This window comes from Amycolatopsis sp. CA-211722, from assembly GCF_056828465.1.
Genome location: NZ_CP184752.1, coordinates 7,998,534 through 8,056,204, shown reverse-complemented (window position 1 = coordinate 8,056,204; position 57,671 = coordinate 7,998,534). Strand labels below are relative to the sequence as shown.

49 protein-coding genes and 3 rRNA genes (2 of these 52 cut by a window edge) are annotated in these 57,671 nt (G+C 68.4%); 41 read left to right on the top strand and 11 right to left on the bottom strand.

The features are described from left to right. The 8 genes in view from argC to argH are tightly spaced (at most 28 nt apart) and all read left to right on the top strand, a layout consistent with a single transcriptional unit that may run on beyond the window. Positions 1–261 carry the final stretch of an N-acetyl-gamma-glutamyl-phosphate reductase gene (argC, locus tag ACOCEP_RS36805; protein ID WP_482334277.1) on the top strand. The gene continues 768 nt to the left of window position 1, outside the view, so 261 of the gene's 1,029 nt are visible here — the last part of the coding sequence; its start codon lies off the left edge, out of view; its stop codon occupies positions 259–261. Next, positions 258–1,418, top strand: coding sequence for a bifunctional glutamate N-acetyltransferase/amino-acid acetyltransferase ArgJ (gene argJ, locus ACOCEP_RS36800; protein ID WP_482334276.1), 1,161 nt, complete (start codon positions 258–260; stop codon positions 1,416–1,418). The genes argC and argJ overlap by 4 nt, the downstream gene beginning before the upstream one ends. Next, the gene (gene argB / locus ACOCEP_RS36795) at positions 1,415–2,335 is read left to right on the top strand and encodes an acetylglutamate kinase (protein ID WP_482334274.1); all 921 of its coding nucleotides are present in this window, start codon (positions 1,415–1,417) and stop codon (positions 2,333–2,335) included. The genes argJ and argB overlap by 4 nt, the downstream gene beginning before the upstream one ends. Continuing rightward, on the top strand, positions 2,332–3,525 hold the full coding sequence (locus tag ACOCEP_RS36790) for an acetylornithine transaminase (RefSeq protein WP_482334272.1): 1,194 nt from the start codon (positions 2,332–2,334) through the stop codon (positions 3,523–3,525). Before argB ends, ACOCEP_RS36790 begins: the two co-directional genes overlap by 4 nt. A 16-nt stretch (positions 3,526–3,541) precedes the next feature. Beyond that, positions 3,542–4,468: an ornithine carbamoyltransferase gene (gene argF / locus ACOCEP_RS36785; RefSeq protein ID WP_016335385.1), complete on the top strand. Its 927-nt coding sequence runs from the start codon at positions 3,542–3,544 to the stop codon at positions 4,466–4,468. Continuing rightward, positions 4,465–4,986, top strand: coding sequence for an arginine repressor (locus tag ACOCEP_RS36780; protein ID WP_034321647.1), 522 nt, complete (start codon positions 4,465–4,467; stop codon positions 4,984–4,986). Before argF ends, ACOCEP_RS36780 begins: the two co-directional genes overlap by 4 nt. Next, positions 4,976–5,329: an argininosuccinate synthase gene (locus tag ACOCEP_RS36775; RefSeq protein ID WP_482334270.1), complete on the top strand. Its 354-nt coding sequence runs from the start codon at positions 4,976–4,978 to the stop codon at positions 5,327–5,329. Before ACOCEP_RS36780 ends, ACOCEP_RS36775 begins: the two co-directional genes overlap by 11 nt. A gap of 28 nt (positions 5,330–5,357) precedes the next feature. Further along, positions 5,358–6,773, top strand: coding sequence for an argininosuccinate lyase (gene argH / locus ACOCEP_RS36770; RefSeq protein WP_482334269.1), 1,416 nt, complete (start codon positions 5,358–5,360; stop codon positions 6,771–6,773). A gap of 60 nt (positions 6,774–6,833) precedes the next feature. On the opposite strand, the gene ACOCEP_RS36765 is transcribed toward argH, so the two are convergent. From ACOCEP_RS36765 to ACOCEP_RS36755, 3 genes are read right to left on the bottom strand one after another with little or no spacing between them, the layout of a single operon-like run. Next, on the bottom strand, positions 6,834–7,472 hold the full coding sequence (locus ACOCEP_RS36765) for a TetR/AcrR family transcriptional regulator (protein WP_482334267.1): 639 nt from the start codon (positions 7,470–7,472) through the stop codon (positions 6,834–6,836). Beyond that, positions 7,472–8,143: a DUF4166 domain-containing protein gene (locus tag ACOCEP_RS36760; protein WP_482334264.1), complete on the bottom strand. Its 672-nt coding sequence runs from the start codon at positions 8,141–8,143 to the stop codon at positions 7,472–7,474. Before ACOCEP_RS36760 ends, ACOCEP_RS36765 begins: the two co-directional genes overlap by 1 nt. After that, positions 8,140–8,715, bottom strand: a complete 576-nt coding sequence (locus tag ACOCEP_RS36755) for an SRPBCC family protein (protein ID WP_482334263.1) — start codon at positions 8,713–8,715, stop codon at positions 8,140–8,142. Before ACOCEP_RS36755 ends, ACOCEP_RS36760 begins: the two co-directional genes overlap by 4 nt. Before the next feature lie 121 nt (positions 8,716–8,836). On the opposite strand from ACOCEP_RS36755, the gene ACOCEP_RS36750 reads away from it, so the two are divergent. The 13 genes from ACOCEP_RS36750 to ACOCEP_RS36690 all read left to right on the top strand — a co-directional run bounded on the left by ACOCEP_RS36750 (position 8,837) and on the right by ACOCEP_RS36690 (position 25,633). Next, the gene (locus ACOCEP_RS36750; RefSeq protein ID WP_482339888.1) at positions 8,837–9,472 is read left to right on the top strand and encodes a DNA-3-methyladenine glycosylase; all 636 of its coding nucleotides are present in this window, start codon (positions 8,837–8,839) and stop codon (positions 9,470–9,472) included. A 32-nt stretch (positions 9,473–9,504) separates the two neighbouring features. Beyond that, a complete protein-coding gene (gene tyrS, locus ACOCEP_RS36745) occupies positions 9,505–10,779 on the top strand; it encodes a tyrosine--tRNA ligase (RefSeq protein WP_482334261.1) in 1,275 nt (424 codons plus the stop codon). A gap of 362 nt (positions 10,780–11,141) precedes the next feature. Beyond that, positions 11,142–12,658 (top strand): 16S ribosomal RNA (locus ACOCEP_RS36740). A 320-nt stretch (positions 12,659–12,978) separates the two neighbouring features. Continuing rightward, positions 12,979–16,114 (top strand): 23S ribosomal RNA (locus ACOCEP_RS36735). A gap of 85 nt (positions 16,115–16,199) precedes the next feature. Then, a 5S ribosomal RNA gene (rrf, locus tag ACOCEP_RS36730) occupies positions 16,200–16,316 on the top strand. Together the 16S, 23S and 5S rRNA genes form the textbook arrangement of a ribosomal RNA operon. Before the next feature lie 162 nt (positions 16,317–16,478). Next, positions 16,479–18,419 (top strand): tetratricopeptide repeat protein, encoded by a 1,941-nt coding sequence (locus ACOCEP_RS36725; RefSeq protein WP_482334259.1) that lies wholly within the window; start codon positions 16,479–16,481, stop codon positions 18,417–18,419. Further along, a complete protein-coding gene (locus ACOCEP_RS36720) occupies positions 18,412–19,401 on the top strand; it encodes an HAD-IIA family hydrolase (RefSeq protein ID WP_482334258.1) in 990 nt (329 codons plus the stop codon). The genes ACOCEP_RS36725 and ACOCEP_RS36720 overlap by 8 nt, the downstream gene beginning before the upstream one ends. Positions 19,402–19,477: 76 nt before the next feature. Next, a complete protein-coding gene (locus tag ACOCEP_RS36715) occupies positions 19,478–19,657 on the top strand; it encodes a hypothetical protein (protein ID WP_016335375.1) in 180 nt (59 codons plus the stop codon). A gap of 4 nt (positions 19,658–19,661) precedes the next feature. Then, positions 19,662–20,477 (top strand): TlyA family RNA methyltransferase, encoded by an 816-nt coding sequence (locus tag ACOCEP_RS36710; protein WP_482334256.1) that lies wholly within the window; start codon positions 19,662–19,664, stop codon positions 20,475–20,477. Beyond that, positions 20,474–21,385 carry an NAD kinase gene (locus tag ACOCEP_RS36705; protein WP_072026471.1) on the top strand — a complete coding sequence of 304 codons (912 nt, stop codon included), beginning with the start codon at positions 20,474–20,476 and terminating at the stop codon, positions 21,383–21,385. The genes ACOCEP_RS36710 and ACOCEP_RS36705 overlap by 4 nt, the downstream gene beginning before the upstream one ends. A gap of 53 nt (positions 21,386–21,438) precedes the next feature. Continuing rightward, positions 21,439–23,286 (top strand): DNA repair protein RecN, encoded by a 1,848-nt coding sequence (gene recN / locus ACOCEP_RS36700; protein WP_482339887.1) that lies wholly within the window; start codon positions 21,439–21,441, stop codon positions 23,284–23,286. A 218-nt stretch (positions 23,287–23,504) separates the two neighbouring features. Beyond that, positions 23,505–24,689 (top strand): putative cytokinetic ring protein SteA, encoded by a 1,185-nt coding sequence (steA, locus tag ACOCEP_RS36695; RefSeq protein ID WP_034322271.1) that lies wholly within the window; start codon positions 23,505–23,507, stop codon positions 24,687–24,689. After that, on the top strand, positions 24,686–25,633 hold the full coding sequence (locus ACOCEP_RS36690; RefSeq protein WP_482334254.1) for a copper transporter: 948 nt from the start codon (positions 24,686–24,688) through the stop codon (positions 25,631–25,633). Before steA ends, ACOCEP_RS36690 begins: the two co-directional genes overlap by 4 nt. A gap of 232 nt (positions 25,634–25,865) precedes the next feature. Here ACOCEP_RS36690 and ACOCEP_RS36685 read toward each other — a convergent pair whose 3' ends face one another. Together ACOCEP_RS36685 and ACOCEP_RS36680 are read right to left on the bottom strand one after the other, a co-directional pair. Then, a complete protein-coding gene (locus tag ACOCEP_RS36685; protein ID WP_482334253.1) occupies positions 25,866–26,576 on the bottom strand; it encodes an aspartate/glutamate racemase family protein in 711 nt (236 codons plus the stop codon). After that, on the bottom strand, positions 26,576–28,018 hold the full coding sequence (locus ACOCEP_RS36680; protein WP_482334252.1) for an NCS1 family nucleobase:cation symporter-1: 1,443 nt from the start codon (positions 28,016–28,018) through the stop codon (positions 26,576–26,578). Before ACOCEP_RS36680 ends, ACOCEP_RS36685 begins: the two co-directional genes overlap by 1 nt. Positions 28,019–28,165: 147 nt before the next feature. Here ACOCEP_RS36680 and ACOCEP_RS36675 point away from each other — a divergent pair, with 147 nt between their 5' ends. Then, positions 28,166–28,843 carry a GntR family transcriptional regulator gene (locus ACOCEP_RS36675; protein WP_482334251.1) on the top strand — a complete coding sequence of 226 codons (678 nt, stop codon included), beginning with the start codon at positions 28,166–28,168 and terminating at the stop codon, positions 28,841–28,843. Between the two features lie 24 nt (positions 28,844–28,867). Beyond that, positions 28,868–29,803 carry an aminoglycoside phosphotransferase/kinase family protein gene (locus ACOCEP_RS36670; RefSeq protein WP_482334249.1) on the top strand — a complete coding sequence of 312 codons (936 nt, stop codon included), beginning with the start codon at positions 28,868–28,870 and terminating at the stop codon, positions 29,801–29,803. Here ACOCEP_RS36670 and aroA read toward each other — a convergent pair. Continuing rightward, positions 29,800–31,086, bottom strand: coding sequence for a 3-phosphoshikimate 1-carboxyvinyltransferase (gene aroA / locus ACOCEP_RS36665; protein ID WP_482334247.1), 1,287 nt, complete (start codon positions 31,084–31,086; stop codon positions 29,800–29,802). The two genes, ACOCEP_RS36670 and aroA, sit on opposite strands and share 4 nt — an antisense overlap. An 88-nt stretch (positions 31,087–31,174) precedes the next feature. Here aroA and ACOCEP_RS36660 point away from each other — a divergent pair, with 88 nt between their 5' ends. Continuing rightward, positions 31,175–32,875: a CTP synthase gene (locus tag ACOCEP_RS36660; protein WP_482334246.1), complete on the top strand. Its 1,701-nt coding sequence runs from the start codon at positions 31,175–31,177 to the stop codon at positions 32,873–32,875. After that, the gene (locus ACOCEP_RS36655; RefSeq protein ID WP_482334244.1) at positions 32,872–33,498 is read left to right on the top strand and encodes an NUDIX domain-containing protein; all 627 of its coding nucleotides are present in this window, start codon (positions 32,872–32,874) and stop codon (positions 33,496–33,498) included. The genes ACOCEP_RS36660 and ACOCEP_RS36655 overlap by 4 nt, the downstream gene beginning before the upstream one ends. 157 nt (positions 33,499–33,655) lie before the next feature. Here the strand turns inward: ACOCEP_RS36655 and ACOCEP_RS36650 are convergent, their stop codons facing one another. Continuing rightward, positions 33,656–34,141, bottom strand: coding sequence for a DUF1707 domain-containing protein (locus tag ACOCEP_RS36650; protein WP_482334242.1), 486 nt, complete (start codon positions 34,139–34,141; stop codon positions 33,656–33,658). A 115-nt stretch (positions 34,142–34,256) separates the two neighbouring features. Between ACOCEP_RS36650 and xerD the strand changes: the two genes are divergently transcribed. The 7 genes from xerD (at position 34,257) to ACOCEP_RS36615 (ending at position 41,090) form a co-directional block, all read left to right on the top strand. Continuing rightward, positions 34,257–35,159 carry a site-specific tyrosine recombinase XerD gene (gene xerD / locus ACOCEP_RS36645; RefSeq protein ID WP_482339886.1) on the top strand — a complete coding sequence of 301 codons (903 nt, stop codon included), beginning with the start codon at positions 34,257–34,259 and terminating at the stop codon, positions 35,157–35,159. 92 nt (positions 35,160–35,251) lie between these two features. Next, entirely contained in the window at positions 35,252–36,268 is a 1,017-nt protein-coding gene (locus tag ACOCEP_RS36640; RefSeq protein ID WP_482334240.1) for a ParA family protein, read from the top strand. After that, the gene (locus ACOCEP_RS36635) at positions 36,265–36,690 is read left to right on the top strand and encodes a cobyrinic acid a,c-diamide synthase (RefSeq protein WP_482334239.1); all 426 of its coding nucleotides are present in this window, start codon (positions 36,265–36,267) and stop codon (positions 36,688–36,690) included. The genes ACOCEP_RS36640 and ACOCEP_RS36635 overlap by 4 nt, the downstream gene beginning before the upstream one ends. Then, a complete protein-coding gene (locus ACOCEP_RS36630) occupies positions 36,690–37,625 on the top strand; it encodes a segregation and condensation protein A (RefSeq protein WP_038511564.1) in 936 nt (311 codons plus the stop codon). Before ACOCEP_RS36635 ends, ACOCEP_RS36630 begins: the two co-directional genes overlap by 1 nt. Beyond that, positions 37,622–38,386 carry an SMC-Scp complex subunit ScpB gene (gene scpB / locus ACOCEP_RS36625; RefSeq protein ID WP_482334237.1) on the top strand — a complete coding sequence of 255 codons (765 nt, stop codon included), beginning with the start codon at positions 37,622–37,624 and terminating at the stop codon, positions 38,384–38,386. The genes ACOCEP_RS36630 and scpB overlap by 4 nt, the downstream gene beginning before the upstream one ends. Then, positions 38,376–39,128, top strand: a complete 753-nt coding sequence (locus tag ACOCEP_RS36620; protein WP_007035528.1) for a pseudouridine synthase — start codon at positions 38,376–38,378, stop codon at positions 39,126–39,128. The genes scpB and ACOCEP_RS36620 overlap by 11 nt, the downstream gene beginning before the upstream one ends. Positions 39,129–39,221: 93 nt before the next feature. Further along, positions 39,222–41,090 carry a Xaa-Pro dipeptidyl-peptidase gene (locus ACOCEP_RS36615; RefSeq protein ID WP_482339885.1) on the top strand — a complete coding sequence of 623 codons (1,869 nt, stop codon included), beginning with the start codon at positions 39,222–39,224 and terminating at the stop codon, positions 41,088–41,090. 60 nt (positions 41,091–41,150) lie between these two features. Here ACOCEP_RS36615 and ACOCEP_RS36610 read toward each other — a convergent pair whose 3' ends face one another. Then, positions 41,151–41,984 (bottom strand): class I SAM-dependent methyltransferase, encoded by an 834-nt coding sequence (locus ACOCEP_RS36610; RefSeq protein WP_482334234.1) that lies wholly within the window; start codon positions 41,982–41,984, stop codon positions 41,151–41,153. 69 nt (positions 41,985–42,053) lie between these two features. On the opposite strand from ACOCEP_RS36610, the gene ACOCEP_RS36605 reads away from it, so the two are divergent. After that, complete coding sequence (locus ACOCEP_RS36605; RefSeq protein ID WP_482334232.1) at positions 42,054–42,683, top strand: TetR/AcrR family transcriptional regulator; 630 nt, start codon at positions 42,054–42,056, stop codon at positions 42,681–42,683. 238 nt (positions 42,684–42,921) lie between these two features. Here the strand turns inward: ACOCEP_RS36605 and ACOCEP_RS36600 are convergent, their stop codons facing one another. Genes ACOCEP_RS36600 through ACOCEP_RS36590 form a run of 3 tightly spaced genes read right to left on the bottom strand, consistent with a single transcriptional unit; the run spans position 42,922 to position 45,015 of the window. Continuing rightward, on the bottom strand, positions 42,922–44,118 hold the full coding sequence (locus ACOCEP_RS36600; RefSeq protein WP_037348144.1) for a cation:proton antiporter: 1,197 nt from the start codon (positions 44,116–44,118) through the stop codon (positions 42,922–42,924). 6 nt (positions 44,119–44,124) lie between these two features. Next, the gene (locus ACOCEP_RS36595) at positions 44,125–44,607 is read right to left on the bottom strand and encodes a cation:proton antiporter regulatory subunit (RefSeq protein ID WP_482334230.1); all 483 of its coding nucleotides are present in this window, start codon (positions 44,605–44,607) and stop codon (positions 44,125–44,127) included. Positions 44,608–44,622: 15 nt separating this feature from the next. Next, positions 44,623–45,015, bottom strand: coding sequence for a DUF4267 domain-containing protein (locus ACOCEP_RS36590; RefSeq protein ID WP_482334228.1), 393 nt, complete (start codon positions 45,013–45,015; stop codon positions 44,623–44,625). 91 nt (positions 45,016–45,106) lie between these two features. Here ACOCEP_RS36590 and ACOCEP_RS36585 point away from each other — a divergent pair, with 91 nt between their 5' ends. The 8 genes from ACOCEP_RS36585 to ACOCEP_RS36550 form a co-directional block, all read left to right on the top strand. Beyond that, positions 45,107–45,685: a TetR/AcrR family transcriptional regulator gene (locus tag ACOCEP_RS36585; protein ID WP_482334226.1), complete on the top strand. Its 579-nt coding sequence runs from the start codon at positions 45,107–45,109 to the stop codon at positions 45,683–45,685. A gap of 92 nt (positions 45,686–45,777) precedes the next feature. Further along, on the top strand, positions 45,778–46,482 hold the full coding sequence (gene cmk / locus ACOCEP_RS36580; RefSeq protein WP_482339884.1) for a (d)CMP kinase: 705 nt from the start codon (positions 45,778–45,780) through the stop codon (positions 46,480–46,482). Further along, entirely contained in the window at positions 46,479–47,147 is a 669-nt protein-coding gene (locus ACOCEP_RS36575; protein ID WP_240593121.1) for a lysophospholipid acyltransferase family protein, read from the top strand. The genes cmk and ACOCEP_RS36575 overlap by 4 nt, the downstream gene beginning before the upstream one ends. Before the next feature lie 4 nt (positions 47,148–47,151). Beyond that, the gene (gene der, locus ACOCEP_RS36570) at positions 47,152–48,621 is read left to right on the top strand and encodes a ribosome biogenesis GTPase Der (RefSeq protein WP_482334224.1); all 1,470 of its coding nucleotides are present in this window, start codon (positions 47,152–47,154) and stop codon (positions 48,619–48,621) included. Positions 48,622–48,868: 247 nt separating this feature from the next. Then, entirely contained in the window at positions 48,869–52,771 is a 3,903-nt protein-coding gene (locus tag ACOCEP_RS36565) for a Pls/PosA family non-ribosomal peptide synthetase (RefSeq protein ID WP_482334222.1), read from the top strand. A gap of 20 nt (positions 52,772–52,791) precedes the next feature. Next, complete coding sequence (locus tag ACOCEP_RS36560; protein WP_482334221.1) at positions 52,792–54,129, top strand: M1 family metallopeptidase; 1,338 nt, start codon at positions 52,792–52,794, stop codon at positions 54,127–54,129. Positions 54,130–54,607: 478 nt separating this feature from the next. Continuing rightward, the gene (locus tag ACOCEP_RS36555; RefSeq protein ID WP_482334219.1) at positions 54,608–55,291 is read left to right on the top strand and encodes a hypothetical protein; all 684 of its coding nucleotides are present in this window, start codon (positions 54,608–54,610) and stop codon (positions 55,289–55,291) included. 291 nt (positions 55,292–55,582) lie between these two features. Next, positions 55,583–57,671, top strand: the 5' portion of a protein-coding gene (locus ACOCEP_RS36550) for a glycosyl hydrolase family 95 catalytic domain-containing protein (RefSeq protein ID WP_482334218.1). It continues 191 nt past the right edge of the window; the window shows 2,089 of its 2,280 coding nt (coding positions 1–2,089); the start codon lies at positions 55,583–55,585; the stop codon falls past the right edge of the window.

The window sequence follows — 57,671 nt, the reverse complement described above, 5'->3', positions numbered from 1 at the left end:
GAGGTCTACGAGAAGGCGTACGCCACCGAGCCGTTCGTCCAGCTGCTGCCCGCGGGCCAGTGGCCGTCCTCGGCCTCGGTCGTCGGCTCGAACAACGTCCAGCTGCAGGTCACCGTGGACGCCGACACCCGGCGCCTGATCGTGGTCGCGGCCATCGACAACCTGACCAAGGGCACCGCGGGCGGCGCCGTCCAGTCGATGAACATCGCCCTCGGCCTTCCTGAAACCACCGGACTACCGACCGTAGGAGTCGCTCCGTGACCGTCACCCAGCCGAAGGGATTCCGTGCCGCGGGCGTCGCCGCCGGGATCAAGGCCGAGGGCAAGCTCGATCTCACGCTCGTCGTCAACGACGGGCCGCTGCAGGTCGCGGCCGGCGTGTTCACGCGCAACGTGATCAAGGCCGCGCCCGTGCTGTGGTCGCAAGAGGTGCTCAAGCAGCAGCGGCTCAAGGCCGTCGTCCTCAACTCCGGCGGCGCGAACGCCGCCACCGGCCCCGGCGGTTTCCAGGACACCCACAAGACAGCGGAGAAGGTCGCCGAACTCCTCCAGGCGGGCGCGATCGAGGTCGCGGTCTGCTCGACCGGGCTGATCGGCGAGCGGCTGCCGATGCCCGCGCTGCTTTCCGGCCTGGACACCGCCTTCGCGGGCCTCGGCACCGGCTCCGACGCCGATCTCGCCGCCGCCACCGCGGTCATGACCACCGACACCAAGCCGAAGCAGGCCGTCGCGAAGCACGAAAGCGGCTGGAGCGTCGGCGGGTTCGCCAAGGGCGCGGGCATGCTCGCCCCGAACCTCGCGACGATGCTTTCGGTCCTCACCACCGACGCGGTCGTCACGCCGGAAGTCCTGGACAAGGCCCTGCGCGCCGCCACCGGCGTGACCTTCGACCGGCTGGACGTCGACGGCGGGACCTCCACCAACGACACGGTGCTCGTCCTCGCCTCCGGCGCCAGCGGTGTCGAGCCGACCGAGGCCGAACTGACGGAGCTCCTCACCGCCGTCAGCCTCGACCTCGTGTTGCAGCTTCGCGCGGATTCCGAAGGCGCGACCAAGTACGTCGACGTCACGGTCACCGGCGCGGCGAGCGAGGCGGACGCCATCGCCGTCGGGCGCACGATCGCCGAGGACAACCTGGTCAAGACCGCGCTGTTCGGTTCGGACCCGAACTGGGGCCGCATCGCCATGGCGCTGGGCAGGGCGGCCGCGAAGATCGACCCGGAGAAGGTCGCCATCGCGATCAACGGCGTCACCCTGTTCGCCAAGGGCACCACCGCGGCGGACCGCTCCGAAGCGGATCTCTCGGGCCGGGACATCCGGATCGTCGTCGACCTCGGTCTCGGCGAAGGCGGGGCGACGATCTACACGACCGACCTCTCGCACGCGTACGTCGAAGAGAACAGCGCGTACTCCTCATGAGCCCTTCCGAATCCACCGTCCCCGCGGACGAGCGGCTCGCGACCGCCGCCGAAAAGGCGTCGATCCTCATCGAAGCCCTGCCCTGGCTGCAGCGTTTCCACGGCGCCACCGTCGTGGTCAAGTACGGCGGCAACGCCATGATCGACGAGAGCCTCAAACAGGCCTTCGCCGAGGACATGGTCTTCCTCCGCATGGCCGGGCTGCGGCCGGTGGTGGTGCACGGCGGGGGCCCGCAGATCACCGCCATGCTCAACCGGCTCGGCGTCGAAGGCGAGTTCAAGGGCGGCCTGCGCGTCACCACCCCCGAGACGATGGACATCGTCCGCATGGTGCTGACCGGCCAGGTCAGCCGCGAACTGGTCGGCCTGATCAACGCGCACGGCCCGTACGCGGTCGGTATCTCCGGCGAGGACGCGCGGCTGTTCACCGCCGAGCGCAAACAGGCCACCGTGGACGGTGTATCCGTCGACATCGGGCTCGTCGGCGAGGTCTCCGAAGTCAACCCGGACGCGGTGCTCGACATCGTCAACGCGGGCCGGATCCCGGTGGTGTCCACCGTGGCCCCGGACGTCGACGGCGTCGTGCACAACATCAACGCCGACACCGCGGCGGGCGCGCTGGCCGCGGCGCTCGGCGCGGAAAAGCTCGTGGTGCTCACCGACGTCGAAGGTCTTTACGCCAACTGGCCGGACCGCGGTTCACTGGTCGACAGGATCCGCGTGGACCGTCTCGAAACCCTGCTGCCCGGCCTGGCCAGCGGCATGATCCCGAAGATGGAGGCCTGCGTGCGCGCCATCCGCGGCGGCGTCCGCCGGGCGCACGTGATCGACGGCCGCATCGCCCATTCGGTTTTGCTGGAGGTCTTCACCTCCCGCGGTATCGGTACCATGGTCTTCCCCGAAACGGAGCTCCCGTGACCACGTACAAGTCCAATGTAGACGGCCAGGAGCACTGGAAGTCGTCCCTCATGGACAACTACGGCACCCCCGCGCTGACCCTGGTCCGCGGTGACGGGGCGAAGGTCTGGGACGCCGACGGCAAGCAGTACGTCGACCTGCTGGGCGGCATCGCGGTCAACGCGCTCGGCCACGCCCACCCCGCCGTGGTCGCCGCGGTCACCGAACAGGTCGCGAAGCTCGGGCACACCTCGAACCTCTACGTGAACCCGGTCGCCGTCGAACTGGCCGAGACGCTCCTGGACGTCGCAGGCCTGTCCGGCAACGCGAAGGTGCTGTTCGTCAACTCCGGCGCGGAGGCCAACGAAGCCGCGCTGAAGATCAGCAGGCTCACCGGCCGGACCAAGATCGTCGCCTGCGAGGGCGCCTTCCACGGGCGCACCATGGGCGCGCTCTCGCTGACCGGCCAGCCGTCGAAGCGGGACGCGTTCGCACCGCTGGTGCCGGGCGTCACCCACGTTCCCTACGGTGACGTCGACGCGCTCCGCGCCGCGGTGGACACCGAGACGGCGGCGGTCTTCCTCGAGCCGATCCTCGGGGAGGCGGGCGTCGTCCCGGCGCCGGACGGCTATCTCCAGGCCGCGCGGGAGATCACCAAGGCGACCGGAACCCTGCTGGTCCTCGACGAGGTGCAGACCGGCATCGGCCGCACCGGCGCGTGGTTCGCCTTCCAGCACACCGGCATCGTCCCGGACGTCGTCACGCTGGCCAAGGGCCTCGGCGGCGGGTTGCCGATCGGCGCGGTCATCGGCGTCGGTGAGGCGGGGGAGCTGGTGAAGCCCGGGCAGCACGGCACCACCTTCGGCGGCAATCCGGTCTGCTGCGCCGCCGGGCTCGCCGTGCTCAAGACCATCGCCAAGGACAACCTGAACGACCACGTTTCCGCACTGGGCAAGGACATCGCCTCCCGGGTGGAGGAGCTCGGCCACCCGCTGGTGTCCGGGGTCCGCGGCGCCGGGCTGCTGCTCGGCATCGCCTTGCGCGAACCGGTCTCGGCGAAGGTCGCCAAGGCCGCGCAGGACGCGGGATACCTGGTCAACCCGATCGCACCCGACACCATCCGGCTGGCACCGCCGCTGATCCTGAGCGCCGAAGAGGCGACCGGATTCCTCGAAGCCCTTCCCGGGGCGCTCGATTCCACCACCACCTAGGACAGAGACGAAACGCATGCTCCGCAACTTCCTCCGTGACGACGATCTCAGCCCGGCCGAACAGGCCGAGATCCTGGACCTCGCCGACCAGCTGAAGGCCGAGCCCTTGAGCTCCCGCGCGCTGGAGGGCAAGTCCGTCGCGGCGATCTTCGAGAAGAACTCCACCCGGACCAGGTTCTCGTTCGAGGTGGGCATCGCCCAGCTCGGCGGGAACCCGGTCATCGTCGACGGCCGCTCCATGCAGCTCGGTCGTGAAGAGACCATCGAGGACACCTCACGGGTGCTTTCGCGGTATCTGGACGCGATCGTCTGGCGGACCTTCGCCCAGAAGCGCATCGACGCGATGGCGTCGGCGGCGAGCATCCCGGTGATCAACGCGCTCACCGACGAGTTCCACCCGTGCCAGGTGCTCACCGACCTGATGACCATCCGCGAGCGCAAGGGCAAGCTCGCCGGGCTCACCCTCGTGTACCTCGGCGACGGCGCGAACAACATGGCGCATTCGCTGCTGCTGGGCGGGACCACGGCCGGGATGCACGTTCGTGTGGTCTCCCCGGAGGGTTTCCAGCCGGATCAGCAGGTCATGCTCGACGCTAAGCACCGGTCGACGGAGACCGGCGGCAGCACCACGGTCTTCACCGATCCGTACGCCGCGGTCGAAGGCGCGGACGTCGTCGTCACCGACACCTGGACCTCCATGGGCCAGGAGAACGACGGTCTCGACCGGGTCGGCCCGTTCCGCGAACTGCAGGTCAACTCCGCGCTGATGCGCCGCGCCGCCGACGAGGCGATCGTGCTGCACTGCCTGCCCGCGCACCGCGGCTGGGAGATCACCGACGAGGTCATCGACGGGCCGGCGAGCGCGGTCTGGGACGAGGCCGAGAACCGGCTCCACGCCCAGAAGGCGCTGCTGGTGTGGCTGATGGACGAGAAGCGACGATGACCGGCAGCCGTGTCACCCGCCAGGCCCGGATCACCGAACTCGTGTCCACGATGGCCATCCGTAGCCAGACGGAGCTCGCGAAGCTGCTGGCGGCGGAAGGTATCGACGTCACACAGGCGACGCTTTCGCGGGACCTCGACGAACTGGGCGCGGTGAAGCTCCGGGGTGCCGATTCCGGCGCGCCGGTGTATGTCATCCCGGAGGACGGCAGCCCGGTACGCGGGGTGCAGGGCGGTACTTCCCGGCTTTCGCGGTTGCTCGCCGAACTGCTCGTTTCGGCGGACTCGTCGGGGAACCTGACGGTACTGCGCACCCCGCCGGGCGCGGCGCAGTTCCTCGCCAGCGCCATCGACAGGGCGGCGCTGGAGGAGGTCGTCGGTTCCATCGCCGGCGACGACACGGTCGCGGTGATCGCGAGGGAACCGTTGTCCGGCAAAGACCTGGCCGAGCGTTTCATGGCGCTGGCCCGACGGTCGTCCACAGTGGACGGCGGTGAGGAGACCGAAGGTGACGCCTGACGGGTTCGCCTTCCCGGACGATCCGGAGAAGCTGGTCATCACCTTCGACGAAGGTGTTCCGGTGGCCATCGACGGGGAGACCGTGACGCTCCTGGAAGCGTTCCAGGAGCTGAACCTGCGTGTCGGCGCCTTCGGGCTCAAAGGACGCGAGATCTACGAGGGACCGGCCGCGATCGCACTGGTCACCGCGCACGAGGAACTGCAAAAGGTCAGTACCGGGCGGGTGTCGGGCGAGGTGCGGCTGGTCCTGCACCGCGGGAACGCGGTCGTGAACTCCGCGCGCGACGAGCGCGCACTGTACGACTTCACCACAGGCGCTACCTTCGACCGGTCAGTCGCCTGAAGAGAACCGAAAGAATTCGAGGAGTGTCGTGAGCGGGAATGAGCAGCCGGTGCAGCTGTGGGGTGGCCGGTTCGCCAGCGGGCCGGCGGAGGCGATGGCGGCGCTGAGCGCGTCGACCCATTTCGACTGGCGGCTGGCGCCGTACGACATCGCCGGGTCGCGGGCCCACGCGCGCGTGCTGCGCAAGGCGGGGCTGCTCACCGAAGACGAGCTGACCGGAATGCTCGCCGCGCTGGACACCCTCGCGCAGGACGTCGAGTCGGGCGCGTTCACCCCGACCGTCGCCGACGAGGACGTCCACACCGCGCTCGAACGCGGTCTGCTGGAGCGGGCGGGCACCGAACTCGGCGGCAAGCTGCGGGCTGGCCGTTCGCGCAACGACCAGGTCGCGACGCTGTTCCGGATGTGGCTGCGGGACGCCGCCCGCCGGGTGGTCGCGGGCACCCTCGGCGTCGTCGACGCGCTCGTTTCGCAGGCGAAGCGGCACCCGGACGCGATCCTCCCCGGCCGCACCCACCTGCAGCACGCCCAGCCGGTCCTGCTGGAGCACCACCTGCTCGCGCACGGCCAGTCGCTGCTGCGTGACGTCACCCGCCTGCGTGACTGGGACGCTCGCACCGCCGAATCACCCTATGGCTCCGGCGCGCTCGCGGGTTCCTCGCTCGGCCTCGACCCGGAGGCCGTCGCCGCGGAACTGGGCTTCGACACCAGCGTCGAGAACTCCATCGACGGCACCGCCTCGCGGGACTTCGTCGCCGAGTTCGCCTTCGACGTCGCGATGCTCGCGGTCAACCTGTCCAGGATCGCCGAAGAGGTGATCATCTGGAACACCGCCGAATTCGGCTATGTCACCCTCGACGACGCCTGGGCGACCGGCAGTTCGATCATGCCGCAGAAGAAGAACCCCGACGTCGCCGAGCTGACCCGCGGCAAGGCCGGGCGGCTCATCGGCAACCTGACCGGGCTCCTCGCGACGCTCAAGGCACAGCCGCTCGCGTACAACCGTGACCTGCAGGAGGACAAGGAGCCGGTCTTCGACTCCGTCGAGCAGCTGGAACTGCTGTTCCCGGCGATCGCGGGCATGCTCGAGACGCTGACCTTCCACACCGACCGGCTCGCCGAACTGGCGCCCGCCGGGTTCACCCTCGCCACGGACATCGCCGAATGGCTGGTGCGCCAGGGTGTTCCGTTCCGTGTCGCGCACGAAGCGGCGGGGGAGAGCGTCCGCGTCGCCGAAGCCCGCGGGGTCGGGCTGGACGAGCTGACCGACGAAGAGTTCGAGAAGATCAACCCCGCTCTGACGCCTGCCGTGCGCGAGGTGCTGACCGTCGAGGGTTCGGTGAGTTCGCGCAACGCCCGCGGCGGTACCGCGCCGGAGCGGGTCGCCGAGCAGCGGGACCGGCTGGTCGCGCGGGTCGCCGAACACCGCGCCTGGCTGAGCTGACCTCTCGCGTGAAGGCCCCCTTCCCTCGGCTCAGCCGAGGGAAGGGGGCCTTCACGCGCTTCAGGATCGCTTCGCGGTCTTCCGGAGCTTCGCACGCACCGCGCGGGTGGCGACCGGGCCGAGCCCTTCGAAGACGTCGACCAGGACGGCAAGCTGCTCCAACGCAGCCAATGCCTGTTCGCTGCCCTCGGGATTCACCGATTCGAACAACGTCAGGCCGAGGAAACCGGCGGAGACCGCGTGGGCGAGCCCCTCGGTCTCCGCGAACTCCAGCACCGGCGAATCGGCCAGCACACGGTCGAGGGTGAGCCGGACTTCACGCACCCAGTTGTCCAGCGCCTGCCGCGTCGCCTCGGCCAGCCGTCCGCCGCCCTGCGCGCCGGCGAGCGCCTGGGCGAGGACCGTCATGTTCCCTTCAGCGCGTTCCTCCGCATGGATGACCCGGCCGAGGTCCAGAAGCTCGCCCAGCGTGGTCACGTCGGCGAACCGGTCACGGAAGTGGGCGACGCGGCTTTCGGTCGCCGTCACGCAGGCCTGCGCGATCAGCTCCTCGACACTGCCGAAGTGGTAGAAGATCAGCGCCTGATTGGTGCCCGCCGCCGCGGCGACGGTCCGCGCCGAAACGGCGGTGATCCCGCTGGTGCGGATCGTCTCCAGCGCTCCGTCGATCAACCGCTGTTTCGTGCTGGGCGCGTTCATCAATCCAGGACCTTCTCACGCAGGGGCTTCACCGCGCCGCTCACCCCCGGCCGCAGGTCGACGAACCGTGCCTCGAAGGCGCCCCGGTAACCGAACAGCGGCCCGAACCGCCGGTTCGTCACCTGGACCTCGATGCGGAAGAGCCCGCTCTCCTCGTCGAACCACTCGTCGACCTCGGCCGCACCGACGAGGGATCGCGGCACCACACACCGAAGTGGGCCTTCGTGGATCCGGAACTCCTCCGACCGGATGTGGAAGCCGCCGTCCGGCCGCACCGTCAGGTCGAGATCGACGGCGAGGTGCTGATGCGTCCCCAGGTAGTCGACGATCTTCCCGCGATCGGCGCTGTAGATCATCTGCGCGTCGAAGCGGCGTCGGCGTTCCGGCAGTTCGAAGGTACGGACGAACGAAACCGTCTCCCTGCCGAGCGAGTCGACGTACGGATAGTTCTCGATGGTGAAGGGGACGTTGCGGCCGCGTTCCGGGAACAGGATGTGCCTCGACGCCCCGAGCCGCAGGAACGGCGTCGCGAACGCGGCGCCGCGCCAGATCTCGTCCATCACGCCGACGCCGATCATCCCGACGCCGTTCTCCGTGCTCAGCGACAGTCGTTCGCGCATCCGCGGGTGCAGGGACGCGAAGCCGGCGCCCAGCGCTTTTCGGAAGATCATGCCTGCTCCAGGTTGTCGAGAACGCGGGGCGCGACGCCGTCCTTGCCCGGCCGCGGGCTCCGGCGGCAGCGTCCCGCCGAGGGCGAGAGCAACGGGAGTTCCTCCGGTGGTGTGCCGGCTTCGAGCCACAAGCGGAGCCTGTCGAACGACCAGGCCGTCATCCAGCCGAAGAGCGGCCGGAACACCAGATCGGCGAACCTGCCGAAGACACCCCATCGAGTGGTGTAGTCGAAACCGGTGACGAACCGGACACCGTCGTCGACCGGGGTGTAGCGCCAGTACCCCGAGCCGGACTTGATGAGCGACAGCGGATCCGCGGAGGCGAACCGCAGTGCGGACGTCCGGCCGCCGTCAGGCCGGGCGCTCTCCCCGGCGTGTGTTCCGGTCCCGCTCACTACGAGCCCCAGGAACTCCGTCGTGTACCGGAATCGTCCCGGCGAACCCATGACCGGCTCGATCTGGGAGAAGCGGAGATCCCACCGTTCGTGCAGCCGCGGATCCTGCGTGTACCGCCACAGCGTGTCGAGGTCGGTGCGGATCACCGTTTCGACGTAAAGCGCTCTTCGACTCATGGAACCCCCTCGCGTTTGAGCGACCGCTCAAAAGCACTGTAGAGCATGTTTGAGCGATCGCTCAATACCCGGCCCGTTAAGGTCGGCCAGGGAGAACGCGAGGTGAAGGGGAGTGCGGAACGTGGAGACCGGCAGGCAGTTCACCCGGCGCGAGCTGGCGCTGGATCCGGTGGAGCTGTCCACACTCCTTCTCGGCGCCGTGATCGAAGCGGACGGCCCCGACGGCGCCGTCGCCGTCCGCCTGGTGGAGGTCGAGGCCTATCGAGGGCTCGACGACCCGGCGTCGCACTGCTATCGCGGCAAGACGCCGCGCAACGCGGTCATGTGGGGGCCTGCGGGGCACCTGTACGTGTACTTCGTCTACGGCATGCACTTCTGCGCGAACGTCGTCGGCACGGAAGACGGGCAGCCGGGCGCCGTGCTGCTGCGTGCCGGGGAGGTGGTGTCCGGTGCGGACATCGCCAGGGCGCGCAGGCCGTCCGCGCGTGGCAACGGCGAGCTCGCCAAAGGCCCGGCCATCCTCACCTCGGTACTCGGCATCGACCGGGCCGAAAACGGCGTCGACCTGACCGATCCGGCGTCACCCGTCCGGCTGTTCACCGGCGAACGGGTTCCCGAAGCCGACATCCGCACCGGGCCTCGCGTCGGGGTCGCGATGGCGATGGACACGCCGTGGCGCTTCTGGATCGACGGATCACCCGCGGTCTCCACCTATCGCCGCGGTGGCAAGCGGCGGGCGGCCGCCCCCGGCCGATAGTCGGTTGACCTGGTGCGGGAGGATCTACAGGCGTGAGCGAGCACATCCTTGACGAGCTGACCTGGCGCGGCCTGATCGCGCAATCCACCGACCTCGAAGCACTGCGGCGAGACCTCGACCAAGGACCCCTCACGCTCTATTGCGGATTCGACCCGACCGCGCCCAGCCTGCACGCCGGCAACCTCGTGCCGCTGCTGATGCTCTCGCGCTTCCAGCGCGCCGGTCACCGGCCGATCGTGCTGGCGGGTGTCGCGACCGGAATGATCGGCGACCCACGCGACACCGGCGAGCGCACCCTCAACACGCTGGACACCGTCGCCGAATGGGCGGACCGGATCCGCGGGCAGCTGGAGCGCTTCGTCGACTTCGACGATTCGCCGACCGGCGCGGTCATCGAGAACAACTTGAACTGGACCGGCAAGCAGACTGTGGTCGAGTTCCTGCGCGACGTCGGCAAGCACTTCCCGGTCAACATGATGCTGAACCGGGAGACGGTGAAGCGGCGCCTCGAGGCCGACGGCATGTCGTACACCGAGTTCAGCTACCTGCTGCTGCAGTCGCAGGACTACCTGCACCTGCACCGCGAGTACGGCTGCAAGCTGCAGATCGGCGGCTCGGACCAGTGGGGCAACCTCGTCGGCGGCGTCGACCTGATCCGCCGGACCGACGGTGGCCACACGCACGCGTTGACCGCGCCGCTGGTCACCGACACCGAAGGACGCAAGTTCGGGAAGTCCACCGGTGGCGGCAGCGTCTGGCTCGACCCGGAGATGACGTCCCCGTACGCGTGGTTCCAGTACTTCGTGAACGTCGCCGACTCCGACGTCATCCGCTACCTGAGGATGTTCTCCTTCCTCGGGCAGGAGGAGATCGCGGCGCTGGCCGAGGACACCGAGCAGCGTCCTCACCTGCGGTCCGCGCAGCGGAAGCTGGCCGAGGACTTCACCACCCTGGTGCACGGTGAAGAGGCGACCCGCCAGGTCATCGCCGCTAGCCAGGCGCTGTTCGGCAGGGGAGAGCTGCGTGAGCTCGACTCGGCGACCCTCGACGCCGCCATGGCCGAGGTGCCGAACGGCAAGGTCGACCCGAACGGCGAGTCGACGATCGTCGATCTGCTGATCGCGGCCGGGCTCGTCGACAGCAAGGGCGCCGCGCGTCGCACCGTCAAGGAAGGCGGCGCGTACGTCAACAACACGAAGATCGCCGACGAGGAGTGGAAGCCGTCCTCGGACGACGCTCTGCACGGCCGCTGGCTCGTGGTCCGCAAGGGCAAGCGCAACGTCGCCGGCGTGCGCGTCGGGGGCTGATCGCGGCCCAGGCCCGAAACAGGGGCCCTGACCTGCGGAAACGCGGTTAAGGTACCCCCCTGTTTCGGGCCCTTCCGGGGCGTGTAAAGTTCTCCAAGTCGCCAGGGAAACCGAGCGGCCGACCGGGACACGAACCAAGCTCTCGCCTCGGAGTTGAAAGACTCAGTGCGATTGAGTGGGTGTCCCACCAAAAACTGCTAGGAATGACTGCTTCGGATAAGGCCGCTGTGATGGTGGTGCGATTCGGGGTGTGTTGCTTGAGAACTCAACAGTGTGCTAGTGAACTAAGCCAGTAGAGCTTATATTTGAAACTCGTTTGAGGTTCCTTTGAGAGCATTTATTTGCCTCGATCAAATTTGACATTGTTGGAGAGTTTGATCCTGGCTCAGGACGAACGCTGGCGGCGTGCTTAACACATGCAAGTCGAACGATGAAGCCTTTCGGGGTGGATTAGTGGCGAACGGGTGAGTAACACGTGGGCAATCTGCCCTGTACTTTGGGATAAGCCTGGGAAACTGGGTCTAATACCGGATATGACTCTTGGCCGCATGGTTGAGGGTGGAAAGCTCCGGCGGTACGGGATGAGCCCGCGGCCTATCAGCTTGTTGGTGGGGTAATGGCCTACCAAGGCGACGACGGGTAGCCGGCCTGAGAGGGTGACCGGCCACACTGGGACTGAGACACGGCCCAGACTCCTACGGGAGGCAGCAGTGGGGAATATTGCACAATGGGCGCAAGCCTGATGCAGCGACGCCGCGTGAGGGATGACGGCCTTCGGGTTGTAAACCTCTTTCGCCAGGGACGAAGCGTAAGTGACGGTACCTGGATAAGAAGCACCGGCTAACTACGTGCCAGCAGCCGCGGTAATACGTAGGGTGCGAGCGTTGTCCGGAATTATTGGGCGTAAAGAGCTCGTAGGCGGTTTGTCGCGTCGTTCGTGAAAACTCCACGCTTAACGTGGAGCGTGCGGGCGATACGGGCAGACTTGAGTTCGGTAGGGGAGACTGGAATTCCTGGTGTAGCGGTGAAATGCGCAGATATCAGGAGGAACACCGGTGGCGAAGGCGGGTCTCTGGGCCGATACTGACGCTGAGGAGCGAAAGCGTGGGGAGCGAACAGGATTAGATACCCTGGTAGTCCACGCTGTAAACGTTGGGCGCTAGGTGTGGGCGACATCCACGTTGTCCGTGCCGTAGCTAACGCATTAAGCGCCCCGCCTGGGGAGTACGGCCGCAAGGCTAAAACTCAAAGGAATTGACGGGGGCCCGCACAAGCGGCGGAGCATGTGGATTAATTCGATGCAACGCGAAGAACCTTACCTGGGCTTGACATGCGCCAGACATCCCTAGAGATAGGGCTTCCCTTGTGGTTGGTGTACAGGTGGTGCATGGCTGTCGTCAGCTCGTGTCGTGAGATGTTGGGTTAAGTCCCGCAACGAGCGCAACCCTTATCCTACGTTGCCAGCGCGTCATGGCGGGGACTCGTGGGAGACTGCCGGGGTCAACTCGGAGGAAGGTGGGGATGACGTCAAGTCATCATGCCCCTTATGTCCAGGGCTTCACACATGCTACAATGGCTGGTACAGAGGGCTGCGATACCGCGAGGTGGAGCGAATCCCTTAAAGCCGGTCTCAGTTCGGATCGCAGTCTGCAACTCGACTGCGTGAAGTCGGAGTCGCTAGTAATCGCAGATCAGCAACGCTGCGGTGAATACGTTCCCGGGCCTTGTACACACCGCCCGTCACGTCATGAAAGTCGGTAACACCCGAAGCCCATGGCCCAACCCGCAAGGGGGGGAGTGGTCGAAGGTGGGACTGGCGATTGGGACGAAGTCGTAACAAGGTAGCCGTACCGGAAGGTGCGGCTGGATCACCTCCTTTCTAAGGAGCAACACATCCACAGTCCTCGGGATACCCGAGACCAGCACTGTGGAGTGGCCAGGGTTTCACCACCGAATGTGTGGTGGCGCTGGTTGCTCAAGGAATTGTGGAACTACTGGTTAGGGTTCGGCCGGCTTTTGCCGGGACGCTCTAGTACTGCACTTTTGGTGCGTGGAACGGGTGCTCCTGGGAGGTCGGAAGGATTGTTCACGAGCACGCTGTTGGGTCCTGAGGCAACACGCCGAGGGGCTTACGCCCCGGGAGCTGTTTGTTTCTGGTGTGGTGTTTGAGAACTGTAGAGTGGATGCGAGCATCTTTGTGGTCAAGTTGTTAAGGGCACATGGTGGATGTCTTGGCTTCAGGAGCCGATGAAGGACGTGGGAGGCTGCGATATGCCTCGGGGAGCTGTCAACCGAGCTGTGATCCGAGGATTTCCGAATGGGGAAACCCAGCACCAGTTATGTGGTGTTACCCGCATCTGAATATATAGGGTGTGTGGAGGGAACGCGGGGAAGTGAAACATCTCAGTACCCGTAGGAAGAGAAAACAACCGTGATTCCGTGAGTAGTGGCGAGCGAAAGCGGAAGAGGCTAAACCTTGCACATGTCAAGCTGTCAGGCGTTGTGTGTGTGGTGTTGTGGGACCCAGCGTCGAGGATCTGACAGTCCTCGGAACGATTACGCGTGTTAGTGGAACGCCTTGGGATGGGCGACCGGAGTGGGTGAGAGTCCCGTACGCGAAAACACGTTGTGGATTGTTTGTTTGGTGTTCCCGAGTAGCAGCGAGCTCGTGGAATTTGCTGTGAATCTGCCGGGACCACCCGGTAAGCCTAAATACTTCCTGAAGACCGATAGCGGACTAGTACCGTGAGGGAAAGATGAAAAGTACCCCGGGAGGGGAGTGAAAGAGTACCTGAAACCGTGTGCCTACAAGCCGTCAGAGCCCGAGCACATCCTTGTGATGTTGAGGTGATGGCGTGCCTTTTGAAGAATGAGCCTGCGAGTTAGTGCTGCGTGGCGAGGTTAACCCGTGTGGGGTAGCCGTAGCGAAAGCGAGTCTGAATAGGGCGATTGAGTCGCGTGGTCTAGACCCGAAGCGGAGTGATCTACCCATGGCCAGGCTGAAGCGTCGGTAAGACGACGTGGAGGGCCGAACCCACTTAGGTTGAAAACTGAGGGGATGAGCTGTGGGTAGGGGTGAAAGGCCAATCAAACTCCGTGATAGCTGGTTCTCCCCGAAATGCATTTAGGTGCAGCGTCACATGTTTCTCCACGGGGGTAGAGCTACTGGATGGTCTAGGGGCCTTACCGGGTTACCGAAATCAACCAAACTCCGAATACCGTGGTGTGAGAGTGTGGCAGTGAGACGGCGGGGGATAAGCTTCGTCGTCGAGAGGGAAACAGCCCAGAACACCAGCTAAGGCCCCTAAGTGTGTGCTCAGTGGGAAAGGATGTGGGATTGCCCAGACAACCAGGAGGTTGGCTTAGAAGCAGCCACCCTTGAAAGAGTGCGTAATAGCTCACTGGTCAAGTGGTCCTGCGCCGACAATGTAGCGGGGCTTAAGCACACCGCCGAAGCTGTGTCATTCACACATATAGATCGGCGTCTCTCTTGCAGGGACGTCTAGTCGTGTGGATGGGTAGGGGAGCGTCCTGCATCCAGGGAAGCGGCGGCGGAAGCCAGTCGTGGAGGGTGTGGGAGTGAGAATGCAGGCATGAGTAGCGAATGCAGAGTGAGAAACTCTGCCGCCGGATGACCAAGGGTTCCTGGGCCAGGCTAATCCGCCCAGGGTAAGTCGGGACCTAAGGCGAGGCCGACAGGCGTAGTCGATGGATAACGGGTTGATATTCCCGTACCCGAGCACGTGCGCCCAGGATGAGGCGGTTGATACTAACCACCCAAAGCGCCATCTGAGACCCTTCGGGGTGGAGGGTGGTTGTGGAGCGTGGGATCTGATTCCGTAGTAGTCGAGTGATGGGGTGACGCAGGAAGGTAGCTCCGCCAGTGAGTGGTAGTACTGGTGTAAGCGTGTAGACCGGAGTGTAGGCAAATCCGCACTCCATATAGGTTGAGACGTGATGCGTAGCCGATTGAGGTGAAGTAGAGTGATCCTATGCTGCCGAGAAAAGCCTCTAGCGAGTGCGTGCACGGCCCGTACCCCAAACCAACACAGGTGGTCAGGTAGAGAATACTAAGGCGATCGGGTGAACTGTGGTTAAGGAACTCGGCAAAATGCCCCCGTAACTTCGGGAGAAGGGGGGCCAAGGTGCCTGAAGCCTCTTGCAGGCTAGGGCGCAGTGGCCGCAGAGACCAGCGGAAAGCGACTGTTTACTAAAAACACAGGTCCATGCGAAGTCGCAAGACGATGTATATGGACTGACGCCTGCCCGGTGCTGGAACGTTAAGAGGACCGGTTAACCCTTCGGGGTGAAGCTGAGAATTTAAGCGCCAGTAAACGGCGGTGGTAACTATAACCATCCTAAGGTAGCGAAATTCCTTGTCGGGTAAGTTCCGACCTGCACGAATGGCGTAACGACTTTCCGGCTGTCTCAACCACAGGCCCGGCGAAATTGCACTACGAGTAAAGATGCTCGTTACGCGCGGCAGGACGGAAAGACCCCGGGACCTTTACTATAGTTTGGTATTGGTTTTCGGTTCGGCTTGTGTAGGATAGGTGGGAGACTGTGAAGCTGGCACGCTAGTGTTGGTGGAGTCGTTGTTGAAATACCACTCTGGTCGGATTGGGAATCTGAACCTCGGACCATGATCTGGTTCAGGGACAGTGCCTGATGGGTAGTTTAACTGGGGCGGTTGCCTCCTAAAGAGTAACGGAGGCGCCCAAAGGTTCCCTCAGCCTGGTTGGCAATCAGGTGTTGAGTGCAAGTGCACAAGGGAGCTTGACTGTGAGACAGACATGTCGAGCAGGGACGAAAGTCGGGACTAGTGATCCGGCACCACCTGGTGGAAGGGGTGTCGCTCAACGGATAAAAGGTACCCCGGGGATAACAGGCTGATCTTGCCCAAGAGTCCATATCGACGGCATGGTTTGGCACCTCGATGTCGGCTCGTCGCATCCTGGGGCCGGAGTAGGTCCCAAGGGTTGGGCTGTTCGCCCATTAAAGCGGCACGCGAGCTGGGTTTAGAACGTCGTGAGACAGTTCGGTCCCTATCCGCCGCGCGCGTAGGATACTTGAGGAAGGCTGTCCCTAGTACGAGAGGACCGGGACGGACGAACCTCTGGTATGCCAGTTGTCACGCCAGTGGCATGGCTGGTTGGCCACGTTCGGAAGGGATAACCGCTGAAGGCATCTAAGCGGGAAGCCTGTTCCAAGATGAGGTATCCCACCCCTTGTGGGTTAAGGCCCCCAACAGACCATTGGGTTGATAGGCCAGAAATGGAAGCACAGTAATGTGTTGTCGAGTTGACTGGTACTAATAGGCCGAGGACTTGCCCACGAAGATGTTACGCATCCACTCTACAGCTCTGAAACACCACACAACCACACACATCGTGTGAGCGTGTGTGGGTGTTTCATAGTGTTTCGGTGGTTATAGCGTCAGGGAAACGCCCGGTCCCATTCCGAACCCGGAAGCTAAGCCTGACAGCGCCGATGGTACTGCAACCGAAGGGTTGTGGGAGAGTAGGACACCGCCGGACTAACTTCAGGACAGGGTCCTGACCAGGGTCGAGAACCCCAACAGGTTCTCCCCGGTCAGGGCCCTGTCTCTTTTCATGTCCATGGACCGACTAGAATGGTCCGTTGGCCCGCCTGACAGGTGGGCCCGATGTCGAAACTTTTCAATAGTGGCAGGAGGCCAGGTGTCCGAGTTCGGTCGACGTGACTCAGATGATGGCGCGTCCGGCCGGTCGGGTCGCCGGGACGACAGTCCCCGCGGAGGCCGGTCTGACGCGCAGCGAGGTGACCGGCGCGGTTCCGCCGGCGGAAGGCAGGACCGGGGCGGCCGTGATGGCGGCTACCAGGGTCGCCCGCGCCGTGACGACCGCGGTGCCCGCGGTTCCGGCAGCTACTCCGGCAAGCCCTCGCGCGGTGGCGACGGTCCTCGTGACCAGCGCCCCGGTGGCGGCCGGTTCGCAGGCCAGGGGCGTGACGAGAACCGCCCCCGCTACAACGACGACCGGTCCGGCGGCCGCGACAACGACCGTCGTGGCGGCTTCCGCTCCGACGACCGGCGCGACAGCCGCGACTACAAGGGCGGTGACCGCAGCGGCTACCGCTCGGACAACCGCGACAGCCGTGGCGGCGATCGCGGTGGATATCGCGGCGGCGACAGCCGGGACAACCGCGGCGGCTACCGCTCGGACGACCGCGACAGCCGTGGCGGCGATCGCGGTGGATATCGCGGCGGCGACAGCCGGGACAACCGCGGCGGCTACCGCTCGGACGACCGCGGCGGCGACAGCCGGGGCGGTTACCGCTCGGACAACCGGGGTGGCGGTGATCGGGGCGGCTACCGGTCCGACAACCGCGACAGCCGTGGCGGCGATCGCGGCGGGTACCGCGGCGGCGACAACCGCGACAATCGTGGCGGCTACCGGTCCGAGAACCGCGGTGGCTACCGCTCGTCGGACAGCCGTCCCGAGCGTCGCTCCGACAACCGTTCGGACAGCCGTTCCGAGGGCCGGTACGAGAACCGCTCCGACAGCCGGCCAGCCCGTTCCGGCTACGGCTCGGACAACCGCGGCCGTTCCGACGACCGCTCGTCCGGCAACCGTTACGAGGGGCGCCCCCAGGGCAAGTCCTACGGCGACCGCGACAGCCGCGGCGGCGACAAGTCCTATCGCGACCGTGACGATCGTGGCGGTTCTCGTTCCGGCGGGTACAGCGGCGACCGGCGCGGACCGTCCTCGGGCGACCGTCGTCCCAGCGGTGGTGGCTACGAGCGCAAGTCCTATGGCGACCGTGACAACCGCGGTGACCGTCCGGAGAGGCGCGGCGACTCCCGTGGTGGGTTCGACCGCAAGCGCGACGACCGTCCCCAGCGTGACCGTTCCGAGGGCCGCAAGGACTTCCGCTCCTCTCCTCGCACCGAGGACAGGCCGGTCGACGACGAGACCTTGGCGCGTGAACTGCTCGAGGCCCCGGAGCTGCCCGAGGGCATCGAGTTCTCCGATCTCGACGAGGAGGTCCGCCGGGAGCTCCGCACCCTGCCCAAGGCACTCGCGGAAACCGTCGGCAAGCACCTGGTCGCGGCCGGTGGCCTCGTCGACGAAGACCCCGAAGCCGCCATGGAGCACGCCAAGTACGCGAAGGCCAAGGCGTCGCGGGTCCCGATCGTCCGTGAGGCGCTCGGCCTGGTCGCCTACCACGCGGGCAACTGGTCCGAGGCGCTGTCCGAGCTGCGGGCGGTCCGCCGGATGACCCGGACCGACGACCACATCGCCATCATCGCCGACGCCGAGCGCGCCATCGGCCGCCCGGAGCGGGCGCTCGACCTCGCGAAGGAGGTCGACAAGGAGCGCCTGACCAAGGCGACCCAGATCGAGCTCGCGATCGTCGCGGCCGGTGCGCGGCGCGACCTCGGCCAGCTGGACGCCGCCGTCGTCTCCCTCCAGGGCGACGACCTCAAGGCGGAGAAGCGGGATCCGTGGAGCGCCCGGCTGTTCTACGCCTACGCGGACAACCTCGCCGCCGCCGACCGCAAGGACGAGGCGATCCGCTGGTTCCTGAACGCGGCAGAGGCCGACGAGGAGGACGAGACCGACGCCGCCGAGCGCGCCGCGGAGCTCACGAATGGCTGACGCCCTTTCAGCCGGATACGACGCGGTCCTGTTCGACCTCGACGGCACGGTTTATCACGGCAGCAAGGTGGTCCCGGGCGCACCGGAAGCGCTCCGGGCGCTTCGGGACCACGGCACGGCAGTCCGTTGGGTGACCAACAATGCCTCCAAGGCGCCCGCGGAGGTCTCCGCGCACCTGGAGGCACTCGGCCTGCCCGCCACCCCCGAAGAGGTCCACACGAGCTCTCAGGCCGCTGCCGCTCTGCTGGATCAGCGGCTGCGTCAGGGCGCGGTGGTCCTCGTCGTGGGGACGGATTCGCTGGCCGCCGAGGTCGAGTCCGTCGGCCTGAAGACGGTCCGGGAAGCCGGTCCGGACGTGGCCGCAGTGGTGCAAGGGCACTCGCCGCAGAACACCTGGGCCGCTCTCGCGGAGGCGTGTCTCGCCATCCGCGCGGGCGCGCTCTGGGTGGCGACCAACGTCGACGCGACCCTGCCCAGCGAACGCGGTCTGCTGCCGGGCAACGGGTCGATGGTGGCCGCGTTGCGCCACGCCACCGGCGTCGAACCGCTGGTGGCGGGCAAGCCGGCGCCAGGGCTGTTCACGACGGCGGCGCGGGACGCGGGCGCGGAGCGCGCCCTCGTCGTGGGCGACCGGCTGGACACCGACATCGAGGGCGCGGTCGCGGCCGGGATCGACGCGCTCTGCGTCCTGACCGGCGTCGCCGACGCGGCGTCCTTGATCGCGGCGAGGCCCGAGGAGCGTCCGCGCTACCTCGCGGCGGACCTTTCCGGACTGGCCAGCCGGGCGGACCTTCTCGAGATCGGGCCCAAGGAGGGCTGGCGCGTCACCGCACAGGGTGACGTCCTCGAAGCCGACGGTGAAGGTGACTCCCTCGACCTGTTGCGCGCGTTGTGCGCGGTGGCCTGGGAGACGGGGACGACCGAAGTCCGTGGTGTGGGCGACACCGCCCGCGCCGCGCTCGGCGAGCTGCGCCTCGGCTGACCTGCGCTGCTAACTTGGTGGGGTGCAAGACCACTTCCACCCCGTTCCGCGACCCACGGTTCCCGGCCCGCCGCCGGTGCCGGGACCGCCGCCGGACCAGTTCGCGCAGCAGGACACGGATCCCCGGGCCGGCATCGACGAAGCCGTGGCCGGTCTCGACGATCTCACCGCGCTTCCGCTCTCGGAGCACGTCGACCGGTTCGAGGCCGTGCACACCGAGCTGACGGTGGCGCTGTCCACCATCGACAAGGTCTGACCGCGTGCCCAAACGCGCCCGCCTGGACGCGGAGCTCGTCCGGCGGGGCCTCGCCCGGTCCCGGGAGCAGGCGTCGGCGCTGATCGCCGAGGGCAAGGTCACCGTGCGCGGCATGGTGGCCACCAAACCCGCGACCGGGGTCGAGTCCGGCGCGCCGATCGTGGTGCGCGACAGCGACGACCCCGGCTGGGCGTCGCGCGGCGCGCACAAACTGCTCGGCGCTCTCGAAGCCTTCACCCCGCAAGGTCTTTCCACCGAGGGAAAACGCTGTCTCGACGCGGGCGCCTCGACCGGTGGCTTCACCGACGTCCTGCTGCGCAACGGCGCCGCCACGGTGATCGCCGCCGACGTCGGCCGTGGCCTGCTGGACTGGCGGCTACGCACCGACGACCGCGTGGTCGTCCTCGACAAGACGAACGTCCGCAACCTGACCCCGGAAGATCTCGGCGGGCAGGTCGACCTTGTGGTCGGGGACCTCTCGTTCATCTCGCTCAAGCTCGTGCTGCCCGCACTGGCCGCCTGCGCGCGGGACGGCGCCGATCTGGTGCCGATGGTGAAACCGCAGTTCGAGGTCGGCAAGGACCGGCTCGGCAGCGGCGGTGTCGTCCGCGACCCGGAACTGCGCGCCGAATCGGTGCTCGGTGTGCTCGCCGAGGCCGAAAAACTGGAGCTGAGCCTGCGCGGCGTCGTGGCGAGCCCCCTTCCGGGGCCGTCTGGGAACGTCGAATACTTCGTGTGGCTGACCCGCGGGGCGGGGGAGACCGACGGCACCGACGCCGAGCGGCTCGTCCGGACCGCAGTCCTGGAGGGACCCCAATGAGCGATCGCGAGGTGCTGCTCGTCGTGCACCCGGACCGGGACGCGACCCGGGACGCGGCACGCGAGGTTTCGGCCCGGTTCGCCAAGGCGGGTGTGCGGCTCCGGGTGCTCGACGAGGACGTCCGGGAGATGCTGGAAGCCGACGGCGGCATCGGTGCCCCCTGCACGGTCATGGCGCCGGAGCAGGACCCGGCCGCCGGCACCGAGCTGGTGTTCGTGCTCGGCGGTGACGGCACGCTGCTGCGGGCCGCGGAACTGGCCAGGCCGAACGGTGTCCCGGTCCTCGGCGTGAACCTCGGCCGCGTCGGCTTCCTGGCGGAGGCCGATTCGGACAAGCTCGCCGACACCGTCCAGCGCGCCGTCGACGGCGACTACCAGGTCGAAGAGAGGATGACCGTCGACGTCGTCGTCACTGTCGACGGTGAAGAAACCGTCAACACGTGGGCGCTCAACGAGGCCAGCGTCGAGAAGAGCTCGCGGGAGCGGGTGCTGGACGCGCTCATCGAGGTCGACGGAAGGCCCGTGTCGTCCTTCGGCTGCGACGGTGTCCTGTGCGCCACTCCGACCGGCTCGACGGCGTACGCGTTCTCCGCGGGCGGGCCGATCATCTGGCCGGACGTCCAGGCCCTGCTGGTGGTCCCGAGCAACGCGCACGCGATGTTCTCCCGGCCGCTGGTCGTTTCGCGGGACTCGGAGATCACCGTCGCCATCGATCCGGACGGTTCGCCCGCTGTCCTGACCTGCGACGGATCGCGGACCTTCGATCTTCCCGCCGGCGCCGCCGTACGGGTCACCTGCGGCCGGGTGCCGGTGCGTCTGGTCCGGTTGTGGGAAGGCCCGTTCACCGACCGGCTGGTGCACAAGTTCTCGTTGCCGATCAAGGGCTGGCGGGAGCGACACGCCCGCTGACGGATGTCATGAAAGGGCCGTTCAGGACAATTTCCGTCTTGAACGGCCCTTTCATGACGTGCCGGGTGCGGGAATGGTCGGGGTGGGCCGCTACGGTGGGCGTCGTGCTGGCCGAGATGCGCATCCAGGGCCTCGGAGTCATCGAGGACGCCCTGCTGGAACTGCACGCGGGCTTCACCGTGGTCACCGGTGAGACGGGTGCGGGCAAGACGATGGTCGTCAGCGGGTTGCACCTGCTCTCCGGCGGCCGAGCCGAAGTGTCCAAGGTGCGGACGGGAATGCTGAAGGCCTTCGTGGAAGGCCGGTTCGAGCTGGGCGGTGCCGAGGGCGCCACCCGGATCGTCACCGACGCCGGGGCGGAGGTCGACGAGGACGGCAGCGTCATCGCGCTGCGCGCGGTCTCGGTCGACGGCCGTTCCCGAGCCCACCTCGGCGGCCGTTCGGTACCGGTCGGGGTGCTGGCCGATCTGTCGGAGCAGCTGATCGCCGTCCACGGGCAGAACGATCAGCTGCGCCTGCTGCGGCCCGCCGAGCAGCGCGCGGTGATCGACCGCTTCGCCGGTGAGGCCGTCACCGAGCCGCTCGAGCAGTACCGCGCGGTCCGGGACGAGTGGCTCGCCGTCGTCGCCGAGCTGACCGAGCGTTCCACCCGCTCCCGCGAGATGGCGCAGCAGGCCGACCTGTTGCGCCACGGGCTCGCCGAGATCGACGCCGTCGCGCCGGAGCCCGGTGAGGACACCGAGCTCACCGAGCAGATCAAACGGCTCGCCGCGGTCGACGAGCTGCGGTCCGCGGCGAGCGCCGCGCAGGCCGCCGTCTCGGGTTCGCCCGACGGCGACCCGGACGCGCCCGGCGCGGTCGGGCTGATCGGGGAGGCGAGCCGCCACCTGACCGGTTCCGAGGACGCCGTGCTGCGCGAGCTGGGCCCGCGGCTGGACGAGGCCTCGGTGCTGTTGTCCGAAGTGGGCGCCGAGCTGGGCAGCTACCTCGAAACCCTCGACGCCGACCCGGCGCTCCTGGAGAAGGTGCTCGCACGCCAGGCGGATCTGAAGCGGCTCACGCGCAAATACGCGGCGGACGTGGACGGTGTGCTCGCCTGGGCAGACGACGCCCGTCGCCGGATGTCCACGATGGACACCTCCGAGGAGGCGCTGGCCGAGCTGGCCAAGCGCCGCGACGAACTCGCCGTCACGCTGGCCGAACACGCCCTCACGCTGTCGGAGGCGCGCGTCGAGGCCGCCGCCGAGCTCGCCGAGGCGATCACCGCCGAGATGTCCGGGCTCGCGATGGGGCAGGCCGAGATCGAGATCACCGTCGAGCGGCGCACCGTCGACGAGAGCGACGCGCACGCCGTGAAGGTCGGCGGCAGGCTCGTGCACGCCGGGCCTGACGGCGTCGACGACGTCGAGCTGCTGCTGAGGGCGCACAACGGCGCGCCGCCGCTTCCGGTGCACAAGGCCGCTTCCGGCGGTGAGCTTTCCCGCGTGATGCTGGCGATCGAGGTCGTCCTCGCCCACGCGGACACCGTGCAGACACTGGTGTTCGACGAGGTCGACGCCGGGGTCGGCGGCCGGGCGGCGGTCGAGATCGGCAGGCGGCTCGCGCGGCTGGCGCGGAGTCACCAGGTCCTGGTGGTCACGCACCTGCCGCAGGTGGCCGCGTTCGCCGATCAACATCTGGTGGTGGACAAGGGCACGAGCGGCGGGGTGACCCGCAGTGGCGTGCGTGTGCTCGAACAGTCGGAGCGGGTCGTCGAGCTCGCCCGCATGCTCGCCGGAATGGAAAGCACCGAGACCGGCCGGGCGCACGCGGAGGAATTGCTCGCCGTCGCCGAGGCCGACAAGAGCGCCCCGGACAAGCCGAAGACCCGCCGTGGCGGAAAGCGGAAGAAGGCGAAGTAAGCGCCGCCTGCGTTAGTCCGTGAAGGCCTCCTTCCCTACCTTCAGGGTGGGTGAAGGAGGCCTTCACCACTTCACTCGCTCTGGCCGGGGGCGAGGTACTCGGTAAGTCGCGAAAGCCACTTTCGCGACGCCGCGGCCGGACCGGTGTGGGTTAATCGGCGTGTTTCCATCGGCGTGGCGGACACGGAAGGCCGCGCGGATTTGTCACTATCGGTCGCATGAAGCTCACCGGCTTGCTCTCGCGTAACCAAGAGACCCTCCCCGGGATCACCGGCGTCGCCAGGGTCGACAGGCGTACGCGCGAGCTGCTCCGCCGGTTGAGCCCTGGCGACATCGTCGTCCTCGACCAGCTCGACCTGGACCGGTCGACGGCCGATGCCTTGGTGGAGGCCGAAGTCGCGGCGGTGGTGAACGCCTCGCCGTCGATCTCCGGCCGTTTCCCCAACCTGGGCCCGGAGATCCTGCTCGAGGCCGGGATCCCGCTCGTCGACTCGGTCGGCGGTGAACTGCTGCGCAAGGTCAAGGACGGCACCAAACTCCGCCTGCACGAAGGTGTCGTCTACATCGGTGAGCGGCAGCTCGGCTCGGGTGTCCAGCAGACGCGGGAAAGCGTCGCGGACCAGATGATCGAGGCCAAGGCCGGGATGTCCACCCAGCTCGAGGCGTTCTCCGCGAACACGATCGAATTCCTCCGCCGGGAACGCAGCCTCATCCTCGACGGTGTCGGTGTCCCGGAGATCCGGGTCCCGCTCAAGGACCGGCACGCCCTCGTGGTCGCGGGCGGCAACGGGCACGCCGAAGACCTCAAGAAGCTGAAGAAGTACATCGGCGAGCACCGGCCGGTGCTGATCGGTGTCGACGCCGGGGCGGACACCCTGCGCGCGCAGGGTTATCAGCCGGACGTCATCGTCGGCGACCCGCACGGGATCGGCGCGGAGACACTGCGCAGCGGCGGTGAGGTCGTGGTCCCGGCGCAGCCGGACGGGCACGCGCCGGGTGTCGAGCGCATCCAGGACCTCGGGATCGGCGCGGTCACCTTCCCGGCGACGGGCAATGCCGAGGACCTGGCGCTGCTGCTGGCCGACGCGCACGAGGCGAGCCTCGTGGTCACCGTCGGATTCCAGGCGACCCTGCGGGAGTTCCTCGACCACGGCCGGTCCGGCTCGAACCCGTCGACGTTCCTCACCCGGCTCAAGCTCGGCACGAAACTGGTCGACGGCAAGGCGGTCGCGACCCTGCACCGCAGCCGGGTGTCCATCGGCGCCATCGTCCTGCTGGTCGTCGCGACCCTGGTGGCCGTCGCGGCCGCGCTGCTGGTGTCCGATGTGGGTTCGGTCTATCTCGACTGGATCCGCGACACCTGGAACTCGTTCATCGCCTGGGGCAAGGGACTCTTCACGTGATTTCACTGCGGTACCACATCGTTTCCATCGCCGCCTGCTTCCTGGCGCTCGCCCTCGGGGTGGTGCTCGGGTCCACGGCGCTGAACGGTGCCCTGCTGTCGGGTCTCGCCGGCCAGAAGGAGGATCTGGGGTCCCAGGTCGCCGATCTGGAAGCGCAGCGCAACACGCTCAACGCCAGGCTCGGCGACGCGGACGCGTTCGCCGGTGCGATGGGGCCGAAGGTCGTCGCCGGCCAGCTGGACAAGCGTTCGGTGGTGCTGGTGACCACAGAGGACGCGAAGCCCGCGGACCGCGACGCGCTCAAGCAGCTCGTCGGTCAGTCGGGTGCCGCCGTCACCGGGGAGATCCAGCTGACCGAGGCGTTCTCCGACCCGATGCGCTCCGATCAGCTGCGTGACGTCGTTTCGCGGCTCCAGCCCGCCGGTGTCCAGTTCCCGACCGCGGGTGACCCCGGCACCCTCGCCGGCGCTCTGCTCGGCTCGGTCGCGTTGCTGAACAAGGACAACGCGCAGCCGCAGTCCACTCCGGTGGAGCTCGCGGCCGCGCTCGGCGGGCTCACCGACGGCGGTTTCCTCAAGACCGGCGGGGACGTGAAGCCCGCGCAGCTCGCGATCGTGCTCACCGGTTCCAAGTACACCGGGGACGGCGCCGGTGACCGTGCGTCGACCATCGCGCGGTTCGCCGCGCAACTGGACCGTTCCGGTGCGGGCACCGTCCTGGCTGGCGACGCGGGATCCGCCGACGGCACCGGCGCGATCGGCGTCGTCCGCGCCGACACCTCGTCGACCTCCATCCTGTCCACTGTGGACAACGCGGAGACCGCCGCGGGCCGGGTCACCACGATCTTGGCGCTGCGCGAGCAGCTCGAAGGCGGCGCGGGCCGCTACGGCATCGCGGGCAACGCCCAGGCGCCGGCTCCCGGTATCGCCGCCGACGGCAACTGACCCCCTCCGCGTTTAGTCCTCTAGATGCGGTACTTGCACGCGCAAGTACCGCATCTAGAGGACTAAATGCATGGGTGCGCGATGGGCGTCGGGTGGTCGTTCCGGCACTGCCGGACGCGCCCAGCGTTGCGAAAGCCACTTTCGCAACGCTGAGGGTTGCGAAAGTGGCTTTCGCGACATGCGCGCCGGGCCCCAACGCCCTCGGGACTTGTCGAGACTCGCATTTAGAGGACTAAATGCGGGGCCAGAGGCGGGTTTTCGGGAGCGGGCGGGCGTAGGAGCCGGCCCGGCTGGTCTTGAGGTTCAGCGCCACCAACGATTCGGCGAGGCGGACGGCGGCGGCGACGCCGTCGATCACCGGGATGTCCAGCATCGCCGAGATCCGGCGATCGAGCCCCGTCATTCCCGCGCAGCCGAGGACCAGGACTTCCGCGCCCGCGTCCCGGGCCCGGCGTCCGGCGGTCAGCAGGGCCGATTCCGTCCGGCGTTCGTCGGTCAGTTCGAGGACGCCGAGCCCGGCACCGAGGACGCCGACGCAGTTCTGCGCGACGCCCGCGGCGTGCAGGCTGTCCTCGATGAGCCCGCACGTCCGGTCCAATGTGGTCACGACGCCGTAGCGTCTTCCCAGCAGACAGGCCAGATGCGCGGCGGCCTCGGTGATGTCGACGACCGGGACGTCGAGCAGTTCCCTCGCGCCTTCCCGTCCGTGCTCGCCGAAACCGGCCATCACGAGCGCGTCGAACGGCTCGTCCAGCGTGTTGAGAAGGTCGAGGACGGCCGCGGCGCTCAGGAAGCTGTCCAGCCAGCCCTCCGCGGATTCCGGGCCCCACAACGGGGTTCTGGCCAGGATTTCGGTGCCCGGGCTCGCGGCGGCGCGGGCGCCCGCCTCGATCTCCTTGGTCATCGCCTCGGTGGTGTTGCAGTTGGTGACCAGGATCCGCATCACGCGACCCGCTGCTTGCGCGACACCACGAAATAGAGGGCCGCGGCGGACGCGGTGCCGATGAACCACGAGTACGGCGCGGCGGGGGCGAAGAACGGCACCAGGGCGATGATCGCGGACAGCGCCGCCGTGGGCAGGAAGGTGACCATCGCCCGCGGGTTGAACCCGCGTTTGTAGTGGTACGGCGAACCGGGTCCGGCCACGAACAGCTTGTCCACGTCGATCCGGCCGCGTTTCACCAGGTAGTAGTCCACGATCATGATGCCGAACAGCGGGCCGAGGAAGGCTCCGAGGCCGCCGAGGAAGTAGTTGACCACCGCGGGCGACGAGTACAGCTTCCACGGCAGCACGCACAGCGCAGCGACCGCGCTGATCATCCCGCCGATGGTGAAGGTGATCCGTTTCGGCCAGATGTTGGCCAGGTCGTAGGCGGGGGAGACGAAGTTCGCGACGATGTTCACGCCCATGGTGGCGATCGCGAAGGTCAGCGCGCCGATGATCAGCACGGGCGTGTTGTCGATGCGGGCCAGTAGTTCGGCGGGGTCGGTGATGGCCTCACCGAACACCTGGAGGCTGCCCGCGGTCACCAGTACCGACAGCAGCGCGAACGCCGTCGAGTTGATCGGCAGGCCCCAGAAGTTCCCTCGCCGCACCGTTTTCTGGTTCGGGGCGAACCGGGAGAAGTCGCAGAAGTTGAGCATCAGGGTGCCGTAGATGGACAGGATCAGGCCGACGGCGCCGAACCATTGCCGTACTTGCTCCCCTGTGGACAGTGCCTTCGGGTTACCGGTCAAGGAAATGTTCCAGTCGGCGGCGGCCAGGATCCACACGGCGAGCGCGATCATCACGACCCAGATGCCGGGACCGCACCAGTCCTGGAACTTGCGCACGGCCTCCATACCGCGGGTGAGCACGAGTGCCTGCGCCAGCCACAGCGCGATGAAACAGATCCAGCCGAGCGCGTGCAGCCCGAGGAAACCCACCTCTGTCAACGGTTTCAGCCCGGGATCGATCGCGAGCACGAGCAGCGTGATGGCCACGGAGGCGAGGTAGGTCTGGATGCCGTACCAGAAGATCGCGATGATCGCGCGGATCAGCGCGGGCAGGTTCGCGCCGAAGGTGCCGAAGCTGATGCGGGCGACGACGGGGAAGGGGACGCCGGTCTTCTGGCCGATCCGGCCCATCAGGTTCATGCCGAAGTAGATGAGCACGAAACCGGTCAGCAGGGCGGTGAACACCTGCCACGCCGAGAGCCCGAGGACGAACAGGCCCGCCGCGAAGGTGTAGTTGCCGAGGTTGTGCACGTCCGACATCCACAGCGCGAAGATGTCGTAGACCTTCCAGCGGCGTTCTTTCGCCGGCGCGAGATCTTCGTTCCAGAGCCGGGGATCGGCGTTCTCGGTGGTAGGCGCTTCGGACCGGGTTGCTGGGGCGGCGGTCATGCGGGCCTCCGATCGACGGGGAGTCCGGTCGATTTGGTATCCCAAAATTTGGCATCCCAAATATCACCCCGCGGTGGCCCGTCGTCAAGGTTTCTGCCGATAAACTCGGTGTTACGAGCTGTTACGGCGGTGGTGAAGGGGGCTCAGGTGGCCGAGGAAGGACCGCGTCAGCCGCTGGCCGCGACCCGGCAGCGGGTCCGCGACGAGCTGCGTGAACGTATCCTCGCCGGACGGCTGAAGCCGGGGGACAGGCTGGTCGAACGCGAACTCGCCGAGGATCTCGGCGTCTCGCGGGTGCCGGTGCGCGAAGCCATCCGCAGCCTGGAGGCCGAAGGATTCCTCGCCGTCCAGTCACCCCGCCGGATCGTCGTGCGCCAGCTGGCCAAGGCCGACGTCGAGGAGCTGTTCGACGTCCGCGAGGCGCTCGAAGGACTCGCCGCCGGGCTGGCCGCCGAACGGGCGGGCAAGGCCGAACTCCGCGCGCTCGAACGGCTGCTCACCGATGCCGCCCGCGCGACCGAGAGCGGCGACCCGGCCCGGATCACCCAGCTCAACACCCGCTTCCACGACCAGATCGTCGCGCTCGCGGGCAACGGCCTGCTGCACGAGATCCTCCGCCCGCTCGAGGGCAGGCTGCGCTGGCTGACCAGCCAGAACGAGCATTGGGGCGAACTGCTCGACGAGCATCGCCGCCTCTACGACGCGATCGCTTCGGGTGACGCCGACCGTGCGCGCGCCCATGCCGTCGAGCATGTGCGGGTCAACCGCGAAGTGACGTTGAAGACACTGTTCCCCGAGGATGACGGAGAACGCTCCGCGGGCTGAATCGGACATGTCAGACTCGCGGGCATGATCACCGACGAACAACGGGCCGCCCGCACCGCGCGGGCGGTGGCCGCCGCGGTCTCCGCGGGACGAGACCTGGGCATCACCGTCACCGAACCCGAGGTCCTGTACGACGTTTTCTCCGTCATCGTGCGGCTGGCGCCTTCGCCGGTCGTCGTGCGGGTGCCGACCGTGCTGCCCCGCACCACGACACCGGAGACACAGCTGACCGATCAGCGGCGCGAACTCGCCGTCGCCACCTGGCTCGGCGAGCAGGGGCTTCCGGTCGTCAAGCCGAGCTCGTTGGTGCCGGCGGAACCGGTTCAGCGTGACGGTTTCTCGATGACCTTCTGGGAGCTGATCGAGTTCGTCGAGGACGCGAACCTCGCCGTGGAGCACTCGGCCAGGCTGGTCGCGAAGCTGCACGCCACGCTCCGCGACTATCCCGGCGAGCTGGCGTTCTTGAACGGTCTCGACCCGTTCATCCCCGACGGCCTCGCCCAGCTCGAAGGCAGGCCCGACCTGCTCGACGCGGGCGACCTCGACCGCGCGCGCCGCGAATGGGAGGTCTTCCGGCCACTGCTGGAATCGGAGGAGGCCTTCGCCAAGGCGTTCCCGAACGCCACCGTGCAGCCGGTGCACGGTGACGCGCCGGGCTACAACCTGATCGTCACCACCGAAGGCGAGCTGTACTCCGACTTCGAACTGGTCAACCGTGGCCCGATCGAACGCGATCTCGCCTTCAACGGACCGGAAGGCATCGCGGCCTACAACTCCGCCGCCGCCGAACTCGGCCTGCGCGAGGTCGACGAAGGCGTGCTGCGGACCTTCGAGGCACTGGGCCTGCTCCAGGTGGTCGCGTGCCTGTCGATGGCGCCCGAGCTGCCGATGCTGGTCAACGGCATGAAACCGATGATCGACCAGTGGCGGGCGACGCCGTTCGCGGGCGGGCTCGCTTAGCCGAGCATCGAGGTCCAGGCCTCGGCGAATCCGGGGAAGGTCTTCCCGACCGTCCCCGGGTTCTCCACCTCGACCCCTTCGACCTTGAGGCCGAGCACCGCGGCCGCCATCACCAGCCGGTGGTCGTCGTAGGTGCGGAACTTCCCGCCGTGCAGCGGCGCCGGCGTGATCCGCAGCCCGTCCTCGGTCTCGCGGACGTCGGCGCCGAGCGACGACAGTTCGGTGGCGAGCGCGGTCAGCCGGTCGGTCTCGTGGCCGCGCAGGTGCGCCACTCCGGAGATGACCGACGGTCCCTCGGCGAAGCACAGCAGCGCCGCGATCACCGGCGTCAGCTCGCCGACGTCGTGCAGATCCAGTTCGACGCCGGGGATCGTGCCGCCGCCGGTGACCGTCAGGCCGCCCGCGTCGAGTTCGGCGGTCGCGCCCAGGACGGGCGCCAGGCTGCGCAGCCAGTCCCCGGGCTGCGTCGTCCGCTGCGGCCAGCCCGCGATCCGCACCGTGCCGCCGGTCGCGATCGCGGCGGCGACGAACGGCGCCGCCGTCGAGAGGTCCGGCTCGACGATGTACTCGGGACAGGAAAGCCGTGTCGGGTCGACGTGGAACTCGGTGCCCTCACGGTCCACAGTGGCCCCGAACCGGCGGAGCATCTCGACGGTCATCGCGATATGCGGTTCGCTCGGCACCTGGCCGCCCACCAGGCGCACGGTGACACCCTGCTGGAACGAGGGCCCGGCGAGCAGCAGCGCGGACAGGAACTGGCTCGACGCCGAGGAGTCCAGATCGACCCTGCCGCCCCGCAGACCGCCTTCGCCGTGGACGGTGAAGGGCGGTGCCTCGCGGCGGTCGTCGTCGATGCGGGCGCCGAGGTCGCGCAGCGCCTTCAGCAGCGGCCCGATGGGACGGCGGCGGATGGCCTCGTCGCCGTCGAACAGTGCCGGGCCGGTGCCCAGCGCGGCGAGCGCGGGGGTGAACCGGGCGACCGTGCCCGCGTTGCCGAGTTCCACCCGGACGGTCTCGTCGGGATGGACGCGGCCGGGGCCGAGCGGGTGCACGAGGTAGCCGCCGATGCTGCCCTGCGAGTGGGCGCCGAGGGCGTAGATGGCGCCGAGCATGAGGCGCGCGTCCCGGGAGTCGAGCGGGGTCCGCACCCGCGTCGGCGCGCTGGCGAGCGCGGCGAGGACGTAGGCCCGGTTGGTGATCGACTTCGAACCGGGGACGCGGATGTCCGCGTCGAGCGGGCCTTCCGCGACCGGTGCGGTCCAGGTGTCGTGCGCGTCTGTCACGTCGCGAGGGTAGCGGTTTTCCACTCCATCGGACGCTTGCGGCGTGGCCGATGAGCGCTACGGCGGGCGTGCGATAAGGTGGAAGCCCGTGGGACTTCAGTCGCGGGCTACCAAGTATGTCTTTGTCACCGGAGGCGTTGCCTCCTCTCTGGGTAAGGGACTCACGGCTTCCAGCCTGGGTCAGCTCCTTACCGCACGTGGGCTCCGGGTCACGATGCAGAAGCTGGATCCGTACCTCAACGTCGATCCGGGCACGATGAACCCGTTCCAGCACGGTGAGGTGTTCGTCACCGACGACGGCGCCGAAACCGATCTGGACATCGGGCACTACGAGCGTTTTCTCGACCGGGCTCTCGACGGCAAGGCGAACGTCACCACCGGGCAGGTGTACTCCGAGGTCATCGCCAAGGAGCGCCGCGGTGAGTACCTCGGCGACACCGTGCAGGTCATCCCGCACATCACCGACGAAATCAAGGCGAGGATCACCGCCGCGGCGGGCGCCGACGAGGACGGGAACAGCCCGGACGTCGTGATCACCGAGGTCGGCGGCACCGTGGGCGACATCGAGTCGCTGCCGTTCCTGGAGGCCTGCCGTCAGGTCCGCCACGACGTCGGCCGCGACCAGTGCTTCTTCCTCCACGTCTCGCTGGTCCCGTACCTCGCCCCGTCGGGTGAGCTGAAGACCAAGCCGACCCAGCATTCGGTCGCCGCGCTGCGCAACATCGGTATCCAGCCCGACGCGCTCGTCTGCCGCGCCGACCGCGAGCTGCCGGAAGACCTCAAGCGCAAGATCGGCCTGATGTGCGACGTCGACACCGAGGCCGTCATCGCCTGCCCCGACGCGCCGTCGATCTACGACATCCCGAAGGTGCTGCACCGTGAGGCGCTCGACGCCTACGTGGTCCGCCGTCTCGGGCTGCCGTTCCGTGACGTCGACTGGACCGTGTGGGGCGACCTGCTCGACCGCGTGCACAACCCTTCGGAGACGGTGCGGGTCGCGCTCGTCGGCAAGTACATCGACCTGCCGGACGCGTACCTGTCGGTCACCGAGGCGCTGCGCGCGGGCGGATTCGCCCACCGCGCCAAGGTCCAGATCGAGTGGGTCCCGTCGGACTCCTGCGAGACCCCGGCCGGCGCCGCCGCGGCGCTGTCCGATGTGGACGGTGTGTTGGTGCCCGGCGGCTTCGGCGTCCGCGGCATCGAGGGCAAGGTCGGCGCCATCGCCTACGCCCGCACCCACGGCCTGCCGCTGCTGGGCCTGTGCCTCGGCCTGCAGTGCATGGTGATCGACGCGGCGCGGAACCTGGCGGGTATCAAGGACGCGAACTCGGCCGAGTTCGAGGACGGCCCGAACCCGGTCATCTCCACGATGGCCGACCAGCGTGACGTCGTCGCGGGTGAGCGCGACATGGGCGGCACGATGCGTCTGGGCGCTTACGTCGCGAAGCTCAAGCCGGGCTCGCAGGTCGCGAAGGCGTACGGCAGCACCGAGGTCTCCGAGCGGCACCGTCACCGCTACGAGGTCAACAACGCTTACCGCAAGCGCCTTTCCGACGCCGGTCTGGTGTTCTCGGGTACCTCGCCCGACGACCACCTGGTCGAGTTCGTGGAGCTGCCGGCCGACAAGCACCCGTTCTTCGTCGGCACCCAGGCGCACCCGGAGCTCAAGAGCCGCCCGACCCGCCCGCACCCGCTGTTCAGCGCGTTCGTGAAGGCCGTCGTCGACCGCAAGGTCGCCGAGCGGCTGCCGGTCGAGCTGCCCGAAGCCGCCCAGACGGCGGCCCGGTGAGCGAGCCCGGTAAGCACGAATTCACCGTCACGTCCACAAAGGACGTCCACATCGGACGTGTGGTGGGGCTGCGGGTCGACGAGGTCGTGATGCCCGGCGGCGGCACCGCGCGCCGTGAGGTCGTCGAGCATCTCGGCGCGGTCGCCGTCGTCGCGCTCGACGCGGACGGCATGGTGACGCTGATCCACCAGTACCGCCACCCGATCGGGCGGCGGCTGTGGGAGCTGCCCGCCGGCCTGATCGACAAGGCGGGGGAAGACCCCGTCGGCGCGGCCAAACGCGAACTGGTCGAAGAAGTCGGGCTCAGCGCCGAGCGGTGGGAGACCTTGGTCGACGTCGCGGCGTCGCCCGGCTTCACCGACGAGGTCGTCCGTGTCTATCTCGCCCGCGAGCTGTCCGAAGTGGACAGGGAGATGCTCGGCGAGGAGGAGGCCGACCTCGTCATGCGGAAGTTCCCGCTCGCCGAGGCGGTCCGGATGGCGCTGGCGGGCGAGCTGGTGAACGGGGCGACCGTCGGTGGCGTGCTCGCCGCGCACGCGGTGCTTTCGGGGGCGGCGTCGTCGCGGCCTTCGGACGCTCCGTGGGAGGACAGGCCGACGAAGTTCGCTTCGCGCGGCCTCTGACGCTCGCGATCGCCCCTTGAAGTACGTGAAGGCCCCCTTCACTGCGCCTAGCGCAATGAAGGGGGCCTTCACGTACTTGGGAAGGAGGCCTTCACGTACTTGGGAAGGAGGCCTTCACGTACTTGGGGAAGGAGGCCTTCACGGACCGGACACGGGTTCAGTCGCGGAGACGGCGGCCCTGCGCGTCCGTGCCGCCGTTCGCCAGCAGCACGATCCCGTCGACGATCGGCCAGACCACGCCGACGCCACAGGTCACCACGACGACCGCCAGCTGGCCCAGAGCGAGCCCGACATGACCGGTGTAGAAGCGCCCGATCCCGAACGGCAGCACGATCTGCAGCACCCCGGCGGCGATCTTCGACTTGGGCGAGTAGGGCAGCACCGCGGCGGGCCGCTGGTACACGGGCACGAACGGCGGCGGGTCGAACCGCGGCGCCAGGGACTTCGGGTGCGGCGCGGGCAGGTCCTGGAACAGCGGCCGGAGTTCGCCGAGCGTCACGGCCTCGTACGCGGCGAGGACGCGCCCCTCGTACTCGTCCGGCGTGATCCTTCCCTGGCTGTAGTGGTCGCCGAGCAGCCGCGCGGCCTCTTCGCGCTCGGCCGTGCCGACGCGCATCTCGTCCGGGTCCGGTTGCTGCGACATGCTCCCAAGGTAGCCCGTTTCACACCCGCGGCGCGGTCCTCGAATGCCACCAAGAGGTTCTCGGTGGTCCTAGAGTGTCCGTGTGTCACGGGCCGGCGATACCGGAGTCGCCCAGGTGGTCGCCGCTTACCTCGACCATCTGGTGGTCGAGCGCGGAACCGCGAGGAACACCCTCGACAGCTACTCCCGTGACCTGCGCCGGTACACCGCGTACCTCGGCGACGCGGACGTCGAGCGCTTCGCCGACGTCACCTCCGCGCACATCACCTCATTCGGCGCGGCGCTGCGCGAGGGCGACGAAGAGCATCGGCCGCTCGCCGCGTCCTCGGCGGCGCGTGCGCTGGTCGCGGTGCGGGGGCTGCACAAGTTCGCGCACGCCGACGGCATCACCGAGAACGACCCGGCCCGCGAGGTCCGTCCGCCCACCGCGGCCAAACGGCTGCCCAAGGCACTGCCGGTGGGAGACGTGCTGAAACTGCTGGAAACCCCGCCGCCCGAGGGCGAACGTCCGCTGCGGGACCGGGCGCTGCTGGAACTGCTCTACTCCACCGGCGCGCGGATCTCCGAGGCCGTCGGGCTCGACGTGGACGACATCGACGACGCCGAACGCACCGTGCTGCTCGACGGCAAGGGCGGCAAACAGCGCATCGTGCCGATCGGCCGTCCCGCGCTGGAAGCGGTCCACGCGTACCTCGTCCGCGCGCGCCCGGCGCTCGCCACCCACGGCCGGGGAACGCCGGCGATGTTCCTGAACGCCCGCGGCTCCCGGCTTTCCCGGCAGAGCGCGTGGCAGGTTCTCAAGGACACCGCGGAATCCGCCGGGATCACGGCGGGCGTTTCGCCGCACACGTTGCGCCATTCCTTCGCCACACATCTGCTCGAGGGCGGCGCCGACGTCCGCGTCGTGCAGGAACTGCTCGGCCACGCCTCGGTGACCACCACCCAGGTGTACACGCTGGTCACGGTCAACACGCTCCGCGAGGTTTACGCGACAGCACATCCGCGCGCGCTCGCCTAAACGACCCGGTCGATCCCGGCGTGCCTCGTTGGCTCGACTCCCGGATCGCGCATAGGCTGCCGAGGATCCTGCCGAAGAGGAGCTTTCGCGTTATGTCGACACCGAACGAGCCGGCGAAGCCGTCCGCGTCCGCCGGTTCGGCTGCCGCGAGCCTCAGCCAGGTGACCATCGCAACCCCCGCCGAACACGACGGCGACGAACCGTCGGAGGACACGATCTCTTCCCGCGGCCGTAAGGCCAAGCGCGCCAAAGAAGCCAAGCAGCAAGAACTCGAGAAGGACGCGATCGGCCCCACCGGCCGTCCGTACCGCGAGATCCCGGATCCGCCGCCGCTGGACCGGCACGGTCCCGCACTGGTGATGGCCATGTGCAACCAGAAGGGCGGGGTCGGCAAGACGACCTCGACCATCAACCTCGGCGCGGCGCTGGCCGAATGCGGCCGCCGGGTGCTGCTGGTCGACTTCGACCCGCAGGGCGCGCTCTCGGTCGGCCTCGGCATTCAGCCGCACGAGCTGGACCAGACGGTCTACAACGTCATCATGGAGCGCTCGGTCGCCATCACCGACGTCATCCGGAAGACCCGGGTGGACGGCGTCGACCTGCTGCCGAGCAACATCGACCTGTCCGCGGCCGAGGTCCAGTTGGTCGCAGAGGTAGGGCGCGAACACACTTTGTTACGGGTCCTTCGCCCGGTCATGAACGACTACGACTATGTTCTTGTCGACTGCCAGCCCTCGCTAGGCCTGCTGACGGTGAACGCACTGACCGCCGCGGACGGTGTGATCATCCCGCTGGAGTGCGAGTTCTTCAGTCTGCGAGGCGTAGCGCTCCTGATCGACACCATCGAGAAGGTGCAGGAACGCCTCAACCCCAAACTGGACATCACCGGGATTCTCGCCACCATGTACGACCCGAGAACCCTGCACTCGAAGGAGGTCATGGCGAGAGTGGTGGAGGCATTCGGCGACACCGTGTTCGACACGGTGATCAACCGCACCGTGCGGTTCCCCGAGACGACGGTCGCGGGCGAGCCGATCACGACCTGGGCTCCCAAATCAGCGGGCGCGGCGGCGTATCGCGCGCTGGCACGCGAGGTGATCGCTCGGTGAGCAGGCGAGCTTCCCTGCCCGGAGCGTCCGAACTCTTCAGGATCACCTCCAGCCCCGCCCTCGATCTGCCGCCCGCGCCCGAACAGCCCGCCTCCGCGAAGGGGAACGGCAACGGGAACGGTTCCGGGAACGAGACGGGGCACGCGCACAAGGAACAGCTGACCCGTGCCGCGCGCAGCGGGTCCGGGCGGACCAAGCACGACGCGAAGATCACCGTCTACGTCTCCGGCGACGAACTGCTGGCGATGGAGCAGGCCAGGCTGAACCTGCGCGCGAAGCACGGCCTAGTGCTCGATCGCGGCAGGCTGGTCCGCGAGGCGGTGGCCGTGCTGCTGGCCGACTTCGACGCGGCGGGCGAGGACTCGGTCCTCGTCCAGCGCCTGCGGGCGGGCAGCGAGGACGGGAAAGAGACCGAGAACTGATGGACGACCCGGCCGCGGCTGCTCCCAGCGGCTCAGAGCCGGTCGAGCGGACAGAGGCAGACGAGACCCCCGTCGTGCACGAGACCGTGCACGGCGGGATGGTCCCCGAAGGACTGGCCAGTGAAGAGCTGAGCACGTCCAAGTTCAAGGTGCACCTGGAGAACTTCGAGGGCCCCTTCGACCTGCTGCTCCAGCTGATCTCGCAGCACCAGCTCGACGTCACCGAAGTCGCGCTGCACCGGGTCACGGACGATTTCATCGCCTACACCCGTGCGCTCGGCACGGAGTGGAACCTCGACGAGACGACCGAGTTCCTGGTGATCGCGGCGACCCTGCTCGACCTCAAGGCGGCGCGCCTGCTGCCCGCCGCCGAGGTGGAGAGCGAAGACGATCTCGCCCTGCTCGAAGCACGGGACCTGCTGTTCGCGCGTGTGCTGCAGTACCGGGCGTACAAGCAGGTCGCGGCCCTGTTCGGGGAGCTGGAGGCCGGCGCGCTGCGGCGGTACCCGCGGTCGGTCGCGCTCGAAGACCGGTTCATGGGGCTGCTGCCCGAGGTGATGCTCGGCGTCGACGTCGGGAAGTTCTCCGAGATCGCGGTCGCGGTCTTCAAACCGAAGCCGCCGCCGACGGTGTCGATCGCGCATATCCACATGGGCCGGGTCTCGGTGCGCGAGCACGCCGCGCTGCTGCGGCTCAAGCTCGCGGAACGAGGCGAAGCGACCTTCGGCGAGCTGGTCGAGGACTGCGAGCACACCGTCGAGATCGTGGCGCGGTTCCTCGCGCTGCTGGAGCTGTACCGGGAGTCCTCGGTCCAGTTCGAGCAGCTGGAGGCGCTCGCCGAACTGCATGTGCGCTGGACCGGCGGGTCCGTGGCGGAGGCGTCGGTGGCGGCCGAACAGGACCGCGCCGCCGTCGAGGACGAGGAGTACGGGTGACCCCGGAAGAGACCGAGAAGACCGAAGAGGCCCCCGAGATCAGGGATGGGCTGAAAGCTCCCATCGCCGAGTCCGAAGAGGTGAAGGACGCTTTCGTCGCGTCGGACGAGGTGAAGGACGCTTTCAGCCCGCCGGAGGCGGACGAGGCCGAGTCGGGGGAGGCGGAGCCGCCCGCCGACGAAGGTCTCGTCGCGGCCGGTGACGGCGACTATCCCGACGTCACCTCCGACGAGGCGCTCGAAGCGGCGCTGGAGGCGTTGCTCCTGGTCGTCGACTCGCCGATCAGCGAGGAATCGCTCGCCGAGACGGTCGGGCAGCCGGTGTCGCGGGTGACCGTGGCGCTGCGCACGATGGCGCAGAAGTTCACCGAGCGGACCAGCGGAATCGACCTGCGCCGAGTCGGCGAAGGGTGGCGGTTCTACACTAGGGACGTCTATGCCCCGTTCGTGGAGAAGCTTCTGCTCGACGGCCAGCGTTCCAAGCTGACGCGAGCCGCACTGGAGAGCCTCGCCGTGATCGCCTATCGGCAGCCGGTGACCAGGGCCAGGGTCGCCGCCGTCCGAGGGGTGAACGTGGACGGGGTGATCAGGACGCTGCTGGCGCGCGGCCTGATCGAGGAGATGGGGACCGACCCCGAAACCACTGGCACGCTGTACGTGACGACCGAGCTGTTCCTGGAGCGACTGGGCCTCTCGTCCCTGGCCGACCTACCGCCCATCGCTCCGTTGCTACCCGAAGTGGACACCATCGATGACATCTGACCCGCATCCCGACGGCATTCGGCTGCAGAAGGTCCTTTCGCAGGCGGGCGTGGCCTCGCGGCGCGCGGCCGAGGACCTGATCGTGCGCGGTCGCGTGAGCGTGGACGGCAAGGTGGTCACCGAACTCGGCCGCCGGGTCGATCCGGACAACTCCGTGATCCACGTCGACGGCACCCGCGTCCAGGTCCGCGAGGACCTCGTGTACCTCCTGCTGAACAAGCCCAAGGGCGTGCACAGCACGATGAACGACGACCGCGGCCGTCCGTGCGTCGGCGACTACCTGCGCGGCCGGTACGAGGAGACGCCCGGAATCGTGCACGTCGGCAGGCTCGACGAGAACACCGAAGGCCTGCTGCTGCTCACCAACGACGGCGACCTCGGGCACCGGCTGATGCACCCGTCGTTCCGTGTGCTGAAGACCTACTTCGCCGAGGTCGAGGGCATCGTCCCGCGCGGGCTCGGCAAGGAACTGCGCGCGGGTTTCGAGCTGCCGGACGGCATCGTCAAGGTCGACCAGTTCCGCGTCAAGGACATGCTGGCCGGGCGCACCCAGATCGAGCTGGTCATCCACGAGGGCCGCAAGCACATCGTGCGGCGGCTGATGGCGGCCACCGGGCACCCGGTGCGCAAACTGGTCCGGACCGCGCTGGGAGACGTCCAGCTCGGCGCCCAGCGGTCGGGTTCGATCCGGCGGCTGAACCGTGGCGAGGTCGGCTCGCTGTACCGCGCCGTCGATCTCTAAGACTTTCCGCTCTACTGCACCGGTGATCTCCGCGTTTAGCTCTCCTTGACGGGCTTTCAGCCGACGGGGAAGGGCTCAACGGTGAAAACAGTTGTGCTGGCAGGGATCTTGGCGGTCGCCGCGGCCGTGGTCGCGGCGCCGCAGGCCGCGGCGAAACCGCGGGCGAGCGAACCGGTCTACGACTTCGCCCAGGCCGTCCGCGAGACGGCCTGGGTGGACATCGGGCTCGACGGGGACGGCGACGGCCGTTCGGACCGGGTCGCCGCCGACATCATCCGCCCGAAGGAACCGGCGGCGCAGGGCAAGAAGGTCCCGGTCATCATGGACGCGAGCCCGTACTACTCGTGCTGCGGGCGTGGCAACGAGAGCGAGCTCAAGACCTACGACTCGGCGGGCAGGCCGGTCGGGTTCCCGCTCTACTACGACAACTTCTTCGTCCCTCGCGGGTACGCCGTGGTCCTGGTGGATCTGGCCGGTACCAACAAGTCCCGCGGCTGTACCGATGTCGGTGGCCCCTCGGACGTCAATTCGGCGCGCAAGGTCGTCGACTGGCTGAACGGACGCGCGAACGGTTACACGACGGCGACCGGCCCGGCCAGGAAGAACGCGACCTGGTCGACGGGCGCGGTCGGCATGATCGGGAAGTCCTACGACGGCACGGTGGCCAACGGCGTCGCCGCGACCGGCGTCGACGGGCTCAAGACCATCGTGCCGATCGGCGCCATCAGCTCCTGGTACGACTACTACCGCTCCGACGGCGCGAACCTGCGGCAGGGCAGCCCGGCGGGGCTCGCGCAGACGGTGTCCCGGCGAAACGGCGGGCAGAACTGCGCCGCGGCGAACCAGAAACTCGTCGAGGGTGCGACCTCGAACGGCGACTACAACGCGTTCTGGCTCGACCGGGACCACGTGCAGAGCGCCTCGAAGGTGAAGGCGAGCGTGCTCGCTTCGCACGGTCTCGGCGACCTCAACGTCAAGACCATCAACTTCGGGCAGTGGTGGGAAGCGCTCAACGTCGAGCGCAAGATCTGGCTGACGCAGGCCGGTCACGTCGACCCGTTCGACTATCGCCGGTCGGAATGGGTCGACACTCTGCACAAGTGGTTCGACCACTACCTGCTCGGCGTCGACAACGGCATCGAGAAGACCCCGGGCGCGAGCGTGGAACGCGAGCCCGACGTCTGGGTGGACCAGCCGGCGTGGCCCGCGGGCAACGCCGTCACCCTGCGCCCCGCGGCCGGAACCACTCCGGGCGTCGGCACGCTCGGCAGCTCTCCTGGCACGGGCACGGTGTCGTTCACGGACTCCTCCGGTCAGACCTCCAACAGTTGGGCCGCGAAGCCGACGGAGACTTCGAACGGGCGAGTGCTGTTCAGCACCGGCGCGCTGGCGAAGGACCTTCACGTGTCCGGAACGGCGAAGGTGACTGTGACCGCGACGCCGTCGACGTCCACTGCGCGTCTTTCGGCGATCCTGGTGGACTACGGACCGGCGACCATCCGGAACTACACCGGACCGAAGGAAGGCATCAAGAACGAGCTGACCCAGTCGTGCTGGGGTTCGAGCGCTTCGGGCAACGACGCGTGCTACCTGAACACGAGCACCGACGCGGTTTCCGTGGGGCTGAACATCATCAGCCGCGGCTGGGCGGATCTGGCCAACCACGGTTCGCTGAGCCAGGAGTCGCCGCTGACGCCGGGGCAGCCGTACACGATGACGTTCCGGCTGGCGAGCACGGATCACGTCGTCCCGCAGGGACATCAGCTCGCGCTGATCATCGGCGGGACGGACGGCTCGTTCATCTCGGGACCGGCGCAGTACCCGAGGATCACGGTGGATCTGGGCAAGACCTCGCTGGCGCTGCCTGTCTCGGGCTCGGGACCGTCGGCGGTTCCGGCGGCGCTTCCGGTGGCTCCGGCGCAGATCGCTCCCGCCACCGTTTCGGGGCTTGAGCGCGGCTAGCCGAACGCTAGGAACGGTCCTTTCCTGGCAAATTTCGCAAGGAAAGGACCGTTCCTAGCGTCAGCGGGCGGCGGTCACGACCCAGACGCCGCCGGGGATCCGCACGCCCTGCGGGGTCTCGAACTCGCCGAGTGTGTCGCGGATCTGGTCGCGAAGCCCGGCGACGGAGGCCGCGTCCACGTTCCGCAGGTTGTGCTGGATCGGCGCCATCGAGAAGAGGAAGTCCGTCGCGTCGACGGCGTCCGCCCCGAAGCCCATGTCCGCGTCCACCGGCTTGATCCCGATGTCGCGGAAGCCCGCCGCCGTGAGCACTTCGGTGATCCGCTCGGGCGTCAGCAGCGAACCCATCCCGCGGGCGGCGGGGGAGGGTTCGCGGAGGTAGGGCGCGAGCGCCGCCGTCGCCCGGGCGTACGCGCTGTCGACGGCGCCTGACCGCGGTCCCACGAAGGCCAGCCGCCCGGCCGGCGCCATCGCTTCGCGGAGATGCGTGAACGCCGCGACCAGGTCGGCGAAGAACATCACTCCGCCTCGGCTGATGACGACGTCGAAACCGGGCCCGTCGAACGCGTGCACCTGCGCGTCTCCCCGCTCGAACGCGATGTTGGTGATCCCTTCGGCCGCCGCGTCGAGACGAGCCCTTTCCAGCTGTGGCGCCGAAAGGTCGATGCCCAGCGCGTGCCCGCTTCCGGCCTTCTTCGCGGCGATCCGGGTGGTGAGCCCGGCGCCGCAGCCCACGTCCAGGACGGCGTGACCGTCGCGGATGTCCGCCGCCTCGAAGAGCGGCGCGTCGAAGGCCTCCATCATCCCGTTGTAGCGATCCGGGCGATCCGCCCAGAGCTTGCCCTCCCAGCCGTTCCACGCTTCGGCCTGTTGCTGATTGACGATCGCCGTCATGGCGGCACCCCATTCGCATAGTTACTAGAGTTGGACTCTAGTGATTGACTCTAGAGATAGACTCCAGTCATGAGTGGTGTCAAGGGCGCCCGATCCCGGCGGGCGGCGGAAACCCGGCGGCGGATCATCACGGCCGCCACGGAGCTCTTCCTCGCCGACGGCTACGGCGCGACCACGCTTCAGCAGGTCGCGGACCGGGCGGGCGTGGCGGTCCAGACGATTTACTTCACCTTCCGCAACAAGCAGACGCTGCTGAAGGAACTGGTCGACGTCGCGATCGCCGGCGACGACGGTCCACTGGCGACGATGGAGCGGCCGTGGTTCGCGCGGGTGACGGACGCGCCGGACGCGCGCGAGGCGCTGGCCGCGCTCGTCACCGGCAGCCGGGCCGTGCTCGAACGCGTCGCCGCCGTCACCGACATGGTCCGCACCGCGACCGCCGCACACCCCGAACTGCGGGAACTGTGGCCGGATCAGGAGGACCCGCGCCACGCCGTGCACGCGGCGGCGGCGAAGGCGCTGATGGGGAAACCGGGCGCGGTCACCGGTCTCGACGTCGACAGGGCGGCGGACGTCCTCTACGCGCTTCTCAGCCCTGAGCTGTTCCTGATCCTCACCCGTGACCGCGCTTGGCCGCTGGAGGTGTGGGAGCGCTGGGTGGAGGACACGCTGGCCGCGCAGTTGCTCGATCGCGGCTAGCCGGATGCTGTAAGTCTTGTTCGCGGTCTTCGCGCCCAGGCGGTCCCTGACGGCACGGGCGGATGCGGCCGAGTACGACCCGGTACGAGGCCGATCCGCCCGCACCGCCAGGAACCACCTGGATCACGAAGCCCATCGAACAGACTTACAGGACACGGCCTAGCCGGATGCTATGAACGGGCCGTTCCTTGCAAAATTTGCAAGGAACGGCCCGTTCATAGCGCGTGCGGGGGCGGGGTCAGCCGGTTTGGGAGGCCGGGCTCTTCGACCCGAAAGGCTTGCGCTGGAGAGCCCGGGCGACCGGTTCGACGATCCGCGCGGCCGTCGGGCCGAGGATCGCCATCAGGAGCACGTACGCCGTCGCGAGTGCCGCGAGTTCGCCGGTCACCGCGCCCGCCGCCACCGCCAGCCCGGCGATGACGATCGAGAACTCGCCTCTCGCGACCAACGCCGCTCCGGCACGGGCCCGGCCCATCTTCCCGATGCCCTGTCTGCGCGCGGCCCACCAGCCGGTGCCGACCTTCGTGAGCGTGGTCGCGACCGCCAGCACCACCGCCCAGCCGAGCACGGGCGGGATCGAGGCGGGGTTCGTGTTGAGCCCGAACACGACGAAGAACACGGCGGCGAACAGATCCCGCAGCGGTTCGAGCATGTGCGTCGCGTTCTCCGCCGTAGAACCCGAGATCGCGATACCGAGCAGGAACGCGCCGACCGCCGCCGAAACCTGCATCGCCGAAGCGACACCGGCGACCAGCAACGCCGCGCCGAGGACCTTGAGGAGGAACACCTCGCGATCCGGGCTGTCCACCGCCGCGGAGACGTAGCGGCCGAACTTCAGCGCGATCACCAGGACCACGGTGATGACCATCAGCGAGATCCCGACGGCCTTCATCCCGCCGAGGAAGCTGACCCCGCCGAGCACCGCGGTGAGGATCGGCAGGTACAGCGCCATCACCAGGTCCTCGAACACCAGGATCGACAGCACCACCGGGGTTTCCCGGTTACCGAGCCGGCCGAGGTCGCCGAGCACCTTCGCGATGATCCCGGACGACGAGATGTAGGTGACGCCCGCCATGACGATCGCGCCGATCGGCCCCCAGCCGAGGATGAGCGCGACGATCGCCCCCGGCGCGGCGTTGAGCACGATGTCCACGAGACCCGCCACCCACGAGCGTTTCAGCCCGGTGAACAGCTCGGCGGCCGAGTACTCCAAGCCCAGCAGGAGGAGCAGCAGGACGACACCGATCTCGCTGGCGAGGTGGGTGAAGTCGCCGATGTCGCCGAGCGGGATGAGCCCGCCCTGCCCGAAGCACAGGCCGCCGATCAGGTACAGCGGGATCGGGGACATCCCGATCTTCCCGGCGAGGCGGCCCAACGCGCCCAGCCCGAAGAAGACCGCCCCGAGTTCGATCAAGGACAGTGCGGTGTGATCCATCCGCGATCAGCCGTACTTCAAGATCTTGACGGCGGCCTCGAGACCCTCTGAGGTGCCGACCGCGACGAGCACGTCGCCCGCGGTGAGGTTGAAGTCCGGAGCGGGGGAGGGGTGGACCTGTCCGGCCCGCATCACCGCGACGACCGAGACACTCGTCCGCGACCGCATGGCCGTGTCGCCGAGCGTCCGGCCGTCGAACGGCGACGACGCCTTGAGCGGCAACTGCTTGGTGTTGATGCCGGGCAGGTCCCGGTGCTCCTCGGTGAGCTGGGCGACCAGCTGGGGCGCGCCGAGCAGGTTTCCCAGCGCGCCCGCCTCGTCGGTGGTGAGCGGAAGTGAGGCCAGGCAGGCGTCGGGATCGTCCGTTTTGGACACGATCAGCTCGACGTGCCCATCGCGATGGGTCACCACGCCTACGCGGCGGCCGTTGCGGGTGGCGAAGTCCTTGCGGACGCCTATTCCGGGGAGCGGGGTCACTTCGACGTTCACGTGAACAACAGTAACTCACTGTCCGGTTCGCGCGGGACGGATCAGGAACAACGCCGAGATCACGACCATGAGTGCGCACGTCGCGCCGTGGATGCCGAGCGCGGCGCCGACGGAACCGTTGTGGGTCAACACGATCAGCATGTCGCCGAACGGGATGAACGCCAGCGCGAGCATCGCCCAGCCCAGCGCGCGGGCGTTCCGGAACAGGATCAGCGCGAGCACCACGAGCGCCGTGCCGATGTCCCGGACGCCCTTGACCGCGAGGATCGGGTCACCTTCGGACGGCATCACCGGCAGCCCGAAGCCACCCGTCTGGGTCGCCGGGAAGAACACGTAACCACTACCGAAGTAGAGGACGAAGAGCACGAGGGCGGCGGACAGGACATAAGCGATCTTGATACGGGTCATGGTCTCCGACTCCGAAAGCTAGCAGCGCTAGGAACGAGACGGACACTAGCTCTAGCACTGCTAGCTTGTCTAGCAGTGCTAGCATCTTCGTATGGTCACCAACCCCCGGCGCGAGCGGGACCGCTCGCAACGCGAACAGCTGATCGTCACCACCGCCCGCGAGATCGCCGAAGAGGAAGGCTGGGACGCGGTCACCACACGGCGGCTTGCGGCGAAGATCGAATACAGCCAGCCCGTGCTCTACAGCCATTTCTCCGGCAAGGGGGCGATCATGGCGGCCGCGGCGCTGGAGGGTTGCACCGAAATGGCCGCGGACATGCGAAGAGGGGCCGGGACGGCGGAGGGGGCACGGGACGCGCTGCTGCGGCTGGCCGAGAACTACTTCGACTTCGCCGACCGCAAACCCGCGCTCTACGACGCGATCTTCACTCTCGCCAGTGAACTGAGCTTCGCCAGTCCGGACAGTCCGGCGCCGTTGAAGGACGCGTTCGGCGCGCTGTTCGAGGTCGTGGGCCCGGTAGCCGGCGAATACGACCCCGCCCTCTACACCGAGACCTTTTGGGCGGCTTTGCACGGCCTGGTCACCCTCGAACGCAGCCGGCGGCTCCCGGCGCCCGCGCGCGCGGAACGGATCGGCATGCTCGTCGACCGGTTCGCCGTGGGCGGCTGAGGCGTGTCGCGTGCCACCAGGCAGAATGGACGTCGATCAGATGAGCGACGAATGAGCTGAGGAGAGTTTCGGTGGCGGGAGCCCTGCGTGGTGTGGTCGCGATGGACGGCCCGTCCGGAACCGGGAAATCCACGGTTTCGCGGAAGCTCGCGACGAAGCTCGGCGCCGGTTACCTCGACACCGGCGCGATGTACCGCATGGTCACCCTCGCCGTCCTGCGCGCCGGAACCGACCTGGCCGACCCGGACGCGATCGCCGGCGTCGCCCGGAAGGCCGAAATCGGCATCGGGACCAGCCCGGACGAAGCGACCGTGACGCTGGCGGGTGAAGACGTCGCCGCCGAGATCCGCGGCGCGGACGTCACCACCGCGGTGTCGCCGGTTTCGGCCGTTCCCGCCGTCCGCGAACTGCTGGTCGCCCGGCAGCGCGAGATCATCGCCGAGGTGCTCGGCCGCGTCGGCGGCATCGTGGTCGAAGGCCGCGACATCGGCACCGTCGTCTCGCCGGACGCCCCGCTCAAGATCTTCCTCACCGCGTCGGCCGAGGTCCGCGCCGCACGCCGCAGTGCGCAGGACTCCGCGGCCGGTCGTGAATCCAGCGTGGACGTCGCGAAGGCGGCCGTGGAACGGCGCGACCACCTGGACTCCACGCGGGCGGCGTCGCCCCTGCGGGAGGCCGAGGACGCCGTCGAGGTGGACACGTCGGCGCTCAACATCGACCAGGTGATCGTCGCGCTGGCCGAACTCGCCCTGCACCGCGGTCTTCTCGAAGGTTGCCCGGCCGAGGCGACGAGGTGACCGCGCGAGGTCTTCCCGAGGGCGCGAGCGGCCCGATCCACACGTTCGGCCGCGGCATCGCGAAGTTCATCGTGCGGCCCGCCTTCCGGGTGCGGGTGCACGGTGCCGAGCGGGTTCCGGCGTCCGGGCCGGTGGTGTTCATCGCCAACCACAGCTCGATGGTGGAACCGCAGCTGCTCTTCGGAATGCTGCCGAGGCGCACGGCGTTCCTGGTCAAGGAGGAACTCTTCCGGGGGTTCGTCGGCTGGTTCTTCCCAAAGCTGGGCCAGATCCCGGTGAAACGGGGGGCGGTGGACCGCAAGCCGCTGATGGCTGCGGTCAAGGTGCTCGAGGACGGCGGCGCGGTCGGGATCTTCCCCGAAGGCACCCGCGGCCTCGGTGACGCCGAAAACTTCGAGCGCGGCGCGGCCTTCCTGGTCCGCGCCGGGAACGCGACCGTGGTTCCGGTCGCCACTCGGGGGACGTACAAACCCGCCGGCGCCAAGAGGCGTTGGCGGCCACGCGTCGACATCATGGTCGGCGAACCTTTCACTCCCGCGATCGGGAAGGGAAGGACAGGGCTGGAGGAGGGAACCGAGCGGCTTCGCATCGCGCTCGCGGACCTCGTGAAGGCACTGGACGAATGGCGCTTGGAGCACGGGCTCCGAGACACGCGACAGGATTGAGTAGATGACAGAGCTAGATGGAGTCGGCGAGATCGACGGCTCCTGGTCCGACGAGTCCGAATTCACCGCGCTCGACGCGCAGATCGCCGCGGGCGAGGCCGAGGAGGAGGCGCAGCTCGCGCAGCCGGTCCTCGCCGTCGTCGGCAGGCCGAACGTCGGCAAGTCGACCCTGGTCAACCGCATCCTCGGCCGCCGTGAGGCGGTCGTGCAGGACGTCCCCGGCGTGACCAGGGACCGCGTCGCCTACGACGCGTTCTGGGCGGGCCGCCGGTTCACGCTGGTGGACACGGGCGGCTGGGAGCCGGACGCGACCGGGCTGCAGGCCTCCGTCGCCGCGCAGGCCGAGATGGCGATGGCCACCGCCGACGCGGTGCTGCTGGTCATCGACGCCAGCGTCGGCGCGACGGCGACCGACGAGGCCGTCTCCAAGGTGCTGCGCCGCTCGAAGAAGCCGGTGCTGCTCGCCGCCAACAAGGTCGACGACGACCGCCTGCTCGCCGACACCGCGTCGCTGTGGTCGCTCGGCCTCGGCGAGCCGTACCCGGTCAGCGCGCTGCACGGGCGCAGCTCGGGCGACCTGCTCGACGCCATCGTCAAGGCGCTGCCGTCGATGCCGCGCGACGGCGCCCGCGCCACCACCGGCCCGCGCCGGGTCGCGCTGGTCGGCAAGCCGAACGTGGGCAAGTCCAGCCTGCTGAACAAGCTCTCCGGCGAGGAGCGGTCCGTCGTGGACTCGGTCGCCGGCACCACCGTCGACCCGGTCGACTCGCTGGTCGAACTGGACGGCGAGACCTGGCGGTTCGTCGACACGGCCGGTCTGCGCAAGCGGGTCAACTCGGCCAACGGCGCGGAGTACTACGCGTCGCTGCGGACCAAGACCGCGATCGACGCGGCCGAGGTCGCGATCGTGCTGCTGGACGCGGCCGAGCCGCTTTCGGAGCAGGACCTGCGGGTGCTGACCATGGTCGTCGAGGCGGGCCGTGCCTGCGTGCTCGCGTTCAACAAGTGGGACCTCGTCGACGAGGACCGCCGTCACGCCATGGTCCGTGAGCTGGACCGCGGCCTGGTGCGGGTGCCGTGGGCGGACAAGGTCAACATCTCGGCGCTCACCGGCCGCTCGGTGCGCAAGCTCGCGCCCGCGCTGCGGACCGCGTTGAAGTCGTGGGACCAGCGTGTCCCCACCGGCCAGCTGAACGGCTGGCTCGCCGACCTCATCGCCGCCACCCCGCCGCCGGTGCGCGGCGGCAAGCAGCCGAAGGTGCTGTTCGCGACCCAGGCGGGCATCCGGCCGCCGACGCTGGTCCTGTTCACCACCGGCTTCCTCGAGGCGGGCTACCGGCGGTTCATCGAGCGGAAGTTCCGTGAGCGTTTCGGTTTCGAAGGCAGCCCCGTTCGGGTGAATGTCCGGGTGCGGGAAAAGAAGCAAAAGCCCAAGGCCGGTGGTAAAGCGGCCGGAAAACCGAAGGCCCGCTGATTTTCTCACGATGTAGGTGAATATTTCACTGGGTGGACACGCCGATGACCTCGGGTTTCGGCGTGTCCGCCGGTGAGGTTCGACACTCTGCCGAGACCCTCCCGAGATATGTCGTTCACCTGCGGTAAAGTCGTAGGTCTGCTAGCGGGCGCCTCATTCGGAGAGCGAGCCCGAATGACGCACTTCGCGAAAGGTGTGTGATGGGCTTGCGCGCCCATGGTTATGTCCTGCCCGCGGTGATGAGCCGATGACACTGACCGCCGATTCCCGTCCGATCGCCTGTGTCGCCGACGTCACCGTCGCCCCCTCGCCCGCGCCCGTCGCCGACCGCGCCCTGTTCTGGTCCGGGCTCGGCGCCGGTGAGCGCACCCTGCTCGACATCCTCGCCGAGACCGCCGCCCGCCACCCCAACGCGGGCGCGATCGACGACGGCGAGACCACGCTGTCCTACCGCAAGCTCGTCGAGGAGATCGACGCCTACGGCCGCAAGCTGACCGCCAACGGTGTCGGCGTCGGCGACCGGGTCGGCGTCCGGATCTCCTCCGGCACCGCTGAGCTCTACGTCGCCATCCTCGCGATCCTGTCCGTCGGCGCCGCCTATGTGCCGGTCGACGCGGACGATCCGGACGAGCGCGCCGAACTGGTCTTCGGCGAGGCCGACGTAGCCGCCGTCGTCACCGATGGCGGCGCGATCACCGTCCTCGGCTCCCCGGGCGGCGTCGAGGGCTCGCCCGCGCCGACCGACGACGCCTGGATCATCTTCACCTCCGGCTCGACCGGGAAGCCGAAGGGTGTCGCGGTCTCGCACGCCTCGGCCGCCGCCTTCGTCGACGCCGAAGCGCAACTGTTCCTCACCGAGGAACCGATCGGACCCGGAGACCGCGTGCTCGCCGGGCTGTCCGTCGCGTTCGACGCGTCCTGCGAAGAGATGTGGCTCGCCTGGCGCCACGGCGCCTGCCTGGTCCCGGCGCCGCGTTCCCTCGTGCGCACCGGCGTCGACCTCGGCCCGTGGCTGGTCGCGCAGGGCATCACCGTCGTCTCCACCGTTCCGACGCTGGCCGCGCTGTGGCCCGCCGACGCGCTGGAAGACGTCCGCCTGCTGATCTTCGGCGGCGAAGCGTGCCCGCCGGAGCTGGCCGAACGCGTCGCCGTCGAGGGCCGCGAAGTCTGGAACACCTACGGCCCGACCGAGGCCACCGTCGTCGCCTGCGCCGCGCAGATGACCGGCGAAGGCCCGGTCCGCATCGGCCTGCCGCTGGTGGGCTGGCAGCTCGCCGTCGTGAACGAGGCGGGCGAACCGGTCGCGATGGGGGAGACCGGCGAGCTGGTCATCGGCGGCGTCGGCCTGGCCCGCTACCTGGACCCGGAGAAGGACGCCGAGAAGTTCGCGCCGCTGCCCTCGCTGGGCTGGCGCCGCGCGTACCGCAGCGGCGACATGGTCCGCGCGGAGGCCGAGGGCCTGCTGTTCCTCGGCCGTCTCGACGAGCAGGTCAAGCTCGGCGGCCGCCGGATCGAGCTCGGTGAGGTCGACGCGGCGCTCCAGGCGCTTCCCGGCGTGCAGGGCGCCGCTGCCGCCGTCCGCCGCACCAAGGCGGGAAACCAGGTGCTCGTCGGGTACGTCGTGCCCGCCGAAGGTGTCGAGTTCGACCACGACGAGGCCGCGACCCGGCTGCGCGAGCAGCTGCCCGCCGCGCTCGTCCCGCTACTGGCGCTGATCGACGACCTGCCGACGCGCACCTCCGGCAAGGTCGACCGCAACGCGCTGCCCTGGCCGCTGTCCACTGTGGACGCCGCGAAATCCGGCCTGTCCCCGACGGAGAGCTGGCTCGCCGAAGGCTGGGCGGAGATCCTGGGCGTCTCGGTCGACAGCCCGAAGGCCGACTTCTTCACCAACGGCGGCGGAAGCCTGACCGCCGCCCAGCTGATCGCGCGGATCCGCACCCGCCACCCGCAGGTGTCGGTGAGCGACATCTACGCCAACCCGAAGCTCGGCGCGCTCGCGTCGATGCTGGACGCGCTGAGCGGCGAGAAGACCGAACACCGCGACATCGCGCCCACCCCGCGCAAGGCCGGGATCATCCAGTCGCTGCTGATGATCCCGCTGATGGGCCTGGTCGGCCTGCGCTGGACGACGATCGCCGCGACGCTGTCGAACGTGCTTTCGCTGGCCGGGTTCGCCTGGGCGCCGACGCTGAGCTGGGTGTGGATCGCCGTCGCGTGGGTCGCGCTGTTCAGCCCGGCCGGGCGGATCGCGATCTCCGCGACCGGCTCCCGGCTGCTGCTGCGCGGCGTCCGTCCCGGCAGCTACCCGCGTGGCGGGAGTGTCCACTTGCGACTGTGGACCGCCGAGAAACTCGCCGAGTTCAGCGGCGCGGACAGTGTCGCGGGCGCTTCCTGGATGACGACGTACGCCAAGGCTCTCGGCGCGCGGATCGCGAAAGACGTCGATCTGCACTCCCCGCCACCGGTCACCGGCATGCTGAAGCTGGGCCGCGGTGCCGCCATCGAACCCGAGGTCGACCTGACCGGGCACTGGGTGGACGGCGATCTCGTGCACATCGGCAAGATCCGGATCGGCGCCGACGCGCGGATCGGCGCGCGCAGCACGCTGTTCCCCGGCGCGCGGATCGGCAAGGGCGCGGAGATCGCGGCCGGGTCGACCGTCCGCGGCAACGTGCCCGCCGGGCAGCGCTGGGCCGGTGCGCCCGCCGCACGTGCCAGCAAGGACGCGCTGAAGTGGCCGTCGAGCCGCCCGCCGCGTTCGCGGTTCTGGGCTTCGGTCTACGGCGCGACTTCGGTCGCTCTCGGTCTTTTGCCTGCCGTCGCCGCCCTGCCCGCCGTCGCGGTGCTCGGCTGCGCGATCACCAGGACGGCTTCGCTGGGCGCCGCGCTCGGGCAGGCGCTGTTGTTCACGCCGCTCGCGACCGTCGCGTACTTCGTGTCCTACGCGCTGCTCGTGCTCGTCGGCGTCCGGTCGCTGAGCATCGGCATGGTCGAGGGCTACCACCCGGTGCACGGCCGCGTCGCCTGGCAGGTCTGGGCGACCGAGCGGCTGATGGGCATGGCGCGTGAAGGGCTGTTCCCCTTGTACGCCAGCCTGTTCACCCCGGTGTGGCTCCGGATGCTCGGGGCGAAGGTCGGCCGCAACGTCGAGGCGTCCACCGTGCTCGCGCTGCCGAAGATGACCCAGGTGGACAGTGGCGCGTTCCTGGCGGACGACACCATGGTCGCCACCTACGAGCTCGGCCACGGCTGGCTGCACGTCGCCCCGGCGCGGATCGGCAAGCAGGCGTTCCTCGGCAACTCGGGGATGGCCGCGCCGGGACGTTCGGTGCCGAAACGCGGTCTGGTCGGAGTCCTGTCGTCGGCCCCGCTGAAGGCGAAGAAGGGCTCGTCGTATCTCGGGATGCCGCCGCTGCCGGTCCGCCGGTCGGTCGGCGAAGCCGACACGAGCCGCACCTTCACGCCGCCGCTGCGGCTGAAGGCGGCCCGCGCGCTCGTCGAACTCTGCCGCATCGTGCCGGTGATGTGCGGCGTCGCGCTGAGCGTGCTGGTGGCCGCCGGGATCTTCGCGCTCGCGTCGTCGTCCGGCTTCCTGGTCGCGGTGCTGCTCGGCGGGCCGCTGCTGCTCGCCGCCGGCGCCGTCGCCGCGCTGACCGCCACCGCGATGAAATGGCTGCTGGTCGGCCGGTTCCGCGCGGTCGACCATCCCTTGTGGAGCTCGTTCGTCTGGCGCAACGAGCTTGCCGACACCTTCGTCGAGGCGCTCGCCGTCCCGTGGCTGATCGGTTCGCTCGGCGGCACGCCGCTGCTGCCGGCGTGGCTGCGGACCATGGGCGTCAAGATCGGGCGCGGCGTGTGGCTGGAGACGTACTGGCTGCCCGAGTCGGATCTGGTGAGCCTCGGCGACGGCGCGACGATCAACCGCGGCTGTGTCGTGCAGACGCACCTGTTCCACGACCGGATCATGACGATGTCGCCGGTGACCCTGGACGAGGGAGCGACGCTCGGGCCGCACGGTATCGTGCTGCCTGGCGCGAGCATCGGCGCGCGGACGACCGTCGGACCGGGCTCCCTGGTGACCCGGGGCGACGCGGTTCCCGCCGATTCGCGCTGGCTGGGTAATCCCATCTCGGCCTGGACGAAGTAGGAAAGCGGGGTCTTTCGCGGGTGATTTCGAAGGCCTCCGCGCAGCCCTCGCCCGGCGCGGACACCTCCGGCGACTCCTATCTGCCCCGTCACGGTAACGGCGGTTACCGGGTCCGGCACTACGATCTGGAGCTGGACTACAAGATCGGTCCCAACCGCCTGTCGGCCTCCGCGGCCATCACCGCGGAGGCGACGCAGGCGCTGTCGCGGTTCACGCTCGACTTCGGCGATTTCCGGATCAACCGGGTGCTGGTCAACGGGAAACCGGCCAAATACCTGCGGCGCGCGCACAAGCTGCAGGTGAAGCCGGCGAAGTCGCTGGCAGTGGGCAGCGAGTTCCTGGTGGAGGTCCACTACGTCGGCAATCCGCGGCCGCTCCCCGGATTGTGGGGCGACATCGGCTGGGACGAACTGACCGACGGCTCGCTGGTGGCGAGCCAGCCGGTCGGGGCGCCGTCGTGGTTCCCATGCAACGACCATCCGGCGGACAAGGCGACCTACCGCGTCGCACTTACGACGTCGTCGCCGTATCTCGTGGCCGTGACTGGGAATCTCGTCTCCCGGTACACGCGCGCGAGCACCACCCAGTGGGTCTTCGAACGGCCGGAGCCGACTCCGACGTACCTGATGAGTGTCCAAATCGGACGGTACGACGACATCGTGCTGGCCTCCGGCGGCGTTCCGCAGCGGGCGGCCGTCCCGCCGCGCCTGCGCCGGGCCTTCGCGCGCGATTTCGGGCGGCAGGGCCAGATCATGGAGTCGCTGCAGCGGATGTTCGGCCCGTACCCCTTCGGCGAGTACGTCATCGTCGTCACCGACGACGACCTCGACGACCCGATCGAAGCGCAGGGCATGTCGATCTTCGGCGCCAACCACGTCGACGGACGGCGCACGCACGAACGGCTCGTCGTCCACGAACTGGCGCACCAGTGGTTCGGCAACAGCCTGACCGTCGCCGACTGGCGGCACATCTGGCTGAACGAAGGCTTCGCGACGTACGCGGAATGGCTGTGGTCCGAGGAATCCGGCGGGCAGAGCGCGCACGTGTGGGCGAAGACCTGGCACGCCCGGATGAAGGCGAAGCCCGCGGACCTGCGGCTCGCCGACCCGGGGCTGGCACGGATGTTCGACGAGCGGGTGTACAAGCGGGGCGGGCTTTTGTTGCACGCCTTGCGTTGTACCGTCGGCGACGAGGCGTTCTTCCCGCTGGTGAAGGCTTGGGCGGTGGAGAACCGGCACGGTCTGGTGACCACTGCTGATTTCGTGGCGCTGGCTGAGCGGTTCGCCGGGCGCTCGCTTGCGGCTTTCTTCGACGCTTGGCTGGATGCTCCGGCTCTGCCTCCGCTTCCTGCGCTGTGAGGTTCTTGCTGCGCCCAATGTGGCATTGGGGACACTCAGCGTCCCCAATGCCACATTGGGCGCGTCGCCTGAGTTATCCACAGTGGGACTGATGTGGCGAGTTGTCCACAGGGAGTGAACTCGGTGCTGGCGGCGGTTGCCGGCGCCGCCGATGATCTTGTGTGTGCGATCCGGTGAATGGGCTCGCGGACACGAGGCCCTTTACAAGCTGAGCCGCGACGGGGTGATCACCGTCGCGCGGCTTGTGGCGCTCGGTGTCTCGAAGAGGACTTGCCACCGGCGTTGCCTGGCGGGAGGCCCGTGGCAACGGCTGCTCCCAGGGGTGGTTTTGCTCGGTCCTGCACGGCCGACTCGACGGCAGGTGATCGAAGGCGCCCTCCTCTACGGAGGGCCACAAGCGATCGTCACCGGGCTGCAAGCGTGTCTCCTCCAGGGGTTGCGCGGGCCGAGAGGCGAGACTGAGCGAGTCCACCTGCTGGTGCCCGCGTCTCGCCAGGTCAGCAGTTCCGGATTCGTGGTCGTGGAACGGACGACGCGGATGCCGCGGCCGGTCACCGTGCACGGTGTGCCCGTGGCACCGCTCGCCAGGGCCGTTCTCGACGCATGCCGCAGGCTCACGGCGCGCGACCCGGTCGGGGCGTTGCTGACGGAGGCCGTGCAGCGAGGACGGCTGAATCCCGAAGTCCTCATCCGCGAGCTCAACGCGGGCAGTGACCGAGGTAGTGCGATGCCTCGTGAGGTGTTGCGTGACGTAGTCGCCGGAGCCCGGTCGATCGCCGAAATCGACGCGATGAACGTATGGCGGCTCTCCGGGCTGCCCGAGCCGATCTGGAACCAGCCACTTCGGGACGGCAGCGGTGAGTACATCGCGACGCCCGACGGCTACTTCAAGGAAGTCGACCTCGCCTGGGAGATCGACTCCTACGACTTCCATTTCGCGAAGGAGGCTTATGCGAAGACTTTGGAGAGAAACGCCAGGTACGCCGCGGCAGGGGTCGCGGTGCTCCAGACCCTGCCCAGCCGCCTCCGGGCAGAGCCCGAGAAGGTCGCCGAGGAGCTTCGCGCCGCGTACGCCGCCGCGGCGGCTCGTCATTTGAGCTCAACCCGGGTTGAGGATGCAGGCTTGGATCAAGCGAACGACCCCTGGGCGGAACGAAAGTGATTCCCGAGCTCGCCGGAGCGAAAGACCGCCCGCGCGATCTTGTCGCTGGACGTCGTCGAGGACGACTTCGGCGGATTCGCGGGGTGGGCGCGGCACCGTGGCGTGGCCGACGCGGCGGTCAGGGCGCTGCGCGCGAACTTACTCAACGACGGCTGAATTGTCCGACGAGACATCGGATGTATGTACCGCTGCGCGAGTGAAGGGGGTGGCCAAAGCTCGACTATTTCTGGAAACATGCCGGTCGCCAGGACTTGATCTGCGGTAAACGTAGTATGAATCTGGAGGCGACCCATGGCCGAGCTGTCCAGACGATCGATGCTGAGGGTCGCGGCCGGGGCAGCCGCGCTCGGTGGGCTGTGGGCTCAGGGAGCTCCGCCGGCGCTCGCCGGACAGGATGTCCACCGCCGGATCGTCGACGACGCGCGCATGGCCTGGAAGCGGATGCCGAAGAACTGGCAGGAGGGCCCGTTTCTCGCGAACGGCTTCCTCGGCGTGCAGTTCTACGCGGGCGCGCAGCCGAACGTCCTCAAGGTGATGCTCAGCCATTCCCAGGTCCAGGACCAGCGCGGGCAGTGGGAAGCGGCCATCGGGTACTCGCGGCTCCCCATCGGCTACCTCACCCTCACCTTCGAGGGCGCGATCACGGCGGTGGACTGGCACCTGGATCTGTACAACGCCGAACTCGGCGGCACGATCACCACCACCCGCGGCTCGGTGCGGTTCTCCGCGCTGGTCCACAACGACCAGGACCTCCTCCTCGTCTCGCTCACCGGCGAGGACTCCGCGGAATGGGGGTTCACCCCACTCGAATCGGCGACGACCAGGAGAATCCGAAAACCGCCCGAGTACACGGCCAATCCCGCCCCGAAGCTCGCCGGCGCGGGCGAGGTCCGGTACTGCGAGCAACCCCTTCACGCGGGCGGCGGGTACACGACGGCGTGGCGTGAGCGGACGATCGGCACGCGACGGCTGCTGGCGGCGACGGTCGCGTACGCGTTTCCCGAGCCGACCCACACCGCCGAGGCGATCAGGAGGGTCCAGCGGGCGTCGGCGACGCACCCGGACGGGCTCGTCGCCGGCCATCGGCGCTGGTGGAACGCCTTCTACCGGCGCAGTTTCGTGTCCATTCCGGACAAACGGATCCAGCGGTTCTACTGGATCCAGCTGTACAAGACCGCCTGCGCCACCCGAGCGGACGGACCGGTCGTCGCCGAATGGGGACCGTGGTTCCCGGAGGTCGGCAACAGCTGGACGGCGGTGTGGTGGAACCTCAACGTCCAGGTCACGTACCCGATCGTCAACAGCAGCAACCATCCCGAACTCGACGCCGTCACCGCGACCTTCCGCCGCGACCACGCCAATCTCGAACTCTCGGTTCCACCCGCCTACCGGGACGGTGACACGTACGCCCTTTCGCATCCGGGCGACTGGCGGCTGCGACCCGGCGGCACCCGCGCGGTCGGGATCCCGGGCCCCGTCACCAAGAACGACCAGACCGGCAACCTGATCTGGGGCCTGCACAACGTCTGGCTCGCGTACCGGCACAGCATGGACGTCCGTGTCCTGCGCGACGTGCTGTACCCGACGCTCGCCAAGGCGCTCAACTACTACCGCCACTTCCTCGCGACCGGCCCGGACGGCGCCTTGCACCTGCCGATGACGAGGTCACCCGAGTACGCCGACGCGGCGGACTGCACCTATGACCTCTCGTTGATCCGCTGGGCCGCGCGCACCCTCGTCGAATCGGCCGTCAAGCTGCGCATCGACGACCCAAGGGTGCCGGCGTGGCGGGAGATCGGCGAGAAACTGGTGCCGTACCACCAGGATCCGGCCCAGGGCGTGCTGATCGGCGACGGTGTCCCGCTGGCCGACTCGCATCGGCATTTCTCGCATCTGCTCTGGCTCTATCCGCTTCGGGAGAAACTCTGGGACCGTCCCGGCGACCGGGACATCATGCGCCGCACGTTCGCGCACTGGGCCGGCGCGCAGGCCAAATGGCACGGGTACAGTTTCGCGGCGGCCTCGTCGATGAGCTCCGTGATGGACGCGCCGGAGGAAGCCCTGCGGTATCTGAAGATCTTCCTCGACGGCACCGTCGTGGCAGACACCCAGCTGACGCCGAACACGATGTACCGCGAGGGCGTGAACCTCGCGATCGAAAGTCCCATCACCGCCGCGCAGTCCATAGTGGACATGCTGCTGCAGGGCGATCACGGCATTCTCAAGGTGTTCCCGTCGGTCTCGTCCACCTGGCCGGACGCGTCCTTCGAAAGCCTGCGCGCGGAGGGCGCCTTCCTCGTGGACGCTTCCCGCGTGAACGGCGCGACCGAATGGATCCGCGTCCATAGCGAGGCGGGGGAGCCGCTCACGCTACGGCACG

Excerpts from the sequence above, each read along its gene's own strand:
- argB (WP_482334274.1), top strand. The coding sequence starts at position 1,415 with ATGAGCCCTTCCGAATCCACCGTCCCCGCGGACGAGCGGCTCGCGACC.
- argF (WP_016335385.1), top strand. The coding sequence starts at position 3,542 with ATGCTCCGCAACTTCCTCCGTGACGACGATCTCAGCCCGGCCGAACAG.
- ACOCEP_RS36780 (WP_034321647.1), top strand. The coding sequence starts at position 4,465 with ATGACCGGCAGCCGTGTCACCCGCCAGGCCCGGATCACCGAACTCGTG.
- ACOCEP_RS36765 (WP_482334267.1), bottom strand. The coding sequence starts at position 7,472 with ATGAACGCGCCCAGCACGAAACAGCGGTTGATCGACGGAGCGCTGGAG.
- ACOCEP_RS36760 (WP_482334264.1), bottom strand. The coding sequence starts at position 8,143 with ATGATCTTCCGAAAAGCGCTGGGCGCCGGCTTCGCGTCCCTGCACCCG.
- ACOCEP_RS36755 (WP_482334263.1), bottom strand. The coding sequence starts at position 8,715 with ATGAGTCGAAGAGCGCTTTACGTCGAAACGGTGATCCGCACCGACCTC.
- ACOCEP_RS36720 (WP_482334258.1), top strand. The coding sequence starts at position 18,412 with ATGGCTGACGCCCTTTCAGCCGGATACGACGCGGTCCTGTTCGACCTC.
- ACOCEP_RS36705 (WP_072026471.1), top strand. The coding sequence starts at position 20,474 with ATGAGCGATCGCGAGGTGCTGCTCGTCGTGCACCCGGACCGGGACGCG.
- recN (WP_482339887.1), top strand. The coding sequence starts at position 21,439 with ATGACGTGCCGGGTGCGGGAATGGTCGGGGTGGGCCGCTACGGTGGGC.
- steA (WP_034322271.1), top strand. The coding sequence starts at position 23,505 with ATGAAGCTCACCGGCTTGCTCTCGCGTAACCAAGAGACCCTCCCCGGG.
- ACOCEP_RS36685 (WP_482334253.1), bottom strand. The coding sequence starts at position 26,576 with ATGCGGATCCTGGTCACCAACTGCAACACCACCGAGGCGATGACCAAG.
- ACOCEP_RS36680 (WP_482334252.1), bottom strand. The coding sequence starts at position 28,018 with ATGACCGCCGCCCCAGCAACCCGGTCCGAAGCGCCTACCACCGAGAAC.
- ACOCEP_RS36670 (WP_482334249.1), top strand. The coding sequence starts at position 28,868 with ATGATCACCGACGAACAACGGGCCGCCCGCACCGCGCGGGCGGTGGCC.
- ACOCEP_RS36650 (WP_482334242.1), bottom strand. The coding sequence starts at position 34,141 with ATGTCGCAGCAACCGGACCCGGACGAGATGCGCGTCGGCACGGCCGAG.
- ACOCEP_RS36640 (WP_482334240.1), top strand. The coding sequence starts at position 35,252 with ATGTCGACACCGAACGAGCCGGCGAAGCCGTCCGCGTCCGCCGGTTCG.
- ACOCEP_RS36630 (WP_038511564.1), top strand. The coding sequence starts at position 36,690 with ATGGACGACCCGGCCGCGGCTGCTCCCAGCGGCTCAGAGCCGGTCGAG.
- ACOCEP_RS36620 (WP_007035528.1), top strand. The coding sequence starts at position 38,376 with ATGACATCTGACCCGCATCCCGACGGCATTCGGCTGCAGAAGGTCCTT.
- ACOCEP_RS36610 (WP_482334234.1), bottom strand. The coding sequence starts at position 41,984 with ATGACGGCGATCGTCAATCAGCAACAGGCCGAAGCGTGGAACGGCTGG.
- ACOCEP_RS36605 (WP_482334232.1), top strand. The coding sequence starts at position 42,054 with ATGAGTGGTGTCAAGGGCGCCCGATCCCGGCGGGCGGCGGAAACCCGG.
- ACOCEP_RS36600 (WP_037348144.1), bottom strand. The coding sequence starts at position 44,118 with ATGGATCACACCGCACTGTCCTTGATCGAACTCGGGGCGGTCTTCTTC.
- ACOCEP_RS36590 (WP_482334228.1), bottom strand. The coding sequence starts at position 45,015 with ATGACCCGTATCAAGATCGCTTATGTCCTGTCCGCCGCCCTCGTGCTC.
- ACOCEP_RS36585 (WP_482334226.1), top strand. The coding sequence starts at position 45,107 with ATGGTCACCAACCCCCGGCGCGAGCGGGACCGCTCGCAACGCGAACAG.
- der (WP_482334224.1), top strand. The coding sequence starts at position 47,152 with ATGACAGAGCTAGATGGAGTCGGCGAGATCGACGGCTCCTGGTCCGAC.
- ACOCEP_RS36565 (WP_482334222.1), top strand. The coding sequence starts at position 48,869 with ATGACACTGACCGCCGATTCCCGTCCGATCGCCTGTGTCGCCGACGTC.